A 57671-nucleotide genomic window follows, 5' to 3' on the forward strand; every position below is an offset into this window, starting at 1 on the left:
GGTACGGAGCCCAGGAACCGCAGGGTTCCGAGAGCTCTCGGAACCCTGCGGGACCTCAGGGGGCCGAGACCCGGCGCGGTGGCCAGGAGGCGTCCGACCAGGAGACGCGCGCTCAAGGGACGCACGGCCAGGAGACGCACGGCCAGGAGGGGCGACCGGGTGCCTCGGACGGTCTCCAGGAGCGCGTCCAGGAGCTGCAGGACCAGGTGGCCGATCTCCAGGACCGCTGGCGGCGCGCTCTCGCCGACCTCGACAACCTGCGCAAGCGCGTCGGCAGGGACGCCGAGCGGACGCGGTCGGAGGAGCGGGCGCGGGCCGCCGGTGAGTGGCTGCCCGTACTGGACAACCTGGACCGCGCGCTGGAGCACGCCGAGACCGATCCCGGCTCCATCGTCAACGGGATGCGGGCGATCCGCGACCAGGCGCAGGAGGTGCTGTCCCGTCTCGGGTACACGCGCCGCGACGACGCGGGGGCCGTGTTCGACCCGGCCAGGCACGAGGCGGTGGGCGTGCTCTCCCAGGAGGGCGTTCCCGACGGCACGGTCCTGCAGGTGGTGCGCCCCGGCTACGGGGACGGCGAACGGCAGCTGCGGCCCGCGCTGGTCGTGGTGGCCAAGGGGGCATGATGCCCCCCGACCGGGACTTCTACGAGATCCTCGGCGTACGGCGGGGGGCGAGCCAGGAGGACATCCAGCGCGCCTACCGCAAGCTGGCGCGGGCCAACCACCCCGACGTCAACAAGGACCCGTCCGCCGAGGACCGCTTCAAGGAGGTCTCCGAGGCCTACAGCGTGCTGTCCGACCCCGAGACCCGGCGTCGCTACGACGCGTTCGGGCCGGACTTCCGCCAGGTGCCCGACGACGTGGACCCGGAGACGTGGGCGCGCGCCAGGAACCGCGGGGCGGGCCGGGCCGGTGCCCGGGGCGGGGGAGCGGGTTTCGGCGGCTTCCAGGAGGGGGTCGACCTCGACGACCTCTTCGAAGGGCTGTTCTCCGGCAGGAGGGGCCGGTCCGGCGCGAGCTGGGGGCCGATTCCCGGCGCCGACCAGGAGGCCGAGATCGTCCTGACCGCCGAGGAGGCCTACCGGGGCGGGTCTCGTTCCATCACCGTCGGTTCGCGCGGGCTGCGGGTCGACATCCCGCCGGGCGTCACCGACGGGCAGCGCATCAGGCTGGCCGGGCAGGGCGGCCGGGGTGGCGACGGGGCGGCGGCGGGCGATCTCTACCTGATCGTCAGGATCGCCCCGCACCCCCGCTACCGGATCGAGGGGCGCGACATCCACGTCCTGCTCCCGGTCACCCCGTGGGAGGCGGCGCTCGGCGCCTCCGTCGTGGTCGACACCCCCGGGGGCGACGCCAAGGTCAAGGTGCCGCCGGGAACGTCCAGCGGCAGGCGGCTGCGGCTGCGCGGCCGGGGGATGCCCAGCCGCGGAGACAAGCCCGGTGACCTGTACGCCGAGGTGCGGATCATGGTCCCGGACCATCTGTCGGAGGAGGAGCGGCGGCTGTTCGAGCAGCTCGCCGAGGTCTCCTCGTTCGACCCGAGGAGGCGGTGATGAACCACTCGTTCCCGGAACGCGGGACGCCCGGCCCGGGCCCGCGTCCCACCCGCCCACGGACGGACACGGCGGACGGGGAGCGCGCCGGGCCCGCCCCGCCCGCCCCGGACAAGGGCGCGGCCCTCCACGCGCGAGAGGCCCGGCGGGAGACCCCGGGGGGAGCCCCGCGGGCGACCTCGCGGGAGACGGTCAGGACCTATCAGCTGATCAGGCCCGAGCGCCTGGATCTGGAGGCGTTCGCCAGGGAGACGGGTACCCATCCCGAGCTGGTGCGGCGCCTCGTCGCGCTGGGGGTGCTCGACGCGTGGGCCGACGCCGCCGGGCGCCTGTGGTTCCCGCCCTCCCAGCTGCTCACCATGGCGCGGATCCGGCGGCTGCGGGCCGGGTTCTCGATCAACTACGCGGCGCTCGGCCTCGTACTGGACCTGCTGGACCGCATCGCCGACCTGGAGGCCGCCCAGCGCGGTCGTTCCCGACCCACCGGAGGCCCGCCGTGGACATGAACCAGCTGACGCAGAAGTCGCAGGAGGCGCTGCACGACGCGCAGACCAAGGCCCTGCGCTTCGGGCACACCGAGGTGGACGGCGAGCACCTGCTGCTGGCGCTGCTCGACCAGCCGGAGGGGCTGACACCCCGCCTGCTCTCGTACGCGAACGTCGACACCGACCGGCTCAGGAGCGACCTGGAGGCCGAACTGGGCCGCCGCCCGCGGGTGAGCGGCCCCGGCGCCGAGCCCGGCCAGGTATACGTGACGCAGCGGCTCTCGCGCCTGCTGGAGACGGCCAAGCGGGAGGCCGACCGGCTGAAGGACGAGTACGTGTCGGTGGAGCACCTGCTCATCGCCCTGATCGAGGAGGGCAGCGCGACCTCCGCCGGGCGGCTGCTGCACGAGCAGGGGCTGACCAGGGACGGCTTCCTCAAGGCGCTCACCGCGATCCGCGGCAACCAGCGGGTGACGTCGGCGATGCCCGAGGTGGCGTACGAGGCGCTGGAGAAGTACGGGCGCGACCTGGTGGCGGACGCCGTGTCGGGCAAGCTCGACCCGGTCGTCGGGCGCGACGCCGAGATCCGCCGCGTCATCCAGATCCTGTCCCGCAAGACCAAGAACAACCCGGTCCTCGTCGGCGACCCCGGCGTGGGCAAGACCGCCATCGTGGAGGGGCTCGCCCTGCGGATCAGCCACGGGGACGTGCCGGAGGGGCTCAAGGGCAGGACGGTCTTCAGCCTCGACATGGGCTCGCTGGTGGCCGGGGCCAAGTACCGGGGCGAGTTCGAGGAGCGGCTCAAGGCGGTGCTCAACGAGGTCAAGGCCGCCGAGGGGCGGATCCTGCTCTTCGTCGACGAGATGCACACCGTGGTGGGCGCCGGGGCCGCCGAGGGCGCCATGGACGCGGGCAACATGCTCAAGCCCATGCTGGCCCGGGGCGAGCTGCACATGATCGGGGCGACGACCGTCGTCGAGTACCGCAAGCACGTCGAGAAGGACGCCGCCCTGGAGCGCCGGTTCCAGCCGGTGATGGTCGACGAGCCGTCGGTCGAGGACGCCGTGTCCATCCTGCGCGGCCTGCGCGAGCGCCTGGAGATCTTCCACGGGGTGAAGATCCAGGACAGCGCGCTGGTGGCGGCCGTCGTGCTGAGCCACCGCTACATCTCCGACCGCTTCCTGCCGGACAAGGCCATCGACCTGGTGGACGAGGCGTGCGCGATGCTCCGTACGGAGATCGACTCGATGCCCGCCGAGCTCGACGAGCTCACCCGCAGGGTGATGCGCCTGGAGATCGAGGAGGCCGCGCTCGCCAAGGAGGAGGACTCCGCGAGCGGGGCCCGGCTGGAGGAGCTGCGCAGGGAGCTCGCCGACCTGCACGCCGAGGCCGACGCCATGCGGGCGCAGTGGGAGGCCGAGCGGCACGCCCTGCGCGCCGTCCAGGCCCTGCGCGCGGAGATGGAGCAGGTACGCGCGGAGGCCGAGCGGGCCGAGCGCGACTACGACCTCAACCGCGCCGCGGAGCTGCGGCACGGCAGGCTGCCGGAGCTGCTGCGGCGGCTGGAGTCCGAGGAGGAGCGGCTGTCGGCCAAGCAGGGGACGTCGCGCCTGCTGCGCGAGGTCGTCACCGACGAGGAGATCTCGATGATCGTCTCCCGGTGGACGGGCATCCCGGTGAGCCGCCTGCGCGAGGGCGAGCGCGAGAAGCTCCTGCGGCTCGACCAGATCCTGCACGAGCGGGTGATCGGCCAGGACGAGGCGGTACGGCTGGTGGCCGACGCCGTCATCCGGGCCCGCTCCGGCATCAAGGACCCGCGCCGCCCGATCGGGTCGTTCGTCTTCCTGGGGCCCACGGGCGTCGGCAAGACGGAGCTGGCCAAGGCGCTCGCGGAGGCGCTCTTCGACACCGAGGACAACATGATCCGCATCGACATGAGCGAGTACCAGGAGCGGCACACGGTGAGCCGCCTCGTCGGCGCGCCCCCCGGCTACGTCGGGTACGAGGAGGGCGGCCAGCTGACCGAGGCCGTGCGGCGCAAGCCGTACTCCGTGGTGCTCTTCGACGAGGTGGAGAAGGCGCACGCCGACGTCTTCAACACGCTGCTGCAGGTGCTCGACGACGGTCGGCTGACCGACGCGCAGGGCAGGACCGTCGACTTCCGCAACACCGTCCTGATCATGACCTCCAACCTCGGGTCGGTGTACCTCCTCGACGGCGTCACGTCGAGCGGGGAGATCGAGCCCGAGGCGCAGCAGCGGGTGATGGCCGAACTGCGCTCGCACTTCCGTCCCGAGTTCCTCAACCGCGTCGACGACATCGTGATCTTCAAGCCGCTCACCCCCGAGGAGATCGAGCGCATCGTCGGCCTGATGTTCGTCGAGCTGCGGACCCGCCTGGAGCAGCGGGGCATCCGGCTGGAGGTCACCGAGGCGGCGCTGCGGCACATCGCCGAGCGGGGCTACGACCCCGTGTACGGGGCCCGGCCGCTGCGCCGGTTCATCGCCAGGGAGGTCGAGACGCGCATCGGCCGCGCGCTCCTGTCGGGGGAGGCCGAGGAGGGAGCCGTGGTCCGGGTGGACCTCACCGGGGACGAGCTCGTCGTCACCTACGGATGAGCCGTTGTTCGTGGACAGGGTGCCACCTGCGGATGAGCCGCCACCCGCGGACAGGGCGCCACTTGTGGACAGGGCGCCACCCGCGGACGAGCCATCGCCCGCGGACAGGGCGCCCCGGCCGGTCCGCGGGCATGTACCCGGCGGCCCCCGGCGCCCGTCCCGGTTCTCCCGGTTGTCCCGGAGGTCCGGTCTCACCGGAGGTGTGGGCGGCCCCTGCCGTCGTTCTCCTCCGCCGCCAGCCTGGCCAGCTCGACCCGCGAGTGGATGCCCAGCTTGCGGAAGACCTGCCGCAGGTGGAAGGCGACGGTGTGCTCGCTGATGAACATCTGCTCGGCGGCGTGCCGGTTCGTCAGCCCCCTGGAGACCAGGTCGCAGACGGCCTGCTCGGTGCCGGTCAGGCTGGCCCACCCCGACACGGGATGGTCGGTCCTGGCCCAGTGGCGGCACCGCTCGCCCAAGAGCCGCAGCCTGCCCCGTACCCGCGCCGCGTCCCGGGTGGCCTCCACGGCCCCGTAGCAGGCCAGCGCCGTCTTCAGGCTCTCCACGGCCAGGTCCCTGCGGCCGCCGTCCGCGCCGAGCAGCACGCCCAGATCCTCCGCGGCCGACGCCCTGGCCCAGGGGTCGGCGTGCCCGGCCACCGCGCGGCCCATCGCCTCGGGGTCGCCCTCCAGCAGGCCCCGCGCGTGGTCGGCGGACGCCGACGGGCCGGACAGGGCCGGGTTGCGCCGGGCGACGTCCTCGGCCGCGCCGATCACGGCGTCGGCCCTGTGCCGGTCCCTCGCCGCCATCGCCATCCGTACCAGCCACGCCGCGGCGGTGGGCTCGCAGGCCAGTGCCCCGAGATGGCGGGGCAGCGCGTCGCAGATCCCGTCGAGCGAGCTCATGCCGCCCGCCGCGCCGTCGCGCGCCTCCCTGATCCGCCCGGCCACCAGTTCCGACCGCAGCCACGCGGGGGGCGGTACGCCGGGCGCCGACCTGACCGGGTCCCTCTCCATGTACCCGACGGCCCCCGGCAGGTCGCCCGAGCGCAGCGACGCGGTACCGAGCACCGACAGGGCCGAGGAGGCCAGGAGCGGGGCGTCCAGGGTCCCGGCGGCGGTCAGGCCCGCCTCCCCGTGCTCGATCGCGCCGCCGAGCCGGCCCGCCGCCAGGTCCAGCCGGGCGCGCAGGACGGGGATCTCGGCGGCCCATCCGGGCTCACCCCCGGCGCCGGCCTCCTCGGCGGCGCTCTCCGTCGCCGGTTCCGCCTCGTCCAGCAGCCGCAGGTCGATCAGCATCGAGGCCAGCACCGCCCTCGGCTGCCGTCGCAGGCCGCGGGCCGGTCGCCGTCCTCGTGCCACGGCCTCGCGCGCCAGGTCCAGTCCCCGCGAGAGCCCGCCCTCGTCCCACGCGAGCAGGGCCAGGTCCACGAGCCTGCCTGCCTCGCCGTCGCCGCTCCTGGAGGCGATGGGCCGCCGGGCTCCGGAGGCGCGCTCGACCTGCTCCCGCAGCGCCCGCCGCACCGGTGACGGCACCCCCTCGACGATCGACCGCCACACCAGCTCGTGCCGGAACGCCAGCTCGTCGTGGGTGGTCACGAGCACCCCGGCCGCCAGCGCCTCCTCCAGCGGGGGAAGCAGCGCGGCCGGGGTCTCGCCGAGCATCTCGGCCACGTACGCAGGCGTGAACGAGCGTCCCAGCACCGCGACGGCCTCCAGCAGGTAACGGGTCCTGACGCCGAGCTCGTCCAGGCGCCGCCGGACGGCGGTGTGCAGGCGCGAGGGCAGCACCGGCGGCACCGGCGGCACCGCCCCGGCGGGTGTGGTCCCGGCCGGCCGGGCGACGCCGTCCTCGACCAGGACGGCGTCCTCCTCGCGCAGCCCGGTGAGAAGCTCGGCGAGCAGGAGCGGGTTACCCCCGGCCTGGGCGGCCAGCGCCGCCAGCTCCCCCCCGGGGACCGCGCCCAGGATGTCGGCGGAGATCTCGGTCACCGCCCCCTCGTCGAGGGGGCCCAGCGTGATCCGGGCGGCCCCCTCCTGCTCCAGCAGGTCGAACAGCCGCCCCGCCTCGCCGGGGGCCGGGGTGTCGCGGCGGGCCAGCAGCCACGCCACGGGGTACGAGGCCAGTCGCGAGGGCATCGTCCGCAGGGCCATGACGGTGGCGGGGTCGGCCCACTGGAGATCGTCCAGTGCCACCAGCAGCGGCCCCGAGGCCAGCCTTCCCTCCAGCGAGGTCCTGACCTGCTCGGCCAGCCACAGCAGCAGTCCCGGCCCGTCGGAGAAGGTGCTCCTGGTCATGGGAATCGGAAGCGTCGGCGAGTCCTCCAGCGCGGTCAGCAGCGGCCCCAGCGGGGTCAGCCGTCCCAGCTCGTCGGCCCGCCCGCTCGCCACCGCCGTCCCCCGCGCGGTCGCGGCGCTCGCGGCCTCGGCGAGCAGCAGGGACTTCCCCGTCCCGGGTTCGCCCTCGACGAGCACGACGTTCCCGGTCGCGGACGTGACGTCTCCCAGCAGGGCGAGGACCGCCGCCCACTCATCTTTCCGGCCGCGCATAGTCATGTCTTGGATCTGAGGTCATATGGCGGGCTTCCTGAGGAGTGATTACGCATATGACATCCCCAGGGGACGAATCATCACGCGTCGGGCACCGCCGCGCACCGGTGGTTTGGGACAGATTTGACCTCAAGGCCCCCGCCCGGCCGGTACCCCGTCGGTGCACGACGAGCGTGATCCTCGGCCAGGTCCGCGCCGGATCGGGTGTGATTCTCCCGCCCGGTCGGTGCCCGCCCAGTGCGTGCCCGGTGCCCGGCCGGTGCGTGCCCGGTGCCCGGTCAGCGCTCGATGAGCGTGACCTCCAGGGAGTAGTGCGAGGCGCGGTAGACGTGGGAGCCGTGCTCGACGGCCCTGCCCTGGTCGTCGTAAGTAGTGCGGACCATCGTGAGCAGCGGCGCCCCGCGCCGCTCGCCGAGCAGCCTGGCCTCGGCCGTCGTGGCCGCCCGCGCCCCCATGCGCTGGTTCGCCACGCGCATCCGCACCCCCGCGGCGCGGAGCGTCTCGTACAGCCCGCGCTCCTGGAGGCCCTCGGCGGTCAGCGGGGCGAGACCGGAGGGCAGCCAGTTGTGCAGCAGGGCCAGCGGCTCCCCGGCGGCGTAGCGGATCCGCTCCAGGCGGAGCATCTCGGTGCCGGGCGCGACCCCGAGGATCGCGGCGACCGCCTCCTCCACCGGGGCCGGTCCCAGGGCCAGCACCCTGGTGGCCGGTTCCTGACCGGCCCTGCGAAGGTCGTCGTAGAGGCTGGTCAGCTCGACGGAACGCTTGACCTGGCCGTGCACCACCTGGGTGCCGACGCCACGCTTGCGCACCAGCAGGCCCTTGTCGACCAGATACTGGATCGCCTGGCGGACGGTCGGCCGCGACAGGCCCAGCCGGTCGGCGAGCAGGATCTCGTTGTCGAGCCGCGACCCGGGGGGCAGGTCGCCGCGGCGGATGGCCTCGGAGATCTGCTCGGCCACCTGGAAGTAGAGCGGGACCGGGCTGGACCGGTCGAGATCGATGGCGAGCTGCGTCGTCATTCGCCCTCCCGGTTGACACGCCGCGCCGTCAGGCTAGCGGACATCAGAATGTCTTGACAAAAACCGGCCAGGGCCGGTGGGAGGTGCCGGCCGGGCGCGTGCGGGGCCGGTGTCCTCGTACAGGATGGAAGGCGGTTCACGTCACCGAGCCCACGTCACCGGACCCGCGTCGCCGAGCCCGTGCCACGGGGTCCGCACCGCCGGGCCTGTGCCGCCGGGCTCGCGCCACGGGGTTCGAGTCAATGGAGGAAGCATGGATCAGGGCACCGCAGCAGAGCTCTCCGCCGTCGCGGTCGAGGCCGCCCGCGCGGTGGGGGACCGGCTCCGCGGGGCGTTCAGGTCGCGTCCGGCGGTCGAGACCAAGAGCGACTTCCACGATCCGGTGACCGAGCACGACCGCGCCGCGGAGGAGACCATCCGGGAGGTCATCGGCAGGCGTGTCCCGGGCAGCACGATCATCGGCGAGGAGGGCGGCAGCAGGGGCTCCGGCGAGATCCGCTGGTACGTCGACCCGATCGACGGGACCGCGAACTTCGCCTCCGGGCTGCCGTTCTTCTGCGTGTCGATCGCCGCCGCCGTCGGGGACGAGGTGGTCGCCGGGGTGGTGTACGACCCGGTGCGCGACGACGAGTTCCGGGCCGACCTGGACGGGGCCTGGTGCAACGGCGTGCCGCTGCGCAGTTCCGGCGCCGCGCGCGACCGGGAGGGGGTGCTGCTGACCAGCTATCCCACCCCCCGGGACCTGGCCGAGGGCGGGGAGGAGGCGCTGCGCGGGTTCGGCGGGATGGTGGAGGCGTTCGCCTCCACGCGCCGTCCCGGCAGCACCGCGCTCAAGCTGGCGCACGTCGCGGGAGGGTGGGCGGACGTCGCCTACGGCAGCAGGGTCAGCCCGTGGGACATGGCGGCCGGGTCGCTGCTGATCCGCCAGGCGGGAGGCGTCTTCATCCCGCTGAACGGGTCGATCTTCGAGCCGGGCGGGTACCTCGCCCATGTCGGGGGCTTCGACCTGGCGGGGTCGGTCATGAGCGACCTGCTCCTCCGCGACCGCCCGGCCTGAGCGCCGGTGAGCCGAGGGGAGGCGCGGATGACCCCCGCGGGATCGCATGACCGGGCGGAGCGCGAATGACTCCCGCGGGATCGCATGACCGGGCGGAGGCGCGGATGGCTCCGGCGGGATCGCATGACCGGGCGGAGGCGCGGATGGCTCCGGCGGGATCACGTGACTCCGTGTGGAAGACTCTCGCATGGGCAGGCCCAGCGTGTCGGCCACCGCATTACCTATTGATCCTGTAGGAAATACAGGTAAAATGATTGTCTCGCCGTACGAAGGAGCCGCCATGAGCCTGGAGCCGGAGGCCGAGAGCCCGCTGGCCGCCGCTGTCGGGGCCGCGCGCTGGATCCGTTCGGCGGCGGTGGACGACGAGCGCGGGCGCCACTGGCGGGCCAACCCCGACCCCCGGGGCCGGGCCGCGATGCCCGACCACCCCCTGTCGCTGTACTCGGGGGCGGCCGGGATCATCCTGTTCTTCCTGGAGCTCGCCGCCGCCACCGGCGACGACGGCTATCTGGACGACGCCAGGGCCGGGGCCCGCTACCTCGGCGCCACCTGGCGGGAGCAGGCCGACCTCTCCCTCCACCACGGCCTGGCCGGGGTGATGTTCGCCCTGTCCGAGGCCGGGTGGGCCACCGGCGAGGGGGACTTCGAGGTCGAGGCCGCCGCCGTCGCCGACCGCATCGTGCGCAGCGCCCGCCCCATCGACGGCGGGCTGGGCTGGACCGGCGACCCCGCGCAGCGGGGCGACGGCGGGATCATCCTCGGCCTGCTGCACGCCGCGGGCATCCTGGGGGTGCCCGCCTACCAGGAGGCCGCCGTCGAGGCCGGCGCCCGCATCGCCACCCTCGTCGTCCCGGGCCACCGCTTCGGCGAGGGCGCCTGCGCGGACCTGCCGCTGGACGCGGTCACCCCGGGCTTCCTGTCGGGAACCGCCGGGACCGCCTTCCTGCTCGCCCGCCTGTACGGCGTGACCGGCGAGAGCCACTTCCTCGCCGCCTCCCGCAGGGGAGCCGACTTCGTCCGCGCGGTCAGTGCCGTGACCGAGCGGTGCGCGCTGGTGCCGCACCACATCCCGCAGGGCCGCGACCTGCACTACCTGGGCTTCTGCTCCGGCTCCGCCGGGGTCGCCCGGATGTTCTACGAGCTGCACCGGGTCTCGGGCGACGCCGGGGACCTCGACTGGGCCGAGCGGCTGGCCAGGGGAATCGTCCGCAGCGGCGCCCCCGCCAACCAGAGCGGCGGGTTCTGGAACTCCGCCTGCCAGTGCTGCGGCACCGCCGGCCTGGTGGAGCTGTTCGTCGGGCTCTGGGCGGCGACCGGCCACCGCCGGCACCTGGAGTTCGCCCGCACCCTGGGGGACAACCTGGCCGGCCGGGCCACCGCCCACGACGGCCGGGGGACCCGCTGGTACCAGGCCTACCGGAGGCTGCGCCCCTGGGAGGTCACCGCCGACACCGGCTACATGGTCGGCGCGGCGGGGGTCGGGGCCGCTCTCCTGCACCTGGACGCCACCGCCCGCCCGCAGGAGGCCCGGCGGCTCGTCCTGCCCCCTGACAACCCGTTCCCCGCCATCCCGCTGCCGAGTGCGACGCTCCGCCGCTCCTGACGGTCCCGGACGATCGTGAAGGGCACGTCGCCGGTGAGCCGGCCGGTCGTCACCGACGAGTGTGACGGGTGTGGCGCGAGGGCCGCGCGGTCCCGTACGGGAGCGGAACGAGCCGCCGTGATCCGGCGGCGCGGGAGAGCGCGACGCGAGGGCCGCGGAGGCCCGCCGCGCCCGTGCACGTTCCCGCACCGTGTACGGTCGGGCATCGAGGCCTCCATCGGGCCCGGTGCCACGGACACGTCCCCGGCGCCGACCCGGCACCCCGGACCGTGTCACCCCCGGTACGCCCGATCGTGCCGATCCGGTCGTGGAGAGTGGCGGCCACCGGCGCCCCTCGCGCCGGAGAAACCAAGGACGACATGCCCTTTGGCCGTCAAGGGGTGACAAAGCTCGTGATGACGATTGGTGATTCTCCGTGAGTGCTACCCAAGGCTTGCCTAATCTCGGTGTCGTGACAATCGAGGATTTCCTTCCCGACCCCAACCGTTCCACCGTCGCGATCGAACCGGCGCAGCCGGGTGCCGGCCACTGGGCCGGCGCCCCGAGCGCCGTGGCGAGCGACGGCCTGATCTATCTCGCCTACCGGCTGCGCCGCCCCGTCGGCGAGGGCCGGGGCTATGCCGTCGCCGTCGCCCGCTCCACCGACGGCGAGCGGTTCGAGACCCTGCTCACGATCGGCCGTGAGGAGATGGACACCGAGTCGCTGGAGCGGCCCACCCTGGTCCGCACGCCGGAGGGGCGCTGGAGGCTCTACCTCAGCTGCGCCACCTACGACACCAAGCACTGGCGGGTCGAGGTGCTGGAGGCCGACGACCCGTCCGGTTTCCAGGCCTCGCAGCGGCGGGTCGTGCTGCCCGGCGACCCGAAGACCGGCGTCAAGGACCCGGTGATCGTGGTGCGGGAGGGCGTGTGGCACCTGTGGGCCTCCTGCCACCCGCTGGACGAGGCCGACGAGGCCGACCAGATGGTGACCGACTACGCCACCAGCGCCGACGGCATCGAGTGGACCTGGCAGGGCACCGCGCTCAGCGGCCGTCCCGGCGTCTGGGACGCCCGGGGCGCGCGGGTGGCGGCGGTCCGCTTCCTCGACGACAAGGTGGTGGCCTTCTACGACGGCCGGGCCACCGCGTCGGAGAACTACGAGGAGAAGACCGGTGTCGCGGTCGGCGCCGACCCGGCGGAGCTGACCCCGCTCGGCACCGCGCCCGTCGCGGTCTCGCCGTACGCGGGCGGCGGCCTGCGTTACATGGACATCGTGGACCTGCCGGGCGGCGGGCGGCGGTTCTACTACGAGTACACCCGCGCGGACGGGGCGCACGAGCTCCGCACCGAACTGCGCTGATCACGGCCGCCCCGGCGCGTGCGTGTCTCGCGCCGGGGCGGCCGAGGTCCCGGGCTCGTTCGGTCACGCCCGGGACCGGCCTGCTTGGGCCGCCCCGTCCAGGAGCGGCCCCGTCCGTGCCCGGGACCGGCTCGTCCGTGCCCGGGCTCGTTCGGTCGCGCAGGGGATCGTTCGCGGCTAGGCCTGGGGGCGGCCGTTGCGGGCCTGGCGCTGGCCGTCGGGGCGGACGCCCACCAGGCCGCCGGAGCGCTCGCGAGGCAGGAGCCAGTCGCTGAAGTCCTCTCCGGTCATCTTCTGCAGCAGCGCCACGTCCTCGGTGAAGTAGGAGATCAGCTTCTCCCGCTGGTCCCAGGTCAGCGGCTGGCGGGAGCGGGCCTGCTCCTGCAGCCTGCGCTCCAGCGGGTCGGTCAGCGCCACGCTCACCCGCGAGGGCAGGAACCGTCCCACGGACGACCCCACGCGCAGCGCCCGCGACAGCATCCGGTGCCCCCGGGTCGGTTCCGGGTGGGCGGTCACGTTCTCCCGGGGGACCTCGGTGACCACGCCGGCCTCCACCCCGAGGAAGCGGCAGATCCGGTCGAGGGTCTCGGCGGGGCGGTCGACCAGGTCGCGGTAGCGGTAGACGAGCACCTGCTCGCGGGGGAAGAGGGTGAACAGGTGCTGGAGCTGCTCACCGTACTTGCCGAGCCCGCGGTAGTGCCAGAACGGGGCCCAGCCCGCCTTGATCCGCCGCTCCTCCTCGGCGCAGGCCCGCACCACGTCGCCGATCGGTTCGAGCCCGGCCGACCACAGGTGCGTCCAGTTGGAGTGGGCGCGCTCCACCGGGTCGCGCAGCACCACGATGAGCCTGGCGTCGGGGATGGCGGCCTTGATCCGCCGCTGCGCCGCCAGATCGTAGAGATAGAACGGGGTGGACTCGCCGGTGAGCGTTCCCGGCGGTGCCGCGTCGAACAGGGCCTCGTAGTCCTCGCGTCTCCAGACGTGTTCGCGGTAGGTCTGCGCGTCGCCCGGTCCTCCCCTGGTCGGCGGAGGGCCGTCGCTGAGGAAGAACTTCGGCTCCTTCACCGGGGACATGAACAGTCCCGGGTGCCGGGCCAGCGCGGCGTGCAGAGCGGTGGTCCCGGACTTGGGGGCACCGATCGTGAGGAAATTCGGCAGGGGCATCGTTATTACCCTTAATCCCTACTATGATTATTGGTAAATATAGCCCCTTTTCCGGCGAAGGCAAGCGTCGGGCTGTGCGTTCGTCGTGATCCAAAGGGCTTCCCGAGGGCTTCCCGGGTACGGGGATTCCAGTCGTCGGCGCCTATCTCCAGGTCGTGGACGTGAAGGGTGTCGTCCCGTTCAGTGAACGCTGAGTTCTTTTCCTCTATTTCATGGCTGAGGATGAGTTTTGTCGCGTTGCAAATAAATATGATACTCGTGCCGTATTTTGGATGCGGTGCCGCTAGCGGATCTTCCTCCGCGTTCTCCTGTGCCCCGGTGCGGGCGGTTCTCTCCCGCGCCTCTTCCGCGATGCCGTGACGTGCACCGTCGTGCCGTACCGTGCCGCGCCGCGCCGTGAGACGTCCGGGCGGGCGGCGCCGTCGCGGCGGGCCGTACCGTCGCGGCGCGCCGGCGATCGGTGAAAGTTCCAGCGGCGGCGGGCGTGAATGTCATGGTGCGAAGGCGGGCGCGGGCGGGTGTGGAACGTTACCGCGATTGCATAAGTCTTAATGTCACGACAAATCATTGACATGTAGGTAATGCGTTGGTTACAAACCAGGGACGAGGGAGATCCGGCGAGGCGACGCGCGGAGGTACCGATGAAGTGGACGACAGGGCTGGTCGCGGTGGCCGTGCTGGGCCTTTCCGCACTGACCGGCTGTTCGGCGGGGCAGGCCGGAGGGCAGCCCTCGGGAGAGTCCGCCCCCGCGGCCAGCGGGTCCGCCCCGGCGGCCGGTGGCGGCACCTTCGCCGTCGTCACCCACGCGAGCGCGGGGGACGCCTTCTGGGACGTGGTCAAGAACGGAGCCGAGGCGGCCGGAAAACGCTACGGCGTCACCGTGACCTACCAGGGTGACGGCGACCCGGCCAGGCAGTCCCAGCTCATCGACCAGGCCGTCAGCCAGAAGGTCGACGGCCTGGTGGTCTCCCTGGCCAACCCGGACGCCCTGAAGGAGTCCGTCGGCAAGGCCGTGACCGCCGGGATCCCGGTGATCACCATCAACTCCGGCGGCGACGTCTCCCGCGAGTTCGGCGCGGTCACCCACGTCGGCCAGTCGGAGGACGTGGCGGGCCGGGGCGCGGGGGAGAAGCTCAAGGCCGAGGGGGTCACCAAGCTGCTCTGCGTGATCCACGAGGCCGGGAACGTCGGTCTCGACCAGCGCTGCAACGGCGCGACCCAGGGACTGGGCGGCACCGTCGAACGGCTCCAGGTGGACGTGAGCAACCTCGCCGACGCCACCTCCAAGATCAAGGCGAGGCTCCAGTCGGACACCTCGCTCAACGGCGTGCTCACCCTGAACCCCGCGGTGGCCGTCGCCGCCCGCGACGCCATCGCCGACGGCGCCTCGAAGGCGAAACTCGGCACCTTCGACCTGTCGGCCGACGTGGTCGCCGCCATCGAGGACGGCGAGATCCTGTTCGCGGTCGACCAGCAGCAGTACCTTCAGGGCTGGCTGCCGATCACGTTCCTCACCCTCCACAAGGAGAACCTCAACACCGTCGGCGGAGGGCTCCCGGTCAACACCGGCCCCGGCTTCGTCACCAAGGACAACGCCGCGAAGGTGGCGCGGCTGGCCGAGAGCGGAACCCGGTGACGGTGGCGGACGAGCGGCTGGCCGGGACCGGGGCCGCCCGCAGGCTGCTGATCAGGCCGGAACTCGGCGCCGTCGTCGGCGCCCTCGTGATCTTCGCGTTCTTCGCCGGCCAGTCGGAGGTCTTCCGGTCGGTCGAGGGCGTGGCCAACTGGCTGGACCCGGCCTCCACCCTCGGGATCATGGCGGTGGCGATCGCGCTGCTGATGATCGGCGGCGAGTTCGACCTGTCGGCCGGGGTGCTCACCGGCACCGTCGGCCTGGTCACGGTGATCCTCGCCACCCGCTACGACCTGCCGGTGTGGGGCGCCATGCTCGCCGCCCTGGCCGTGGCGCTGCTCGTCGGCTTCCTCAACGGGCTGGTCGTGGTCCGCACCGGGCTGCCCAGCTTCATCGTCACCCTCGCCACCTTCCTGATGCTCCAGGGTGTCAACCTGGGTGTCACCAAGGCCCTCACCGGGACCGTGCAGGTCGGCGGCCTGCGCAGGGCCGAGGGGTACGAGGAGGTGAGGGCCGTGCTGGCCGGGACGATCTCGGTCGGCGGGACCGACTTCCGGGTGGCGATCCTGTGGTGGCTGGCCGTCACCGCGCTGGCCACCTGGGTGCTCACCAGGACCAGGGCCGGAAACTGGATCTTCGCGGTCGGCGGCGACGAGCGGGCCGCCCGCGCGGTCGGGGTTCCCGCCGAACGGACGAAGATCGCGCTTTTCATGACCACCGCCGTCGCCGCCTGGCTGGTCGGCTCGATCATGGCGTTGCGCTTCACCTCGGTGCAGGCGGGCTCCGGCGTCGGCCAGGAGTTCGTCTACATCATCGCGGCGGTCATCGGGGGCTGCCTGCTGACCGGCGGCCACGGCTCCGCGATCGGCGCCTCCGTCGGCGCGGTGATCTTCGGCATGGCGGACAAGGGCATCGTCTTCGCCGGTTGGGACGCCGACTGGTTCACGTTCTTCCTCGGCGCGATGCTGCTGCTGGCCACGCTCGCCAACCGGTTCGTCCGGCGGTACGCGGAGGAGGTGAAGCGGTGACGGGAGACGAGGCCGTGACAGGCCGCGAGGCGGCGACCGGGGACGAGACCCCGACAGGCCACGAGGCGGTGGCGGAGGACGAGACCCCGACAGGCCGCGAGGCGACGGAGGGCGCAGCGGAGGCCCCGCCCCTGCTGGAGGTCCGCGACGTGGGCAAGACGTTCGGCGGCGTGATCGCGCTGCGGGACGTCTCCATGCGGGTGCGCGCGGGGGAGGTGAGCTGCGTCCTCGGCGACAACGGCGCGGGCAAGTCCACGCTGATCAAGATCCTGTCGGGCATGCACGCCCCCGACTCCGGCTCGTACCTGGTGGACGGCGCCCCGGCCGCCTTCGCCAGCCCCCGTGACGCCCTCGACAGGGGCATCGCCACCGTCTACCAGGACCTGGCGATGATCCCGCTGATGTCGGTGTGGCGGAACTTCTTCCTCGGCTCCGAGCCGGTGCTCGGGCGGGGGCCGCTGCGCCGCTTCGACGTGGCGGGAGCGAAGCGGACGGTCCGCGAGGAGCTGCGCTCCATGGGCATCGACATCCGCGACGTCGACCAGCCCGTCGGCACCCTGTCCGGCGGCGAGCGCCAGTCCGTGGCCATCGCCCGCGCGGTCCACTTCGGCGCCCGCGTCCTCATCCTGGACGAGCCGACCTCCGCCCTGGGCGTCAAGCAGGCCGGTGTCGTCCTGCGCTACATCGCCCAGGCGCGCGACCGGGGCCTGGGGGTCGTCTTCATCACCCACAACCCGCACCACGCCCACCCGATCGGCGACCGCTTCCTGCTGCTGAACCGGGGGGCGAGCCTCGGCGAGTACGCCAAGGCGGACATCACCCCCGAGGAGCTCACCTCCCTGATGGCGGGGGGTGCCGAGCTGGAGCAGCTCGCCCACGAGCTGAGCCGGGGCGCCCCGCCGGCCGGACCGGCGGCGCCGCCACCCCCGTGAGCCGGATGAGCCGTTCAGGACCGGCCGGGCCGCTCAGAAGTCGAAGGACTCCACGTGGATGCGGCGGCCGGGGACGCCCGCGCGGCGCAGGGCGTGGCGTGCGGCGACCGTCATCCCGGCGGGGCCGCACAGGTAGACGTCGTGGACGGCCAGGCCGGGGATGAGGGTCCGCAGGGCGCGCCCGGTCAGCGGCACGTTCCGCTTGCCGGCCGACCCGGTCAGCTCGTCCACGGTGTAGTGGATCGTGGCGCCGCGCGCGGCGGCGATGGCGTCCAGCTCGTGGCGGAGGATCAGCTCCTCGTCGCGGCGCGCCATGTAGACCAGCGTCACCTCGCCGGGCAGCGTCTCGAAGAGCGCGCGCAGCGGGCTGATGCCCACGCCGCCGCCCACCAGCAGCACCTGGGGCCTGCGGCGCCGCGCGGCGGTGAGGGCCCCGTAGGGACCCTCGGCCCACACGCGGGTGCCGGGTCGCAGCCCGGCCAGGGCACGGCTGTGGTCGCCGACGCCCTTGACGGTGATCCGCAGGAAGCGGGAGTTGGCGGGCGCCGACAGCGAGTAGGGGTTGGCGGTCCACCACATGCCGGGGGCCAGGAAGCGCCACCGGAAGAACTGGCCGGGTTCGGCGCCCAGCTCGTCCAGGTGCTCGCCGGTCAGGTAGACCGACACCACGGCGGACGACTCCCGGCGGACCTCGGCGACCCGGAGGTCGTGGCGCAGGGCGCGGTGGACGGGGGTGAGGAAGCGGTACCAGACCAGCAGGACGGCGACGGACACGTACAGCGCGTACCAGAACACGCTCATCACGGCGTCGTCGGCGAAATCCGGTCCGGTGAGCTGGTGGCCGAACCCGAGGAAGACGGCCCCGTAGGTGACGAAGTGTAGATAGTGCCAGGTCTCGTACCTCATCCGGCGCCGCACCTCGCGCACCGAGATGACCGCGACGCCGATCAGCACCAGGAGGGCGACCGTCGCCTCCAGCATGGCCGGGCCGTCCAGGATCAGTCCCGCGACCGCCTCCGGCGCGCCCGCGTCGGAGCGCGCCGCGTGGGCCGCGACGGCGAACAGCATGTGGGCCACCGACAGGACGACGGTGGCGCGGCCGCCCGCCGCGTGCCAGCGGGCCAGCCGGTCGGTTCCGACCCCGCGGTCCAGCGCGGGAACGCGGGCCATCAGCCCCAGCAGGATCGCGCAGGCGTAGCCCGCGAGCAGGCCGGTGAGCCTGCCCGCCCAGGCCAGCGCGTCGGTGAGCCCGGAGACCGAGGTCAGGTCCGCCCAGCACGTCGCGGTCGCCGCGACGGCTCCGGCGTAGATCAGGGCGAGGGCCAGGGACGGCCGCGTCCGGCGCGCGGGCGGGCGGACGGGAACCCTGCGACGTCGCGTGCGCGTGCCGGAACCCGTACGTGCGCGCGTACCGGGGTGAGGAGGCGTGCCGGAACGCGGGTACGCATCGGGGTGCGTGCCGGAGTCGGGGGCCGGGGCGGCGCCTCTCACGGCTCCAGCCGGGTGAGCTGGTCGCCGTGGGTTCTCTCCAGGGCGACGGCGAACGCCTTGGTCTCCTGGTCCGCGCCCGCCTTCTGCTCGCTCTTCGCGACCAGGACGGACTGCGTGAGGTATTCGCGCGCGTCCTTGGTGAAGAGCCGGTCGAAGGCGGCGCCGTCGGCCCGCTTCAGGGCCGCGAAGTCGTCGGGAATCACCATGCCCGGTATGTCATGCCCCTCGTGCTCGTTGCTCTCCGGCACCCCGGACCGCCGCAGCAGGTCGCGCAGCTTCCGGAGCGTCGTACGGCGATCGGCGACGTTCTCCGTGGCGAATCGCGTTATCTCCGGGTTCGAGGTCTTGCCGGGGGCCAGTTCCAGCAGGCGCACCGCCTGCTCGGTCATCGGGATCATCAGTTGCAGCCACGCGATGTCTGTGGGGTTGAAGGAGCTCGACGCGCTTCCGGTCGGTGTGGGGAGCGCGGCGGGTCCGCTTCGCGACGGTGGGTGGTTCGCGGCCGAATGGGTCTGGGGCTCGGCGGCGACGCATCGCGAGACCAGCAGGACGGTGAGCACGACGAGCACTGACGCACCGATCGTGGACGCCTTCATGCCGTTCCTCCGCTCGCCGTTCCGTGGTGAGGCGAGGCCCGGTATGCCGGGCCTCGCCCCGTTCAGGTCAGACGGTACGCTTCCGCCCGAAGGCGGTCACCTGCCGTCTCATGGGGTGCCGCCGGCGCCGCGCCCGGCGATCGGGCGGACGCGTCGGCGGGGGAGGCGTCGAGGACGTGCCGCTCGCGCGAGGTGCGGAAGCGGGCGTGCGAACACCGTCGCTGTGCGCGGCGGAACCCTGTTGAACAGGACATATAGTCCTGTAACGGTGTCACCACGCGCCTTTCCGATGTCATCGTCGCGGGCCTCCTTCGCCGTCACGCCCGGCGCCGGGCGTGTTCTGCTCCTGCACAGGAGACGGACGGGGGAACGGGCGACAACAGAAACCCGGAAAAAGAGCGGAGAAAATTTTCGTTGTCGATCTGACCTGCCGCCGGTCTCCGTAGAGGGGGCTCGTTGGTCTTCCGCTATGTGGAGTTATGGAGAGAATCGTCCCTGCCCGGCGCGCGGTGTGGCCCGGGGACGACGGACCGTGGACGACGACAGGAAGCGGAGTGCGATGCTCGGAACCGGCAGGGGCGGACCCGACACGGCGATGGTGGCCGCCGCGCGTGACGGGGACCAGCGGGCGCTGGACGCCCTGGTGGCCGACTCCCTCCCGCTCGTCTACAACATCGTCGGCCGGGCGCTGAACGGTCACACCGACGTCGACGACGTGGTCCAGGAGACCTTCCTGCGGGTCGTCCGCGCCCTGCCCGACCTGCGGGACCCGCAGGCGTACCGGTCCTGGCTGGTGGCCATCGCCGTCCGCCAGGTGCGCGACCACGAGCAGGACCGCAGGACCACCCAGCACCGCAGGGCCGACCTCGACAGCGCCGAGGAGGTGCCCGACCCCGCCTCCGACTTCGCCGCCGTGACCATCCTGCGGCTCGGGCTCACCGACCAGCGCCGCGAGGTCGCCGAGGCCACCCGCTGGCTGGACGGCGACGACCAGGCGCTCCTCGCCCTGTGGTGGCTGGAGGAGACCGGCGAGCTCGACCGCTCCGACCTCGCCGGAGCCCTGGGCCTGTCGGGGCGCCACGCCGCGGTACGCGTCCAGCGGATGAAGGAGCAGGTCGAGACGGGGCGCACCATCGTGCGGGCGCTGCGCGCCGACTCCGGCTGCGCCGAGCTGCGCGCCCTCACCGCGAACTGGAACAGCGTCCCCAGCCCGCTGTGGCGCAAGCGCTTCGCCCGGCACATCCGCGACTGCGCCGTCTGCCAGGGGCGCACGGCGGGCCTGCTGCCCCTCGACCGCCTGCTCAGCGGGCTGCCGCTGCTGCCGCTGCCGATCGGCTTCGCCCTGCACCACCTCCACGCCGTCCCCCCCGCCGTCGAGGCGGTGGCGCACGCCACCTCCTGGGGGGCCTCCCACGGCGCCCACGCCCTGGAGACGACGCGGCCGGGCCTGCTCGCCTCGCTGCCCCCCGCCCCGATCGCGATCGGCGGCGCGGCGGCCGTCGTCGTCACGGGCGTCCTGATCTTCGGGCAGCTCACGGCCCCCGCCCCCACCCCCGAGCCCGCCCCGCCGCTCGCCGTGCCCACGCGGACGGCCGCGCCCTCACCGGTACGGACGCCGTCGGCGAGCGCCACGCCCGAGCCGCCCCCGTCTCCCACCCCCAGCCGCAAGAAGGCCACCCGCACGCCCACCCCCACGCCGACCCGGACGACGCCGCCCCCCGCCGCCGTCGTGAACTCCCCCAGGAAGGGAGTGGGCGTGTGGAAGATGCCCGGCCTCAGCAGCGCCTTCGCGAAGTCCGGCGCGAGCTGGTACTACACCTGGTCCACGCGCCGCGAGGGGGTCACCGGCCCCAGGGCGGACGGGTTCGTCCCGATGATCTGGGGATCGGGCAGCGTCACCCCGGAGAACCTCGCCCAGGCCAGGAGCGCCGGGCCCTACCTGCTCGCCTTCAACGAGCCCGACCTGCCCCAGCAGGCCAACATGAGCGTGGAGGAGGCGCTGAGGCACTGGCCGAAACTCATGTCCGCGGGCCGCGTGCTCAGCAGCCCCTCCGTCGCGTTCGGCGCCGACACCCCGGGCGGCTGGCTGGACCGCTTCATGACCGGGGCGAAGGAACGGGACTACCGCGTCGACTTCATCGCGCTGCACTGGTACGGGGCCGACTTCCGCACCCAGCCCGCGGTGAGCCAGCTCAAGTCGTACGTCCAGAACGTGTACAAGCGCTACCGCAAGCCGATCTGGCTCACCGAGTACGCCCTGATCGACTTCTCCAACGGCACCCGTTACGCCAGCGACGCCCAGCAGGCCGCGTTCGTCACCGCCTCCACCAAGATGCTGGCCTCCCTGCCGTACGTGCGGCGCTACGCCTGGTTCGGCCTGCCCTCCTCGGAGACCGAGCCCAACAGCGGGCTGTTCCGCCACGACGGGACCGTCACCCGCGCGGGCCGCGCCTTCCAGGCGGCCCGCTGACCGTGCCCTCCGGATAACCGTGCCCTCCGGATAACCTTGCTCTCTGGATAACCTTGCCGGATGCCCGACCCGTACCTGACTCCGCAGGACACCACGGAACACGAGATCGAGATCAGGCGCTCCCGGTTCCTGTGCGCGGTCGGCCCGGCCTCCTCGGAGGAGGCGGCGCGGGAGTTCGTCGGCGCGCGCAGGCGGCTGTACGGTGACGCCACGCACAACTGCTCGGCGTACGTGATCGGCGGCGACCGCCTGGTCCAGCGGGCCGACGACGACGGCGAGCCCGGCGGCACCGCCGGGACCCCGATGCTGGAGACCCTGCTGCGCCGGGGCGTCGCCGACGCGGTGGCGGTGGTCACCCGCTACTTCGGCGGGGTGAAGCTCGGCGCCGGAGGCCTGGTCCGCGCGTACGGCTCGTCGGTGGGCAAGACGCTGGACCTCACGCCGCTGGTCGAGATGGTGCCCGCCAGGGTCATGACCGTGACCGTCGACCACGTCAGGGCCGGGCGGCTGGAGAACGACCTGCGTGCCTCGCCGTACGAGGTCAGGGAGGTCGTCTACGGCGAGGAGGTCGGCTTCCGCGTCGCGGTGCGCGAGCGGGACCTGCCCGGCTTCCCCGGCTGGGTCGCCACGCTGACGGCGGGCCGCGCCGGGATCGAGCCGGGCGAGGCGGTCCACCTCAGGGGCGTCTGACCCGCGCCGGGCTCGGGTGTAAGCCGGTGACCCTTCCCCGGGAAGATTCCGGACAAGCCTCGCCACCGAGGGTGAAAAATGTGGGATGGGTCACACTCGTCACGGGACGGCGGTGCCGATCGGCGGTCATGGCCGCCCGTCCCCGGGCCGCGACGGATCTCCTCCGCGTTCCCGCCGTCCCCGCGCTGACCGCTCGATGCCCTGCTGACGTGCGGGAACATCGGAAAGCGTCGGGTCGTCACGGCCGCGCGGCGGGCGGCTGCGGTTTTCCGCAGCCGTGCCCTGCGGCGCACGCCAGGCGAGGTGGGGAGCGTTCCGCATCCACACCGTACGCAGCTCTCCGTAGCCTTGTCCCTATGAGTTCACCGAATGTCGACGGGATCGCCGGATGGGCGATCAACCTTATGGAAACCCTGGGCGCGCCCGGGGCGGGGCTGGCGATCGCACTCGAGAACCTGTTCCCGCCCCTGCCCAGCGAGGTGATCCTGCCGCTGGCCGGGTTCACCGCGAGCAAGGGGAACATGGGGCTGTTCGACGCCGTGCTCTGGACGACCATCGGATCGGTGGTCGGCGCGCTGGCGCTGTACACGGTCGGGGCCCTGCTGGGCCGCAACCGCGTGGTGTTCATCGCCTCCAAGCTGCCGCTGATCAATGTCTCCGACATCGAGAAGACCGAGGCCTGGTTCGCCAGGCACGGCAGGAAGACCGTCTTCTTCGGCCGGATGATCCCCATCTTCCGCAGCCTCATCTCGATCCCCGCGGGGGTCGAGCGCATGCCGATCCTGATCTTCACCCTCCTCACCACCCTGGGCAGCCTCATCTGGAACACGGCCTTCGTGATGGCGGGGTTCCTGCTCGGTGAGCAGTGGGACCTGGTCGAGCGGTACATGGGGATCGTGTCGAAGGCGGTGCTGGGCGTCGTGATCCTCGCCGTGGTGGTCTTCATCGTGGTCAGGCTGTCCGACCGGCGCAAGGGCAAGCACCACGCGTAGCCGCGGGCGCGCCGATCAGGGCCCGCCGGGTGCCGGCGGGGTCCGCGCCGGGGGTCGAAGGGCCCCCGGCCGTGCCCCTTCCCCTCCCGGCGGGCCCTCTCGCGTTCGCGACACGCCCGCCGGGAGGGTCACGTGGCCGCCGGCGCCCGGAGGCGGGGGCGGGCCGGTGGGCAGGGAGGACCGGGAGGACCGGGAGGACCGGGAGGACCGGGAGGACCGGCCCGCCGGCGCGGCCTCGCCGGTCGATGCCTCACCCGCCGATCCGGTCGGCGTAGTCGCGGGCGAACCGGGCGAACGTCCGGCCCGGACGGCCCGTCACGGCGGTGTACGTGGGCGTGGTGTAGTCGCCCCAGCCCGCGTCGTAGGCCCTCATGTACTCCTGGGTGACCTCCGCGTCCCACTCCCTCATCCCGGCCTTCAGCAGCATGGGATAGGCGTCGTCCGGGTCCACCGGCTGGTAGGCGAGCGGCCTTCCGTACACCTCCGACAGGGTGTCCGTCATGTCCCGCAGCCTGATCGTCTCCGGTCCCGTGAGCGTGTAGGTTTCCCCGTGGTGGCGTGCGGGGTCACGGAGCACGACGGCGGCGAGGTCGGCGATGTCCCGCACGTCGATCATGCCGACCCGGCCCTCTCCGGGAGCGCCGTAGAAGGTGTCGCCGTTGACCGAGCCGAGAATGTTCTGCATGAAGTACGCCGGGCGGATGACGGTCCAGCCGAGGCCGGAGGCCGCGAGCTCGATGTCCGACAGGACGTGCAGCCGGCCGTTGCGGGTCGGGGCGTCGTGCCCCGCGCCGATGGCCGACATGCGGACGACGTGCCGCACGCCCGCCTTCCTGGCCGCCGCGAGCGCGTTGCCGCTGGCGTGCGTGGAGTCCGGGCCCATCGCGGTCAGCAGCCACACCGTGTCCACGCCCGCGAAGGCCTGGCCCAGCGTGTCCGGGTGGTGGAGGTCGCCGACCGCCACCTCGACGCCTGACGGCGCCTTGGCCCTGTCGCGCACCAGCACCCGCAGGTCCGCCGTGCCCCGCAGCGAGCGCAGCACCTCTGTCGAGACGGTGCCGTTGGCGCCGGTGATCAGGATGGTCATCGTGATGTCCCCTCTTCCATGGAAACGAGTTCGTCGATCAGGGCGAAGAAGGCCTGGGTTCCCGGCAGGTTGCCGCCCTTGGCGCGGGAGGCCGCGAAGTCGGCCGGCGAGCGCCACTCCACGATGTCCAGCCATTCGCCGCCGGGCAGCTGGATCAGCTTGGCGCCCAGGAACCCTTCCCGGTCGGCCCGGAAGTCCGCGACCATCCCGCCGCGGGCGGCCAGAAGGTCCGTCGCGTGCTCCGGGGAGACGCGGAACCTGGTGATTTCCACTGTCGTCGTCACACCGCGACGATATGGTCAAAAATATTGATAGTCAAAATCAGTGACTAAATGGGAGGCGTGCGGTGTTGAGGAGCGAGCGCAAGCGGGAGCTGCCCGACCTGGGGATCCTGTCCAGCCGGACGCTGTTCAGCCTGCAGAGGGAGCTGTTCTCCCGGCTGTCGGAGATGGGCCACGCGCTGGTCAGGCCGCGGCACGGAGCCGTGCTGGCCTACCTGGACGTGGAGGGCAGCCGGGCCTCCGATCTGGCCGCGCAGTCGGGCCAGCACAAGCAGGTGATCGGCAACCTGGTGGACGAGCTGGTGGCGCTCGGGTACGTGGAGCGGCGGCCCGACCCCGCCGACCGCAGGGCCAAGCTCGTCGTGCCCACCGAACTGGGCCTCGACCACATGGTGAAGTCGGACGCCGTGCTCGTGGAGATGGAGGCCGAGCACGCGCGGGCGGTCGGCGAGGAGGCGTACGCGGAGTTCAAGCGCGTCTTCCGGCTGGTCGCCGAGCGCCAGACCGGGGAGAGATGATCGTCGGCCCCCTGTAGTGCCGAGCCCGGCGTCCGGGCCGCGGCAGGGCTTTCGGCCGTGCATAAATCGGTATTGTGGTACCGTATCGACATGCCGATCGGGTAGTGGTCGGCTCCAACCGGAACGCGGGGCGGTCGGCGGGGACCGCTGATCGCACGCCCGGCCATCCCTGCACATCCGCCGGGCGGCAGACGCCCGCCTCCGACGCGCCCGCGGTCATCGGCACCGGCTCGTACCGGCTCCGCGAAACAGGACACCCGGCTCGTACCGGCTCCGCACAACGAGATCAGAGAGACGTCACCATGCCCCTCCGTTCCCCTTCCCCTTCCCCTTCCCCGCTTCTCTCGTCCGTCGAAGGACCCGTCCTCTTCCCCGAGGACGACGGTTTCGCCGACGAGGCGTCGGTGTTCAACATGGCCGTCGCCCACCGCCCGCACGTGATCATCGGCGCCACCGGCGTCGCGGACGTCCAGGCGGCGGTGCGCTTCGCCGCGGAGCGGGATCTCCCCGTCGCGGTCCTCAACACCGGGCACGGCCCCTCCGTGTCCGTTCCCGGAGACGCCGTCATGATCACCACGCGTCGCATGACGGGGGTGAGCGTCGACGAAGCGGCGAGGACCGCCCGGGTCGAGGCCGGGGTCCGCTGGGGTCAGGTGGTGCGGGAGGCCGCCAAGGCCGGGCTCGCGCCCCTCGCCGGCTCATCGCCGCAGGTCGGGGTCGTCGGCTACACGCTCGGCGGCGGGGTGAGCGTCGCGCTGGGGCGGGCCTTCGGCTACGCGGCCGACCACGTCCTGGCGATCGACGTCGTGACCGCGGACGGCGTGCTCCGCCACGTCACACCGGATTCCGACCCGGAGCTGTTCTTCGCCCTGCGCGGCGGGAGGGGCAACTTCGGCGTCGTCACCGCGATGGAGTTCGGCCTGTTCCCCGTGACGGAACTGTACGCCGGAGCGCTGCAGTTCCCGGGCGAGGACGCGGGCGCCGTGCTGCGGGCCTACCAGCGCTTCACCGCCACGGCGCCCGACGAGATGACCTCGTCGATCGTCTTCCTGCGCGCGCCCGACCTGCCGTTCGTCCCCGAGTTCATGCGCGGGAAGCTCACCGTCACCGTCCGGGTCTCCTACCTGGGCTCGGCACGCGACGGTGAGGCCCTGGTCGCCCCGTTGCGGGCGGCCGCGCCGGTGCTCACCGACACCGTGGCCACGATGCCCGCCGCGCACGTCGCCACCATCACCAACGACCCGGCCGAGCCCGGCGCCGCCGTGGAGCACTTCACCGTGCTCGACGCGCTGTCCCCGACGGCGATGGAGGCGATCCTGGAGGTCGCCGGACCGGATTCCGGCACGCGTATCACCATGGTCAACCTGACCCACCTCGGCGGCGCGTTCGCGAAGGCCCCGCAGCGGGCCAACGCGGTGGGACGGCGTGACGCCGCCTTCGCCGCGTTCACGTTGACGGCGGTCGCGCCCGGCGACGTCGACGGCCACGAGAACGTGGGCCTGGAACTGATCGACAGGCTCACCGCGTCCGGGGGCGGCCGCAAGCACCCTGTCTACCTCTCGCCGGCCGACGCCTCCGTCGAGAGCGTGCGGCTGGCGTACGACGAGCCGACCTACGAGCGGCTGCGGGCGGCGAAGACCACGTACGACCCGCGCAACGTGTTCCGCTACAACCACAACATCCCGCCCCTGGCATAGGCGTCGCGGACACGCCCCTCAGGGTTTGACCCCCACCAGGCACGAAAGTATGGTACGGCCATGCCCATAGCGAGTCGGAAAAGGCGTGCGGGCGGGGAGAAACGGAATCTCGTCCTGGACGCGGTGATGAACGTGCTCGCCGAACGCGGCTACGAGAACACCCGTTTCGCCGACGTGTCGGCCGCCAGCGGTGTCGCGATCAGCACGCTGCAGAACTACTTCGGTTCGCGTGAGGACATGGTCATCGAGGCCATGGGGCTTTCCGTCGATCGGGAGGTGGCGGCCCTGGAGGCGGTGGCCGTCGCCGAACGTGATCCGTGGGAGCGGCTGGTCGCCATGATCGACCGGAGCCTGAACAGCTCCGATCACACGCGGCGGATGCTCGTCGAGTTCTGGCGGTCCGCCATGCGGGACGACGAACTCAACGCGTACAGCACCGAGGTGCAACAGCGCTATCGGGCGCCCTTCCTCGCCGCCGTGAGGGAGGGCGGCGAGCAGGGCGAGTTCACCCTCACCCACAGGCCCGACGACGTGACGGACCTCCTGATCTCCACCTTGATCGGGGACATCGTCTTCAGGGCCATGCACCATTCCACACCGGCTCCCGCCGACCTCCGCGGCGTCCTGCTGGCCCAGCTCCGCCTGATGCTGGGCCTGCACGGCGCGAGCCCCGCGGCTCGCCGGTGAGGAGTTCCCCACAGGCGCCGGCCGCCCTCACCGCCGGCGGCACCGCGAGGTCCGCCGTCGCGCCGGGGAGGAGATCGTCGGCGCGACGGTGGGGTGGGGTGCCGAGCAGACAGGTCCCGGGTCAGGGCGAGGCCGATCCGGCGCGCCGCAGGTGGCGCGAGCGGGCCAGGTCGTGGGCCGTGCGAAGCAGCTCCCGGACAGCCGGTTCCGTCCGCGGCCCCGGGTTCACCACGGCCAGCCAGCCCAGCGTGCCGTAGACGGGGTGCGCGATCACGGAGTCGGTCACGCTCGGGTCGGTCATGCTCGGGTCGGCCTCGTCGGTGGCCCCGTCGGTGGCCTCGTCAGCGGCCTGGTCGCGCGGCTGCCGGCCTGTCCGGGCGACGAAGGCGTCCTTGCCGGCGAAGAGGTTCAGGCGGAAGGTGCCGGGACGGCCGAGACGCGATCGCTCGTCGCCCGGGTAGTCCTTCGTCACGATCGTCGCGAAGGGCTGGGTCGTCTTCGGGACCTCGCCGTCGGGCGCGTAGTAGAAGAACGAGTCGCCCCAGCTGATCTCCGGCGAACCGTCGCCGGGTGCCGGCCGCAGGACCAGGACCCCGTCGAGGCCGGCGAGGAATTCGGTGATCTCGTCGATACTCATGTGTTGTAGCGTGTCATTCACGTGGTTGTGGAGGCTTTGCCACCAAAACTCCGAGGTGGACGGGTGAGAAGTCTCAAGTCGGCGAATCTGCGGACGGTCGATGTCGCGCGGCACGCCGGGTGCTCCGTCCAGCAGGTGCGCAATCTCGAACGCGACGGCGTGCTGCCCCCGGCGGCGCGCACCGGCACGGGATACCGGATCTACGGCGAGGCGCATCTGCGTTCCGCGCTGGCCTACCGGGCTCTCGCGGACGGCGCGGGGCCGGTCGAGGCCAGAAGGATCATGCGCGCCGCGCACGCGTATCCCGCCTCCGACATGCTCGCCCTGCTCGACGCGGCCCACGCCCGGCTCGACGCGGAGCGGCGGGAGCTCCGGCTGGCCAGGGAGGCCGCCGCGACGATCTCCCGGGAGTCGATCGGCGACGTGCGGCCATCGGACGTCATGAGCGTCTCCGAGCTCGCCGTCGCGCTCGGTGTGCGCCCCTCGACGTTGCGGCACTGGGACGCGGAGGGTCTGGTCGTGCCCCGGCGGGCCACGCCGGGAGGGCCGCGACGATACTTCCCGGGCGATGTCCGCGACGCGCGGATCGTCCACCAGCTGCGCCTGGCCGGTTACCGCGTCGCCCCGCTCAGGGCCCTGATGCCGGAGCTGCGGCGCACCCGCCGCTGGGATGAGGTGACGGCCGCGCTGGCCACCCGGGACGCGAGCGTCTCCGACCGGTCGAGAGCCCTCCTCGACGGTGCCGCCGCGCTCAGCGCGTTGATCACGCCGGGCACCTCCCGGGAGACCGCCGTGGACGTACGGGCGTGAGTCCCCGCTTCTCGGCGGGGTGTGGTTTTCCGCAGCCCCGAAACGGCCATGTACCGCATTCCGTTCATGTCCCGGTCCTTTGTAGCCTCTGGGGCATGTCGGATGGGCTGGTCGGAGCGATGGAAGACCCCGCGGCGCCGGGCGCGTGGCCGGTGACCGCGCGGGTGCTCCCGCCCGTCCCGGTGCTCCGGGACGGGCCGGTGGGCGTGGACGCCGGGGCGGTCGAGCGGCGGGAGGGACGGCGTGCGTCCCGTCGCTGAGGGGCTGCGGCTGCTGCGCGCGGTGGTCCTCGGGGCGGTCACCGCCCTGCTCGGCGTCGTGTTCCTGCTGCTCACGCTGCCGTTCGCCGGCCGTCCGGCCGTGCGCAGGGCGGCCCGGCGGCTGGCCGTGCTCGAAGCCCGCCGCCTGCGTCTCGACCCCGCGGCCCTCCATCTCGACACAAATCGCCCGGACGGGCGGGAGCTGCGCTACCTGGCGGCGAGGGTGCCGGTGGGCGTGCTCGGCGGCCTGGTGGTCGTCCTGCTCGTCTACGGCGCCGGGACGGCCGTCGCCCTCACCTGGTCCTGGGGGTGGGGCCTGCCGTTCGACGGCATGACGCCGAGCGTGCCGCTGCTCGCCTACGCCTTCCTGGGGGGCGTCGTCCTGCTGTTCCTGGACCTGTCGGGCCTGGTGGGGGTGCACGCGCTGGAGCGGCGGCTGGCCGTGCGCATGTTCGGGCCCGACCCCACTGAGGCGCTGCGGCGCCGCATCGCCGAGCTGGCCGAGAGCCGCGCGGGCGTGCTGGCGGCCGTCGACTCCGAGCGGCGCAGGATCGAGCGGGACCTGCACGACGGGCTGCAGCAACGGCTGGTGGCGCTGTCCATGCTGGTCGGACGGGCGCGCAGAGGACGGTCCGAACTGCTCGGGCAGGCGCACGAGGAGGCGCAGCAGGCACTGGCCGAGCTGCGTGAGGTGGCCTGGCGGGTCTACCCGTCGGGGCTGGACACCCTAGGGCTCGCCGACGCGCTGGCCGGGGTGGCCGAACGCTCCGGCGTCCCGGTCAAGGTCGTCTGCGAGCTGTCCGCACGGCCGCCGATGGCGGTGGAGACCGCGTCGTACTTCGTGGTCAGCGAGGCGGTGACCAACGCGGCCAAGCACGCCCGCGCCACCGCGATCACCGTCGAGGTCCGCGAACGCGGCACAATGGTCGTCGTGCGGGTACGGGACGACGGCGTGGGCGGGGCGAGCGCGGCGGGCGGCGGGCTGTCGGGCCTGGCCAGGCGGGTGGCCGCGCTGGACGGCCGCCTCGGCGTCGACAGCCCGCCCGGCGGACCCACCACGATCACCGCGGAGCTCCCGTGCGGGTGATCCTGGCCGAGGACTCGACCCTGCTGCGCGAGGGGCTGGTCCGGCTGCTGCTGGAGGAGGGCCACGAGGTCCCGGCCGCGGTCGGCGACGGCGAGGCGCTCGTCGCCGCGGTCGCCGAGCACCGGCCCGACGTCGTGGTCGCCGACGTGCGGATGCCGCCGACCCACACCGACGAGGGGCTGCGGGCGGTCCTGGAGATCCGGCGCCGCCACCCGGGGACGCGCGTGCTGGTCCTGTCGCAGTACGTCGAGAAGCGCTACGCCACCGAGCTGATGACCGGCGACGTGGACGGGGTGGGCTACCTGCTCAAGGACCGGGTGGCCCAGGTCGCCGACTTCCTCGACGCGCTCGACCGCGTCGGCGCCGGGGGAGCGGCCTTCGACCCCGAGGTGGTACGCCAGCTGCTGGCCAGGACCACCCACGCCGACCCGCTGAGCCGCCTCACCTCCCGCGAGCGCGAGGTGCTCGACCACATGGCCCAGGGCCTGACCAACGCCTCCACCGCCGAGCGGCTGCACGTCTCCCAGAGCGCCGTCGAGAAACACGTCAACGCCATCTTCGACAAGCTCGGCCTGCTGCACGTCACCGGCTACAGCCGCCGGGTCCTGGCGGTGCTGCGCTACCTCGGCTCCTGAGCCCGGGTTTCGATCTCCGGCGGGGCGGCCTCTTACGGGCCGTCGCTCCTCGGTCAGGCGACTCTGATGTCCATCTGAGGGGAGTGCTTCGGATCCATCCAGCGCAGCAGCCGCAGCAGTTTGTCGGCCGGCAGGCTGACGCAGCCACTGGTGGGCCCGCCGTTGCTGACGTGGAGGAAGATCGCGCTGCCCAGGTGGGGTGTGCGCTTCTCGGTGTTGTAGGCGATCACGGCGCCGTAGGCGTAGGCCGGGGGGTTCAGCATGTTCTCGGGAGAGACCCCCGGATCGGCGTGGCGGGCGTCCACCCAGGTGTTGTAGAGGGGACTGGCGGAGTCGTCGTTCCATTTGTCGTGGGAGAGCGCCTGCCGGTAGGGAAATTTCACACCGGGATCGGGTTCGGCCCCGAACATGAAGTCGAACCCGTACGTGCCGGACGGGGTGCGCCCGTCGCCCTCCCGCTTCTGGCCCGGTGGGGCGATGCCGCTCTCGCCGACGTTCGCCGTCCACGGCCCGTACGCCTTCACCCAGCGGCCGTTCCTCGCGGTGTAGGCGACCAGCGTGGCGGTGCTTTCCCGGTAGGCGTCGGCCGTCACGGTGATGAGCTGCCGTCCCGGCGCCGGGGGCGGCAGGGCGGCGGCGGTGGAGGTGGAGGCGGCGGCGAAGGCGGCACGGGCACCGAAAAGCCCGCCGAAGGCCATGACGAGTGCGAGCAGGGCGGCGCTCACGAGGGAGGCCGTTCCCAAGCCCGCGGACGCTCTGCGGTCAACGTTGTCCATACGTGCAGGTTAACCAGGTGAGAGGCGTGCTCGGTATGGCGAAAGGCCAGGTCAGAGCCTTGCTCATGTTGGATTCCCGGCTCGCGCCGGACGTTCTGCCCCCGGCGCCGGGCCCCGGCTCATGTCCCGCCGGGGCTCACCGGCCGGCGGTCCCGCGCCGTCGAAACGGCAGCCGGTGGCTTTCGCCGCGGCACGGCACCGGGAGATCCCGGCGCGAGGGCGTCATCGTCCGTTCTGGGAGAAGTGCTGGTAGTCCTTCGAGGTCGACCATGATCCGCCCCAGCTCCAGCCGATCTTCTTGAACGCGCGAACCACGTCGTCACCGGGGTTGATGACTCCCGGCCGGTCCAGGGGGCGCCGGACGTAGTCCTTCGCGTTCGGGGGGTCGACGGTGCCGCCTGGATAGGGATGGATGTAGGGGTTCTCCCGGGTGTTGACATCGATCGCCAGGCCGTAGGCGTGTTGCGACCAGCTGGTGGTGGTCCCGACGCGCCGGCAGTTGAAGCCCGAGGTGTTGTCCGCCGCCATGGAGGCGTCGTCGCTGCCCTTGTAGGCCTCCACCGGCTGCATCCGCCGGATGGGGAAGCGCTGACCGTACAGCTCCCTGAAGACCGAGACGACCTGGCCGGCCACCGATTTGTTGATCACCATCCTTCCCGTGTGGGGCCTGCCGTCGAAGCCCCAGTAGGTCATGGTGATCATCCTGAGGTCGCCGGGTCCCACCGGGCATCCCCGACGCCAGGAATGGCGGAGCCGGCCCGGGGACACCGGCGTCACCGTGGCGGTGAACGCCTGTGGCGTGCCCGGGGCAGGGGGCGCCGACGGGGACGCCTGTGGTGTGCCCGGAACGGGGGGCACCGGCGGGGACGCCGCGACCGTCGCCGCGGCGACGCCGGTCACGCCGAGTAGAGCGATTGCCGCCGCGGCCGACCTGTGGCGTGGGATGAATGCCATCTCCCCAGACTAGGGCCCTCCCTCTGCCCGCTCTCATCGATACCCCGCCTTGACGAGGTGCCGGGATCCCGCGTGGCCTGCGCCTACGGACCGTGAGGGGTGGAAGGCGATCCGCGGGCGGGCGAACATGTATTGCAGGCGCACCGCGACTGTGCTCTTCGATGAGGCGGGCTCTGTGCCGGGGAGGTGGCCGGCGCGGTCGTCTTTTCGGCCGTGGCGGTGTGACTCCTGGGGCGCAGGTTACGGATGTCCTTTATCTCCCGCCGCTGCGGCGGCTTCCTCGGTGTCCGTCCGGCCGAAAAGACCTGCCCGAAAAGCGACATTTACCTAAAAACGTGATTTGCGGTTATTGGGCGATTTGAATGGACCGTCCAGGTGAGCGGCTATAGCCATCCTCTTATGAGGTTGATACTATTCGTCCGCTTAGCTTACGCATGCATGATCTTTTGCTCGGGGGGCCTGAGGTCGGCTGCGGTTTTTCGCGTAACGGGGCATTGACGGCAGCACCCATCAAGGACGGCGCGTCGATACGTCCTGCCCGAAATACCAGGCGATTCCCCTGCCTGTTCCCATGCCCATTCGGATTGTGCGCGCCCGCGGTCCCGTCGCGGCCGTCCAGGAGGATCTATGCAGCCGGCCGACTCCCTCCCGAGCTACGAGCAGCTGTTCGGCGATCTCGACTTCCGCGAGCGGGACGAGTCCCGTTCCGTGTACTCACCCGCCGCCTACCTCGCCGAACTGCTCCAGCTCCTCGGCGACGACGCCCCGTCCGGCCTGCTCGGCGACCTCCTCTCCCGCCGTCCCGCCCTTGGGAACGTTCCACTGGACGGCGCGAACACCTACACCGAGCTGCCCTATCTCGACGTGGTGAACGAGGTCCTGGAGCAGGAGCTGACCCGGGGCCGCACGGTCGGCGCCGACCAGGTGCTGCGGGCGCTGCGGCACCCGTTCACCATGCCGTTCTCGCTGCGGCACGAGCGGCTGCGCCGGCTGCTGCACCACCTGGAGGTCGAGCCCGCCGAGCTTTACCGCCACCTCGCCGACGCCCCCGCCCCCGACGTCGTCGCCCGCGAGTACCTGGGGCTCACCCGGGACGACGTCGAGGTTCTCACCACCCCGCTCGGCGACGGCCCCGTACTGCGCGGGCACTGGGGGCTGGACCCCGAGGCCGGGGAGACCAGCCTGCGCGTACTGGAGGCGGTCCCCCGGTTCCGGCAGGCCGCGTCGATCACCGGCACCGAGCTGCGGGAACTGCTGTACGGCGGCCTCGGCGAGGCCTCGGCCGGAGGGGCGCGCCCCGAGCGCTCGGCCGCGTCCGCGTTCTTCGTCCACCACGGCGGCCCGGTGGTCGTCCTGGACGCCGAGGAGGAGCGGCTCGTCTGCGCCGACGACCCCTCCGACCCCTACGACGGCGGCGCGTCGATTCCCGCGGCCTGGTTCGACCGGGCCTCCAGGTTCGTCCGGCTGGCCCGCCGCACCGGGCTGACCTTCACCGAGCTCGACCTGGTGCTGCGCGACTGCTGCGACAACCGGATCGACGCCGCGGCGCTGCGGCACCTCGCCGTGCTGCTCCACCTGCGCCGTGGCCTGGACGTGCCGATCGACGTCGCTGTCAGCCTGGTCGCCCCGCTGAACACGCTCGGCGCGGGCGACGGCGAGGTGCCGCGGGACCTGTTCGACCGGGTGTTCAACGTGCCCTTCGCCACGGCGGGCGCCCCGGTGATCCTCGGCTCGGCGCGGGTGCCGCACGGCTACGCCGACCGGCCGGTGCTCGCCTGCGCCGGCGACATCCTCGCCACCCGCAACAGGGAGTACCGGCGGCGGGTCACCGCGGCGCTGTCCCTGACCGAGGACGAGCTGGCCGCCCTCGTCACCCGCTTCCGGGAACGTCCCGCCTCGGACGACACGGCGCCGCCGCCCCCGTTCGACCGCGCGACCGGCCCCGCCGAGCTGTCGCTGCTGCACCGGATCCACCGGCTCTCCGCGGCGCTCGGCGTCTCGGCCACCGAACTGCTCGACGTGCTCGACGCGCTGGAGGGCGACCCGGCCCTGCGGCGGCACACCACCTTCCCGCTGCTGATCGACACCGGGGCGAGCACCGGCGACTACCACGCGGTGCTGGCCGGCGGGGACGTCGCCTCCGGCCTGTGGCTGGCGCAGACCCTGCTGGCCGTGGTGCCGTGGATGCTGTCCGCCGACCTGAACGGCCGGGAGCTGGCCACGGTGCTGGGCCTCGCGGCGGCGCGGGCGGGGGCCGGAACCGGAACCGGCGGGCAGGGCGTATTGAACGGACAGGGCGTCCTGAACGGGCAGGCCGTCCCGGGAGAACCGGGCGGGCCGGAGGAGCCGGACGCCGACGCGGCCCTGCTGGCGGAGCTGCGCCGGCGGTTCGAGGAGCTCGCGCCCTCTCCCGAGCTGTTCGCCTCCCGCCGGTTCGGCCCGCGCGCCGCCGCGGTGATCCACGACATCGCCGTCGCCCACCCGGACGGCGTGGTCTCCCGCAGGGACGCCCGGCTGCTGCGCGTCGACCCGGCCCGCGCCGCGGCCGCCGCCTACGCCGCCCTCACCGAGCTGGACATGGTGGTGGGCGGCGACCTGGAGGGGATCGGGCTCGGCGACCGCCTCGCCGTCAAGGTCTACACCAACCTGGTCGTCGCCGGCCATCTGGAGCCGGGCGGCGCCCTGGTGGCGGACCGGCTGCCGGAGGCGCCCGCCGGGCTGCGGCTGGCCCGCGACTTCGGCGCGCACCGCGACGCGCTGTTCGACCTGGTACGCAGCCTGTGCCCGGTGCCGCCCCCCGGCGAGCCGCTGCCGGAGCCGGCCGTCTTCTTCCCCTCCGACCTGGCGAAGCTGGCGGACCTGGACGAGGGGGAGCGCGCCGAGCTGTACGACAACCTGATCTTCAACGGCTACCTCGACGACCAGGGGACCGTGCTGCGGCCCGGTTTCTTCGCCCTCCGGGAGAACCGCGCCGCGTTCGCGGTGAACGCCGACCTGGGCGGCGTCGCGGCCGGCGTGCACGCCCGGCTGCGCGAGCTGGCCACCCGGTTCACCGGCGGCGCCGTCGCCTTCGACCCGGCGGTCCTCGCCGCGCTGCCGCTGTCGCCGCGGCAGGTCACCGCCCTGGTGGAGAGCCTGCGGTTCAACGGCCACATCGACTCCGAAGGCTTCTTCACCGATCCGGCCGCGCTGCTCGACCCCGGTCTCGGCGAGCCGGCGCTGGCCCTGGAGTTCTACCCGTACCGCAGGCACGTCCTGGGCGCCCTGCGCGGCCTGCTCACCAGGGCCCGGGCCGAGCTGCTCGCCGTCACCCCGGCGGACTTCCTGGACATCACCGACCCGGCCGCCGCGCAGCGGGCGGCCGACCTGCTGGACGGCGTCCACCTGGCCGACGACCGCATCCTGCGGGGCAGCCGGGCGTTCTTCGCCGACCCGGCGAACCGGCTGGAGCTGGCCGGGTTCACCGCGGCCGAGAACTCCGCGATCTTCCAGCGGGTGGCCACCGCCCTGGCCGACCACCTCCCCTACCGGGTCGACCCGGCGGCGGCGGCCGAGTTCGGCTTCGACGCGGGCGAGCGGGAGCAGCTCGTGGTCAGGTTGGTCAACGCCGGGCACCTCACCCCGGAGCTGGGCGTCCCCGAGCACCGGCTCGACTACTTCGCCGAGATGTACAACGCGCTGGACTTCGCCCTGCCCGGCCTGGAGGACTTCGCCAAGGACGTCTTCTTCCTGCTGCACGCCGTCGCGGTGCGGACGAACGCGGCGATCGCCGAGATCACCGCCAGGCTGGAGGCGCTGGCCGCCCGGCAGCGCGCCACGCTGCTGGCCGTGCTCCAGGACGAGCTGGGGGTGAGCGCGCAGGTCGCCGCCGCGGCCTGCGCGGCGGTCACCGGCGGCCCGGCCGAGGCGGTGGAACTGCTGGTCGCCCCCGCGCTGGCCGACCCCGCACCGGTCGCCCCCGTGTCGGCCCTTCCCGTCCCCGCCGTCTCCGCGTCGGCCGCCCCCGCGCTGATCGCCCCCGCGCCCGCCGGAGCCGGACGCGGCGCGGACCTGCCCCCCGACTCGCGCGCCGCCCTCCGCCGCATCCGCGCCGTCGCCCTGCTCGCCGGGAAGTTCGGCCTCGACGCGAACCAGATCGTCCTCGCCTTCCGCGACCAGGACCTGGCCGGGAAGTTCCCCGAGCCGCTGGCCGCGCCCCGCGGCGTCGACCGGATCGACGCCCTGCTGGAGAGCTCCGACGGCAACGTCTACCTGTTCCGCGGCCAGGAGTGCTGGGTGTACGGCCCCGGCTACGCCCGCACCGGCGACGAGCCGGTGCCGCTGACCGAGCTGTCCGGCCGGTTCGCCGGCCTCACCGGCGTCGACGCCGCGTTCAGCGACGTCAACGGCACCGACTGGATCATCGGCAGGGACACCGGCGGCGTCACGCGTACCTTCACCCGGCAGCGTGGTGGCGCCCGGTGGACCCCGAACACGCAGGAGTGGGGCGTGGTCGAGAACGCCTTCGACGCCCCCGCCGCGATCGACGCGGCGTTCACCGACGAGGAGGGCCGGGTCTACCTGTTCTGCGGCGACCAGTACGTCCGCTACTCCGGGGCCGGGCGTGAGCACGTCGACCCCGGCCACCCCCGCCGGATCGGCGAGTGGTGGCAGGACGGGCAGCGCGGCGCCGAGCTGCCCGACCGGTTCCGCCGCTCGCTGGACGCGGCCTTCCGCGGCACCGACGGCATCACCTACCTGTTCTCCGGCGACCGGTTCCTCGCCGTGGACGGCACCGCCGCCGAGCGGCCGGTCGCCGACGCCTGGGGACGGATCCGCAACGCGTTCGCCGAGACCGGCCGGATCGACGCCGCCTGCGCCGACGGGGCCGCCTACATGGTGTTCTCCGGCGACCAGGTGTTCCGCTACTCCGGCGACCTCGAGAGCGGCGAGCTGCGGGCGGACGCGGGCTTCCCGCAGCTGATCGAGGCGTTCCTGCCGGGCGTCCCCGCCGAGTTCGCCGGTGGGGTGGAGGCCGCGTTCCGCGACCCGGCCGGGGTGCTGCACCTGTTCAGGAACGGCAGGACCGTCGCGCTGCGCCGGAGCGGGCCGGAGATCGCGACCACCGCGCAGCGCTGGGGGAGCATCGGCGCGGCCCTGCCCGGCGGCACGGTCGACGCGGCCTTCGTCGGCCTGGACGGCCGCACCTACCTGTTCTCCGGCGACCGCTACCTGCGCTACTCCGGCGCCGACTACTCGACGGTGGACCCCGGCTACCCCAGGCGTGTCGCCGACGACTGGGGCGGGCTGCTGCGGGTGGACGCCGCGTTCACCCTGGGCGGCGCCACCCACCTGTTCGGCGCGGCCGGGCTGATCACCTGCGTCGCGCTGGAGCACGCCGGCGACCTGGACGCGGGCCGGCTGCCGCACCCGGTGCGCAGGCTGCTGCTGGAGCACGGCATCGTCGCCGCCGAGGACGCGCCGGTGTCCGGGGCCGGTCCCGAGTGGCGGGTCACCGCCGACCACGGGATCACGCTGGTGCTCCGCCGCGCCGTGGACCCGGCCGCCGTGAACCCGATCACCGGGAAACGGGCCCCGGGGGAGCGGATCGAGGTCCACCTCGCCGAGGAGTCCGAGGCCTCCTTCCACGTCCGCTACTCGACCAAGGACTACGGCGTCCCCGACGCCGCCCACCCGCAGGCGCTCGCCGCCGGCCGGTGGAACCTGCCGGACGGGCTGGGCGACGCACCGTTCGCCAAGGTGGACGCCGCCTTCACCGGCAGGGACGGCCTGGTGTACGTGTTCTGCGAGGACCGGTACGCCACCTTCGACAACAAGCGCCGCTGGTGGTCGGAGCCGCAGCCGCTGCGCCGGCAGTGGGACGACCTGCCGTTCGACCGGGTCGACGCGGCCCTGCTCGGCAAGGACGGCCGGACCTACCTGTTCTCCGACACCCGCTACGTCCGCTACTCGACCGGCAACCACACCCGGATCGACGACCGCTACCCGGCGACGATCACCCGCTTCTGGGGGAACGTCGTCAGCGCCATCGCCCGCACCGGGCGGGTCGACGCGACCCTCGTGGCGGCCGACATCGGGGCGGACGGCGTGGAGCGCACCCGTACCTACCTGTTCTCCGGCAACCAGTACGTCCGCTACACCGGCACCGACCTGTCCACGCCCGACCTCGGCTACCCGCAGGTCCTGTCCGCGCTGCCGCGCGAGCCCCGGCTGGGCAATCTCAAGGAGGCGCCGGCCGGGGTGGACGCCGCGTTCGCCGACCGGGGCACGGTGTACCTGTTCGGCGGCGGGCGCTGCCACGCGGTCTCCCAGGCCGCCTACCGCCGCTACGAGAACGCCCTCCCCGAGCCGGTCGGCTGCGCGTTCGACCAGGACGGCGCGCTGCTGGCCGAGCGGTCCGGCGAGTGGCACCTGCACGGCCAGCCGGAGCGGGGGGCCGTCGAGCCCCGGCGGGCCCGGCCGAGGTTCCCGCGCGCGGTGCCGCCGGAGTTCCGTACCGGCCTGGACGCCGTGCTGCACGGCGCCGACGGCAACACCTACCTGTTCAAGGGCACGTCGTGCTTCGACACCCGGCTGGGGCGGGCCTACCCGCTGGCCGAGGAGTGGGGCAGGCCGCGCAACAACGTCTACCACGACAACGCGGTGGACGCCGCGTTCGTCGGCACCGACGGGAAGACGTACCTGTTCAGCGGCGACCAGTTCGTGGCGTACGCCGGCGCCGCCACCGTGGACGCCGACGTCGACGGGGCGCCGCTGCCGATCGCGGCGCACTGGGGCGGGCTGACCCGGGTGACGCTCGCCTACGTGCAGGACGGCACCACGTACCTGTTCGAGCCGCCCAGGGCCGACGGCACGATGCGCTACGTCACCTACACCGGCCGCGACTACACCCGGGCCCCGGAGGGCGGGGTGCCGCGCGTCGCCGCCGCAGGCTTCTGGGGCGTGCCCGAGGAGTACCTGCCCGCCGGGTTCACCGTGCCGGACGCCGTACTGTCCGTCGGCGAGACGACGCTGCTGCTGTTCGACGGCCAGTACGTGCGCCGGGATCCCGCCGGCCCGGCCGGCACGGCGACCGGCGGGCCGGTGACCGGGGCGTGGTCGCGGCCGCGCCCGCTGGAGCGCGCCTGGCGCGGGCTGGCCAAGGCCGACGGCCTCACCAGCGCGTTCGTCGGCCGCGACGGCGCCACGTACTTCTTCTTCCCCGGCGAGTTCGCCCGCCACGACGGCACCCTGGCGGCGCGGCGGCCGATCAGGGACGCCTGGGGCCGGACCCGCAACAACTTCCTGGGCACCGGCGAGGATGTGGTCGACGCCGCGTTCGCCGACACCTCCGCCGACGGGAGCCGGGTCACCTACCTGTTCTCCGGCGACCAGTACGTCCGCTACACCGGCACCTCCTACCGGCACGCCGACCCCGGCTACCCCCGGCCGATCATCGGCAACCTGCGCGCCGAGGAGGCGTTCACCGGGCTGCCGGTGTCGTTCGACGAGGACCTGGCCGACCGGCTGGAGGCCGACGGGCGGGCCATGGTCGACGCCGTGACCGGCGGCGGGCGCACCGTGCGCGTCCTGTCCGGGCGCGTCTGCCACGTGCTGTCGCGCGGCCTGACCGCGACCTTCGACCAGGCGGCGCTGGCCAGGGTCCGCAACACCGTCGCCGAGCGGCGGCGGGTCGACGCCGCCCTCGTGGTGAACGGGGACGCGGGCCCGCGCACCCTGCTGTTCTCCGGCGACCAGTACGTCCGCTACTCCGACGCCGGAGGCTACGACCAGGTCGACGAGGGATATCCCCGGGTCATCGCCGAGGCGCTCCCCGCCGAGCTGGGCGTCGCCGAGCTGCCCGAGGCCTTCCGCGACGCGATCGACGCGGCGTTCCAGGACGCCGACGGGGCCGTGTACCTGTTCGCCGGATCCCGCCACCTGCGGATCGCGGCCGGTCAGGCGGCCGAGGCGCCGATCGCCGGCACCTGGGGCGTGGTGGACAACGCCTTCCGCGCCCCCGGGGCGACCGTGGAGGCGGCGTTCACCACCCGCGACGGCGACCTGTACGTCTTCTGCGGCGGCCAGTACGCCCGCTACCGGATGACCCGGCTGAAGGCCGTCGAGGACGGCTACCCGAGGCCGGTGGCCGGTGACTGGGGCAACCTGCCCGAGGCGTTCGACGCCGGGCCAGACGCCGCGTTCTCCTTCGAGGGCCGCGCCTACCTGTGCCGGGGCACCGAGCACGTCCGCTACTCCGGCGACCGGTACGACACCCCCGACCGCACCTACCCGCAGCCGTTCCGGCACCGCTGGTCCGGCACGGCCGACTTCCGGCTGAGCGACGTGCGGACGATCGCCGGGTTCGCCGAGCTGGCCCGCGCCCACCCCGGCGACCTGGCCGCCTTCCTGCTGCCCGGCGAGGCCGCCTTCGAGGACCCGTACCGCTACCTGGCCGACCTGTTCGGCTGGGACGCCGACGAGATCCGGTGGTGCCGGCGGCGGGTCGGCCTGCTGACCGCCGGCGCGGCCGACGAGTCGCTGTTCGAGCTGGAGTTCCTGATCCGGATCGCCGCCCTGTTCGCGTTCGCCGCCCGGCTGGGCACCGTGCCGTCCGCGCTGCACGCCGACGTGTGGTCCCGGCTGTACGGCGACGCCAAGGACGGCGGTGGCGGTGACACCGCTCTGGACGCCGCCGCCGAGGCGCTGCGGGAGCTGCTGCTCCGCCGCGGCGACCCGGCCGACCGGCCCGCGCTGGAGCGCACCCTGCACGACGAGCTGAACGTGCTGCGGCGCGACGCGCTGGTCGCGGCCGTGCTCGCCCGCCGCCCCGGCGACCGGCTGCGCACCCCCAGGGACCTGTTCGACCGGTTCCTGATCGACGTCGAGATGGGCCCCCGGGGCGACACCTCCCGGGTCAGGGAGGCCATCGCCGCCGTCCAGCTCTACGTGCACCGCTACCTGCTCAACCTGGAGTCCTCCCCGCCCAGCGGGTCCGCCGGGTCCGGAGTGGTCGCCCTGAACGGGGCCGGGGGCGTCGTCGAGTCCGCCGAGGACGCCCGCCGCCGCATCCTCGAGTGGTGGCGGTGGATGCGCGGCTACCGGCTGTGGGAGGCCAACCGCAAGGTCTTCCTCTACCCGGAGAACTACATCCGGCCCGAGCTGCGCGCCGACCGCACCCCCGCCTTCCGCGCGCTGGAGGGCGACCTGCTGCAGAACGAGATCACGCCCGTGGCGGTGGAGCAGGCCTACAAGCGCTACCTCGACGAGTACACCGAGGTCTCCCGGCTCACCATCGCCGGAGGGTACGTCTACACCAAGGACCGGGCGGCCGACGGCCCGTACCGGCTGGCGCTGTTCGGGCGCACCAGGACCGACCCCCGGCGCTACTACCACCGCCGGGCGGAGTTCACCAGCAGGGAGCGGCTGTCGGCGTCCTGGGAGCCGTGGCAGAAGGTCGGCCTGCAGATCGACGCCGACGAGGTGCACCCGGTGCACGCCTTCGGCCGGCTGTTCGTCTTCTGGGCGGCCGTGGAGGCGGTCGCCGACGACGGGGCGACGACCACCGTGGTGGCCGAGTCCAAGGGCGACGAGCAGAAGGTCAGCGGCAAGCCGCCGACCCGGCAGATCAAGATCTTCTACTCGTTCGAGAACCTGAACAAGGAGTGGGTGACGGCGCAGACGCTCGGCGTGGGCGCCCCGCGCAGCGGCACGATCGACGGCATCACCCTGTTCATCCAGCCGGTGGCCGCGGGCGAGGACCGCACCTCCGTCGTGGTCGCCTGCGCCTACACGGTGACCACGCCGAACCCGCCGGACAAGGACGGCAAGCCGCAGGCCCCGACCGTGCGGCGTACCGGCATGATGTTCTCGCTCAGCGCCGAGCTCGGCGCCGAGGACCTCACCGAGCGGGCCCTGGCCGACATCCCCGGCATCTCCGACCTGCCCTTCGGGATCTTCCACGGCTCCGTCCTGAAGGTGCTGGCCGGGGCGTGGGTCGCGGGCGAGACCGACGACAAGGTCGCCCAGGCCCTCACCGCCGCGGCCGAACGGGTCGCCGAGATCTTCGTCGACCCGGTGCGGGCGGCCGACGTCGTCCGGTTCGACACCCCGGTCGCGGCCGAGTCCGGCTCCTGGTTCAGCGTGGACGTCAAGGGCGGCAGCTTCCTGTGCCGCCCGGCCGACGTCGGCCCGGACGACTCGGCCACCCTGATGCCGCTGGACGGCAACGACGACGGTCTGCCGGTCTGGGGCCGGGTGGACGCCGCGGTCGAGCTGCCCGGCGGCGCCCGGTACTTCTTCGACAACACCGCGGGCCAGTACGCGGAGTCGGTGCCGGGCGAGGTCCCGGACGGGGCTCCGGCGGGTACACCCGCGGGCGCGCTGAGCGGGCGGCTGGCCACCGCCTCCCGGTGGGGCCTGGTCCCCACGGTCCTGCCCAAGGCCGACAAGGTCGACACGGTGCTCACCCGCGGTCAGCACACCTTCGTCTTCTCCGGCCAGCGCTACGTCCGCTTCACCGGCGTCCCGTTCCAGGTCATCGACGACGGCTACCCGAAGAACATCAGGACCAGCAGGGACGACCTCCCGCCGTGGACGAAGGTGGACGTCGCGTTCACCGCCCCCGACGGCGTCGAGTACTTCATCTCCTACGGCCTGGGGCGCTACATGACGTCCGAGGACATCGCCGCCGGGGCGGCCAGGAACCCCCCGGAGGCCCCGGCCGACCACCGGCTGGAGGACCTGCGGGTCTTCGAGGACATGCCGGGCACGCTCAAGCCGCTGGACGCGGTGCTGGTCAACGACCGCCACGCCTACGCCTTCGCCGGGAACTCCTACGCCCGCTTCGTCTGGAGGACCGACCAGGACGGAAACGGGAACGGGAACGGGAGAGGGCACGGCGGAGGTCACGGCGGGGGGAACGGCGGGCAGCGACGGAGCCGGTTCGTCCTCGACGAGTTGCAGGGGCAGAGCAGGTACCCGCTTCCCCTCGACGGCAACCGGGCGGGCCTGCCGCAGACCCGGGTCAACGCCGCGGCGTGGCGCGACGGCGTCACCTACTTCTTCGACAACGGCGACAACGGCACCGCCGGCGGCACCGGCAGCGGCTTCTACCGGAAGATCACCTCCAACGGGACCACCACCCAGCACAGGATCGGCGCCACCACCGCGCTGGCCTCGACCGGCAAGGTCGGCGCGGCCTACACCGGCGGCGGCAAGCTGTACCTGACCAGCGGCACCGAGTACGTCCGCTACACCCTGGGCGGCGACGGCCTGCCGGGCCGCCTCGTCGACGAGGGCTATCCCAAGCCGCTGACCAGGGAGATCGACACCGCCTTCACCCGGGGCGACAAGGTCTACCTGTTCTCCGGCGCCACCTACGCCCGGGGCGCGACCGGCGGCGGGCCCGACACGGCCGGTGAGTACCTGCCGGTCGCCGGGGCCTGGGGAGGGCTGCCCCGCGAGTCGCCCACCCCGTTCGACGCCGCGATGGACTCCGACGAGGGCCTGTTCCTGTTCGCCGGCGGCTTCTACGCGCGCCGCACGAGGAGCGCGGCCGTGCCCCGCCCGTACGAGCGCACCGCCCTGCCCTTCGAGATCATCCGGCTGACCACGGGCACCGCCGCCGCGCTCAACCAGCGGCTGCTGTCGGGCGGGGTGGCCGCGCTGCTGGACACCGCCACCCAGGAGAGCGACGAGGTGGCGGTCACCGTCGACCCCAGGGCCGCCACTGCGGTCCGGGTCCGCAAGGACAAGGTCGACGAGGGCCGGCTGCCGACCGGCGCGCACCTGGACTTCCAGAGCGCCAACGGCATCTACTACTGGGAGATCTTCTTCCACGCGCCGCTGCTCATCGCGCAGGCGCTCAACGAGGCGCAGCGCTTCGAGGACGCCAAACGGTGGTACGAGTACGTCTTCGACCCGACGGACCCGCGCGGGCACTGGCGGTTCCTGCCGTTCCTCGGCGCCGACCTGCGGGCGCTCGCCGAGGGCTGCGCGCGCGACCTGGAGGTGCTGCGCGAGCTCGGCGTCACCGTCACGAAGGTCGAGGAGGCGGGGCTGGCGGACGTGCTGGCCGCGCTGCGCCGGCTCGCCGCCGCCGACGCGGGCGACGGCCGGCCCCGCGAGATCGACGTGCTCGCCGTCACCGACGAGGACACCCACCACGCCGTCGGCGCCGCCGTCACCACGCTGGCCGCCACCGAGGGGCTCACCGCCGGGCAGGCCGCGGCGGTGGCCGCGCTGGGGGAGCGCACCGCCGTCCTCGCCGACCTGGAGAAGCAGCTCCGCGCCCTGGGCGGCCGGGCCGACCTGCTGCGGGCCTACCGGCAGGACCCGTTCGACCCGCACGCCATCGCCATGCTGCGCCCGGTCGCCTACCGCCGCGCCGTGGTGATGGGCTACATCGACAACCTGCTCGACTGGGGCGACATGCTGTTCCGGCAGTACACGCCGGAGAGCGTCGACGAGGCGCGGATGCTGTACATTCTCGCCTTCGACCTGCTCGGCGAGGCCCCGGAGCGGCTGGGCACCGCGCTGCCGCCGAAGGCGCGGTCCTTAACCGACCTGGAGGAGGAGCCGGGCGACCTCGACCTGCTCGGCTACCTGACCGGCGGCGGCTCCCTGCTGGAGCAGGCGGGCAAGGCGCACGCGGGCGCGGCCTCCTCCTACTTCCACATCCCCGACAACAGCCTGTTCGCCGAGTACTGGCAGCGGGTCGCGGACCGGCTGCGCAAGATCCGCGACTCGCTGAACATCCTGGGCGTCAGCCAGCCGCTGCCGCTGTTCGAGCCGCCGCTTGACCCGATGCGGCTGGTGCGCGCCGCCGCCGCGGGCACCCCGCTCGGCGAGGCCGCCGCGGCCGCGACGGCCGTGCCGGTGCCGCCGCAGCGGTTCCCGGTGGCCCTGCGCCGCGCCCAGGAGCTGACCGACCGGGTCCGCCAGTTCGGCGCCGACCTGCTGGGCGTGCTGGAGCGGCGCGACGCCGAGGAGCTGAGCCTGCTGCAGACCAGGCAGGAGGGGACGATCCTCGGCCTCACGCTCGCCGTCCGGCAGGCGCAGGTGCGCATCGCCGAGGAGGACCTGGCCGAGCTGGGCGAGAGCCTGTCCTCGGCGAAGGGTCGCTCCGTGCACTACGGCGACCTCATCGGCTCCGGGTTGTCGGCGCTGGAGCACGGCCAGCTCGCGATGATGTCCACCGGCGCGGCCCTGCACGTCGTCGCCGCCCTCCTCAAGACCGGCGCGGCGTTCGCCTACCCGGCGCCGCAGGTCAAGGCCGGTCCGTTCATCCTGGGCACCGAGTGGGGCGGCGAGCAGGTCGGCCGGGGCCTGGACAAGGCCGGCGAGGTGTCGGAGTCCGCCGCCGAGGGCCTCAGCATGATCGGCGAGGCGCTGGGCGTGCGCGCCCAGCACGAGCGGTCCGTCGAGGACTGGAGGTTGCAGCTGGCCGTCGCCGACAGCGACGTGCTCCAGATCGGGTACCAGATCACCGCCGCGCGGCACCGGCTGGAGTCGGCCCGGCAGGAGCTGCGGATCCTGGAGCGGGACATCGCGCACAACGCGTCGACGGCGGCGTTCATGCGGGACAAGTTCACCGGCGCCGAGCTGTACGGGTGGCTGTCGGCCAGGCTGTCCGGCCTGTGCTTCCAGGCCTACGAGATGGCCCACGACGCGGCGCGGGCGGCCGAGGCGGCGTACCGCTTCGAGCGCGGCGTGCGCGACGGCGAGCCCGAGCTGATCCAGCCGGCGTACTGGGAGAGCAGGCGCAGCGGCCTGCAGGCGGCCGAGAGCCTCGGCATGGACCTGGAGCGGCTCGGCCAGGCCTACGCCACCGGCAACGTCCGCGGCCTGGAGATCACCAAGAAGGTCTCCCTGCTGGAGCTGGACCCGGTGGCGCTGCTGCGGCTGCGCTCCGGCGGCCGGTGCGAGTTCACCCTGGGCGAGGACCTGTTCGGCCGGGACTTCCCCGGCCACTTCCTGCGCCAGATCCGCACCGTGTCGGTCACCTTCGCCGACGCCGCGGGCGAGCAGCTCGGGCTGAACGCGACGCTGACCCAGCTGAACAGCAAGACCGTGCTGGAGGCCGACCCCAAGGCGGTCAAGTACCTGCTCGACCCGCAGGGCGAGGCCCCCGCCACCGTGCGCGGCGACTGGCGTCCCAGCCAGCGGATCGCGCTGTCGCAGGTCGAGTACCCGCTGGAGAACAACGGCCTGTTCGAGCTGCGCTACGACGACGAGCGCTACCTGCCGTTCGAGGGCACCGGCGCGGTGTCCACCTGGCGGCTGGAGCTCGGCGGCGGGCCGCGGGGCGTCGCCGCGGCCGGTGCCCTGACCGACGTGGTGCTCACCGTGCGCTACACCGCCGAGCACGGCGGCGACGTGTTCACCGAGTCGGTCAAGGGCATGCTGCGCCCCTACCCGGCGGCCCACCTGGTCGACGTGGCCCGCGACTTCCCGAAGGAGTGGGCGGCCTTCCTCGGCGGCGACCGCCTGGTGCTGCCGCTCTCCCCGGAGCGGTTCCCCGGGATGAGCAGCCGGCGGATCACCGGCCTGTACCCGAAGTACGAGTACGCCGGCGAGAGCACGGCGGGCACGGCGCGGCTGGTGCTGGAGACCGGGCGGCGGCTCCCGCTCGCCGACGGCGTCCCGCTGACCACTCCCGGCCTGAGCCTCAACGGCGGCGGAGGCCCGTCCGACTGGGCCTTCACCGTCGAGGGCGACCGGAGCGCCCTGAGCAACGTCACCCTGGTGCTGACGTACCAGGCGGCCGTCCGATGACCGGTCCGGCGACCGGTTCGCCGATCGCCCCGCGCCGGGGCTCCGGGAGCACGACGAGGCCGGCCACGCAGGAGGAGGAACGATGAGCAGCAGCGGAAGCTCGAAGAGGAAATCGTTACGGCGCAAGAAGGCCGTCGGCGGCACCGACCTTGGCACGGACTCCTCCGGTGAGGATTCGTCCTCGGAGGAGACCGTCGCCCCGCCCCCGGTGGGGACCGGCGAGATCGACGTGATCGACTGGGACGAGATAGTGCGTGACCTGAGCGCGCTGGCGGGCACGACCACCGTCGACGATGAGAGGACCGGCAAGGCGGTCGACCTGGAGACGCAGAGGATCCTGGACGAGGCGAACGCGCTCGGCCAGTGGGATTTCTGGGAGGCCTCGCAGGAGACCCCGCTGGAGACGACCGTGCCCGAGGGGCAGCAGGACACCGAGGAGGTCGGCGAGCTGACGGCCTTGAACAAGCGAGATATCTGGGCGGACTTCGACTTCGACTTCGATCTCGGAGCGCTCCTCGGTGTTCCCGCGTCGAAGGTCAAGCTGGTGCCGCACCCGAAGTTCAAGGCGTCGTCCGAGGCCGGCGTGCCCATCTACGAGCGGCTGCCGAACGGCGACCTCGGCGGCGTCCAGGAGGATCCGCTGAAATACTCCGGCTTCCACCTGTACACGATCGACCGGCCGGTGTCCGTTCGCGACGCGAAGGGCGTGCCGATGGTCGCCCTCAGCTACCTTTTCGGCGGTGAGTTCCTCGTCAGCCGGGACGCTTTCGTCGAGGAGACGTACCAGAAGACGCTGAACACGATAGACGCGCTCGACGCGGTGTCCGACAAACTGCTCGTGGACTTCTGGACGAAGATGCTCGAACCACTCCAGGAGTTGACGGAGGTGACGCTCTCCGTCCAGCAGCTGGGGATCCCCAAGAGCGCGGTGGACCAGCGCCAGGTCAGGAAGACACCGCCCGTCGCCGTCCCGCGGGGAACCTACCGGAAGGTCGAGCTCGTGAACCAGAGGCTGGACCCCACGCAGCGCTGTCCGTTCAGCCTGGTCATCGAGGTGGGGGGCCAGGAGATGGTGATCGTCCCCGACTACATCATCGGCGACCTGATCGGGGGAAAGCAGACGGACCCGTCCGAGGAGAAAGTGGGCGCGCCCGAGGAGGTGAGCACGTCCGGGAAGGCGGACGCGCCCGAGGAGGACCCGTTCCAGACCATCGACGTGCCGCCGCAGGTCGCCGAGGGGCTGCAGCAGGTCGTTCCGGAGTCCGAGCAGGCGCGGGCGCCGCGGCTGAACGCGAAACAGATCGTGGACGTCTTCGTCGGCAGCACCGGGCTCGCGAACTACGTGACACTGCCCGAGGGGCCCGACTGGCTCCGCGACGAGCACATCCACTACGTCACCGAGGACCAGCTGGGCGCGGTCTTCGTCCTCGACAGGATGCCGAACGACCAGCAGGAGATCGACGCCGCGCGCAAGGACGACAGGTTCGCCCAGTCGGAGACCACGAACGGGCTCCAGGTCGGGGAGAAGATCTACGTCCGGGAGGACCGCACCGGCGCCGGCACCGAGTACCACGAGACGGTCCACAAGCTCTCCCACCCCGCGGTGCTGGACGTCCTCGGCTTCTGGTTCAACGAGGGCCTCACCGAGCACTTCACCCGGATTCTCCTGGAGGGCGGGGATCTCGTCCGGGACGAGAACCAGTACGGCTCGCAGCAGCAGGCGATCACCGCGCTCATGGACTACGCGGGGGTGACCGAGGAGGAGCTGGCCGGCGCCTACTTCCGGGGTGAGCTCCAGCCGCTCTACGACCGGGTCGCCTCCAGGGCCGTCCACGACCCGTTCAGTCCGGACAGCCCGTTCAGCCTCGACGCCTACGTGGCGCGCATCGACGACAAGCGCTTCTTCGCGGCGCGGCAGACGCTCATGGACGCCTGCGGCGTCGTCGAGACCGCCACCGAGACCGCGATCGAAACCGAGACCGCCACCGAGGCCGCCACCGAGGCCGACGACACGATCGACGAGCCCACCACGATCGTCATCACCCCGTCCGGGAAGACCGGGAGCGAGGTCAGCTAGGCGAGGTGCCCGGGGACGGTCCGCCCCCGGGCCGTGCGGTCATGCCGTCGTGACGGCCGGAAACGGCGGGTGGCGCGGAAACGGCCGGTGGCGCGGACCGCCGCCGTCCCGGCTCCCGGGACGGTACGGACGTGCGCCACCGGCCGCCTCCCGCCGGATCGTCAGGGGCGGAGCGGGTCCTTGTCGGCGGGGGAGAGGTCGCTGGGCCAGAGCCGGTAGACGTTGAGGCGCGTCTCGTAGTACTTGTCCGTCTCCCCGACCCACTGCATGCCGATGCGCTTGGCCGTCCCCGCGCCACGGTCGTTGTTCACCCGGACGACCGCGACGAGCTCGTGGGCGCCGATGGAGAACGCCCACCCGGCCAGGGCGCGGCCGGCCTCGGTGGCGTAGCCGTTCCCCCAGGCGTCGGGGGCGAGCTGCCAGCCGATCTCGATGTCCTCCTCGTCGGGCGGCAGGTATCGCAGGGAGAGGCCGCCGACGACCCGCTGGTCGGAGTTGCGGACGATCGCCCAGCGGCCCAGCGGGGGTGTCAGGGTGCCGCGGCTGCGGGTCCACGACTCCAGCGTGGCGCGCATCGCCTGCTCGCCGTCGAGCTGGGTCATCGCCGGGGACAGCCACCGGGTGACCTCGGGGACGCCGTAGATACCGAGGGCCTCAGCGGCGTCGTCGGGACTCCAGTCACGCACCGTGAGGCGGGCGGTGGTCAGTAGTGCCATGTTTTCCTCTCCCTGACGAGTTGGCCGGCCATGCGGCGACGAGAGGACGCCGAGCTGGAGCAAATATCATTTTCTTGCCGGAAATGTCCGATGTATTGCCCTTGTGAGGGTACGCCTATTCGCCGGGTGGCGACCAGGCCGGAGGGAAACTGCCTGGTCGCGGGCGGATTCGTACGGAGGGTCAGCCCTCCAGGGCGTACTGCATCACGCGGAGCTTGGCCTGGGCCTCGGCGAGCTCGGAGGCGGGGTCGGAGTCGCCCATGATGCCGCAGCCGGCGAACAGGCGGGCCCTGGAGCCCTCGATCTGGGCGCAACGCAGCGCGATGCCCCACTCCCCGTCACCCCGCGCGTCGATCCAGCCGACCGGCCCGGCGTACCCGGCCCGGTCCATGCCCTCCAGCTCGCGGATGACGCCGAGCGCCGCCCCGGTCGGGGTGCCGCCGACGGCGGCGGTCGGGTGCATGGCCGCCACCACGTCCAGGACCGAGGTCCCCTCCGACAGCCGCCCGCTCACCGGGCTGGCCAGGTGCTGGACGTTGGAGAGCACCAGGAGCTCGGGCTCCTCGGGGATCTTCAGCTCGGCGCAGAGCGGGTCGAGCGCCTCGCGCACCGACGCGACCGCGCAGGCGTGCTCGTAGCGGTTCTTCTCCGAGGTGAACAGGGCCGTGCCGCGCGCCACGTCGTCGGCCGGGTCGGCGCCCCGCGGGATCGTGCCGGCCAGCACCAGGGACTCGATGGTCTCCCCGGTACGCCGGACCAGCAGCTCGGGGGTGGCGCCGACCAGCCCCGCGCAGGAGAAGGTGTAGCACTCCGGGTAGCGCTCGGCCAGGCGGGCCAGCAGCAGCCGGACGTCGATCGGCCGCTCCGCGACGGCGGTCAGGTCGCGGGCGAGCACGGCCTTCTCCAGGTGGCCCGACCTGATCCGCCGGACGGCCCTGGCCACGGCGTGCTCCCACTCGGGCGCGGTCAGGCTGCCGTCGCCGTACCGGATCCTGCCCGGGGAGCGGGGCGGGGTGATCGCGTCGAGCCGCCGCTCGCCGATGGTGGTCAGCCAGGCGTGGCCGTCGCGGCGGGCGAGGATGGTCTGGGGGACGACGAGGACCGAGCCGTGCGCCTCCGGATCGAAGGTGAACGAGCCGAAGGCGACGGGGCCCGAGCCGGGCACCGCCACGCCGTCGGCGACGTGCGCCTCGCCGAAGAGGTCCGCCAGGCGGTCGCGGGCCCAGTCGAAACGCCGGGGGCCGGGCGGTACGGTCAGGCGGATGGCCTCACCCCAGGCGACCAGCCCCTCCCCGTGCCTGACCCAGGCGTAGGGGGCGGTCTCCGGCAGGCGTGCGAACAGGTCACCGGGGTCGTCGACAGAGGTGGTCGTCACCACGAGAGGACGGGTTGATCCGAGCGCTACACTCACCCCCGCCACTCTATGCGGGAAACTGAACGTGTTCGACGGTGGTTCCCCCGCCAGCACACCCGCCACGCGGTGTCAAGAAAACCAAGGTACTCGGTCAACGGGCCGTACTGTCCTGGCCTGCGGTGATACATCCGAAGCAGACGCGATCTCTCAGCGGAGGTGTCATGCTTCGCGCGACTGTGACAGCATTCACAAGTCTGGGCGCCCTCACGACCGCCCTGCTGGCCCCGGCCGGAGCCGTCCAGGCGGCGCAACCCTGGCGGCCGGTGGTCATGGCCGCGCTCGGCGACTCCATCAGCGCCGGATTCAACGCCTGCGGCTGGTACCTCACCTGCGCCTCGCGCTCCTGGTCCACCGGTGATCACCGACACGTCCAGAGCCAGTACGTCAGGCTGCGCGCCCAGGCCGCGGCCCTCGCCGGGCACAACGTGAACCTCGCCGTCCCCGGCTCCACCAGCGCCGACCTCGCCGGGCAGGTGACCCGGGCGGTCGGCCGGCGCGCCGACTACGTGACGGTGCTGATCGGCGCCCAGGACGCCTGCGTGTCCGAGGAGCGGCTGATGACCCCCGTCGCCGTCTACGAGCGGCGGGTGGCCGAGGCCCTGGCGCTGTTCCGGGCCGGGCGGCCCGGCGGCCGGGTGTTCGTGGCGAGCGTCCCCGACATCAAGCGGCTGTGGCAGATCGGCAGGAGGAACCCGGTGGCGCGCGGGTTCTGGGCGGTGGGCCGGATCTGCCCCACCATGCTGGCGCGGCCCACCTCGACCTCGGCGGCCGACCGGGCGCGCCGCGACCGCGTGCGCGCCCGGGTCGCCGACTACAACACCGCCCTCGCCAGGGTCTGCGCGGCGTACGGCCCCTCCTGCCGGTTCGACGGCAACGAGGTGTTCAGGCAGCGGTTCACGGTCGACCACCTCAGCCCGTGGGACTTCTTCCACCCCAACGCCGCGGGCCAGAAGCTGATCGCGGAGAAGACCTACGCGATGATGCGCGACTGGCTCACCGAGGACCCCGCGGCCCCCGTCCCGGCCCCGGCCCCAGCCCCGGCCCCCGTTCTCTGATCCCGTCCTCGTGCCGGTCCCTCCTCGTGGGCGGTTCGTTCAGAGGGGCGGACCGTTCGGGGGCGGGCCCGGCCCGGCGCTCTCAGAGCCAGCCGTTGTGCCGGGCGGTGCGGGCGGCCTCGATGCGGTTGCGGGTGCCGGTCTTGCCGATCGCCGCGGACAGGTAGTTGCGCACCGTGCTCTCCGACAGGTGCAGCCGCAGGGAGATGTCGGAGATCGTCGCGCCGTCGGCCGCCGCGGCCAGCACGTCCCGCTCGCGGTCGGTCAGCGGGCTGGCACCGGCGCTCAGCGCGGCGGCGGCCAGCGCGGGGTCGATCATCTTCTCGCCCGCCAGGACCCGGCGGATCGCCGCCGCGAGCTCCTCCACGGGACCGTCCTTGACCAGGAACCCCGCGGCGCCCGCCTCCATCGCCCGCCGCAGGTAGCCGGGCCTGCCGAACGTGGTCAGGATCAGCACCCGGCACCCCGGCAGCCGGTCCCGCAACCCGGCCGCGGCGTCCAGGCCGCTGCCCCCCGGCATCTCGATGTCCAGCAGGGCGACGTCCGGGCGCGCGGCGAGCGCGGCGGGCACGACCTCGTCGCCCCGGTCGACCGTGGAGACGATCTCGATGTCGTCCTCCAGGCCGAGGAGCAGGGCCAGCGCGCTGCGCATCATGCCCTGGTCCTCCGCCAGCAGCACCCTGATCATGGGAGCGTCACCCTCAGCAGGAAACCGTCGCGGTCGCCGGTCTCCAGCGTCCCGCCGTACGCGACGACCCGCTCGGTCAGGCCGCGCAGGCCGTTGCCCGGCGGTCTCCCGCCGCGCCCCCGGCCGTCGTCGCGGATCTCCAGCATCGTTCCCTCCAGGGTGATCTCACAGGTGCGGGCGGCGCTGTGGCGGACCACGTTGGTCACGCCCTCACGCACGGCCCAGCCCAGCAGGGCGTCGGCCTCCGGTGCCCGCCGCTCCTCGGTGACGGCGACGGCGACGGCGATGTCCGCGTCGGCCAGTACCGTACGCGCCGAGGCCAGCTCGGCGGCGAGCCCCCGGCCACGGTAACCGGTCACCGCGGCCCTCACCTCGGTCAGCGCCTCCCTGCCGACGGCCTCGATGTCGGCGGCCTGCCGCGCCGCCGCCTCGGCGTCGCGGGGGGCGAGCCGCCGCACGGCCTCCGCCTTGACCACCATCACCGACAGGGTGTGCCCGAGCAGGTCGTGCAGGTCGCGGGAGAACCGCAGCCGCTCCTCGGCCACCGCGACGCGGGCCAGCTCCTCCCGGGTCTCCTGGAGCTCGTCGATCACCGAGAACAGCCTCAGGACGATGCTGACCACCAGGCCGCCGGTGCTCGTCCCCCAGGTGGCCAGGGAGATGCTCGCCCAGCTCGCCCCCGCGCGCCACATCACCACGACCAGCGCGAGCGTCAGCGCCGTGAGGAGGAGGTAGACGGACCTGCCGCGCAGCACGGTCCCGCAGGCGATGGTCATCAGCGGCGCGAGGTAGAACCAGTCGTGCGCGAACCCCGCCAGCAGCAGGAAGGCCACCGCCAGCAGCGCGACCAGCGCCACGGTCGCCGCGCGCCGCCGGTCGCCGAAGGAGAACCGGATGCACGATACGTACAGGACGACGAAGGCGGCGACGCCCAGCGCGGCGGGCGCCGCCGGCTGCACCTTCCCCGAGGCGAGGTCGCTGAGCGGAGGGTAGACGATCAGCAGCCACGGGTAGAAGGCGAGCTCTCCCGGCCCCCTCCGCCGCCTTCCCCAGGACCACTCCCGCCTCCTGGCCTCCCGCGGCTTCCGCGCCTCCCGTGCCTCCAGCGCCTCCAGCGCCTTCTGCGGTCTCTCCGTCTTCCCGCTCACCCGGCCACTCCTATCACGCGGCTCACCTCACGCGCCCGGCCCGGCGGTAGCCGTACACCGCCAGGGCCCCGAAGGCGACCAGCCAGCCGGTCAGGATCAGTGCCGTGCCGGCCTCGGGCGCCTCCCCGAAGGCGACCTTCCGCGACAGGTCGGCGTAGCCGAAGCTCGGCGTCCACTCCGCGACGGCTCGCAACCAGGAGGGGAAGCCCTCCGCGGGCAGCCACAGCCCCCCGACGACCGCCATCGACATGTTGGCCGCGATGTTGAGCACGGCGGCGGTCTGGCCGCTGAACAGGTAGCCGAAGGACAGGCCCAGCAGGGTGAAGGGCAGGGAACCCGCCCACAGCAGGAGCACGATCGAGATCCACTGCCAGGCCCCGAGCCGCACCCCGTTGAGCAGCGCCGCCGACAGGCACACGCCGACGATCACGGGCAGCACCACGAGCATCCCGGTGGCCGTCTTGCCCGCGACCACCCGTACCGGGGCCAGCGGGACGGTCCGCAGCTGACGCAGCCAGCCCACCGTCCTGTCCTCGGCGATGCCGCTGCCGTTGTTGAAGGCCGAGCCGATCGCGCCGAAGGCGGCCATGTTGACCATCACGTAGAGGGCGGCCCAGACGCGGTCGTCGCCCGCCACGCCGAGGTTGGTGAAGATGAGGTACATCGTCACGGGCATCGTGAAACCCATGATCAGGTATCCCGGGTCGCGGAGGGTCCTGGTGACCTCCAGGCGGATGTAGCCGAGCATCACGCCTCCACCTCCGTCAGCGCCTTCGCCGATCCGGCCGCCGTTCCCGACGCCGGCCCGGAGGGCAGCTCCGTGAGCGCGATGAAGGCGTCCTCCAGCGCGGCGGGGACGACCTCGAGGTCCCGTACGGCCCCCGTCGCCGCCAGCGCCACGACGGTGGCGTCGGCGTCGCGGGTGCGCAGGTGGGCCCGCCCGCCCCGGATCTCGGCCGAGACGACCCCGGGCAGGCGCTCCAGGGAGGCGGCGTCCCCGGTGGCGGCGACGCTGACCGTGGACGGCGCGACCAGGCGCTTGATCTCCCTGCTGGTACCGTCGGCCGCGATCCGGCCCCGATTGATCACCACCACCCGGTCGGCGTACTCGTCGGCCTCCTCCAGGTAGTGGGTGGAGAACAGGATCGTCTTGCCGCGCGCGGCGAAGGCGCGCATGCTCTCCCAGAACTCCCGCCTGGCCCGTACGTCCAGCGCCGCGGTCGGCTCGTCCAGCAGGATCAGGTCGGGGTCTCCGGCCAGCGCCAGCGCGAAGCGGACCCGTTGCGCCTGGCCGCCCGACAGCCGTTCCGTCCTGCGGCCGGCCAGCCCCTCCAGCCCGGCGGTCGCCAGCACCTCCTCCAGCGGGAGCGGCGACCGGTAGGTCCCGGAGACGAAACCGACCAGCTCGCGGACCGTGGTCCGGGGGACGAGGCCGCCCTCCTGGGGCATCGCCGCCAGCCGCCCGCTTCGGACCGCGCTCTCCGGGGAGTCACCGAAGACGCGCACCGTCCCGGAGTCGGGGGCCAGCAGCCCGAGCAGCAGCCCGATCGTGGTCGACTTCCCCGCGCCGTTCGGGCCGAGCAGGGCGACGGTCTGCCCGGCGGGGATGTCGAGGCTGAGGCCGTCCACGGCGCGCACCGCCCCGAAACGCTTGGTCACGCCCCCGAGGGAGACCGCGTCATTCGTGTCGTTTGCCATGTGGACGACGCTACGGAGAGCGCGTGATCCACAGCAGATCCATAGATCCGGAAGCACCCATGACAAATGTCCCGCCGGGCACCCCGCGGTGCCCGGCCCCTTCCCCCCCGGAGTTCCGCGCGGCCCGGCACCCCGATTTTCCCCGGTCCCTCCGAGGGGGTTTCCGAGGCCTCAGCCCGCCAGCGCGGCCAGCGTGGCGGCGGTCTCCCCGGGCCTGGAGAACATCGGCCAGTGCCCGGTCGGCAGCGCGGCGAAGCTCCACTCGGGCCCGGCGAGCTCCGCGAAGAACGGGTGGCCGGAGGCGATCATGGCGTGTACCCGCTCCAGCGGGAACGAGCACGTGACGAGCGTCTTGGGCAGCGCGGCCGCGCCGCCCTTGAGCACCAGCGGCTGGGTCAGCGTCCCGTACGGCTGCGGGGTCGCGCGGGAGACGAGCCACTCGCGCTCGGCCTCGCCCAGTCCCTCCAGGCTGGCCCCGGCCCGCTCGTGCTCCTCCCACGAGGGGAGCGGATAGCTCGCCCCGCCCCGCTCGGCGACCCGCCTCTCGATGAACGCCCGCCAGCCGGGCTCGGTGAGGTCCAGCTGGGTCATCCCGTCGGCCGGCGGCCCGCTCTCGACGTAGACCACCCGGGCGAGGCGCTCGGGAATCCGGTCGGCCGCGCCGGTGACCGGGGCGCCGGCCCCGCTGTGGGCGACGAGGATCACCTCGGTCAGGTCCGCGAAGACGACGGTGTTGACGATGTCCTGGATGTGGGTCTCCAGGTCGACCTCTGGGCCCGCCAGGTGAACCCGGTCGCCGAGGCCGGTGAGCGTGACCGGGTGGACGTCGTGCCCGGCCTCGCGCAGCGGCCCGGTGACCTTCTCCCAGGCCCAGCCGCCGAGCCAGAAACCGGGGACCAGGACGTATGCGCTCATCGTGTCTCTCCTCTGTTCGCCTGATCTCACCCTAGAATCGAATCCGGACAGTATCGGTCCTGATTTTGAGGGGAATCCAGATGACCGCCGCCCGGGTGCTCGCGCTGCTGGAGTTGCTGCAGGCCGCCCCCGGCCTGACCGGCCCCGACCTCGCCGCCAGGCTGGAGGTGGACGAGCGCACGGTCCGCCGCTACGCGGTGAGGCTGTCGGAGCTCGGGGTGCCGGTCCAGGCCGAACGGGGCCGCCACGGCGGTTACCGGCTGCTGCCCGGCTACAAGCTCCCGCCGCTCATGCTCACCGACGACGAGGCCACCGCCGTGGTGCTGGGGCTGCTGGCCGGGCGGCGGACCGGGCTGGCGGTGAGGGAGGCCGCGACCGGGAGCGCGCTGGCCAAGATCCAGCGGGTGCTCCCGCGCCCGCTGCGCGAGCGCGTCGACGCGGTGTCGGAGACGCTGGGCCACACCGGGAGCGCGGCGCCGAGGGTGAGCACCCCGAGGGCGGGACCGCTGCTCGCCCTCGCCGGCGCCGCCCGGCGCCGGGTCACCGTCCGGCTGGCCTACCGCTCCTGGC

General features: G+C 73.0%; 41 protein-coding genes (2 of these 41 only partly in view). 24 read left to right on the forward strand and 17 right to left on the reverse strand.

The window, feature by feature from the left end; all coding sequences use genetic code 11:
- The 4 genes in view from AC5L38_RS33765 to clpB are tightly spaced (each overlapping or abutting the next) and all read left to right on the forward strand, a layout consistent with a single transcriptional unit that may run on beyond the window.
- A protein-coding gene (locus AC5L38_RS33765) for a nucleotide exchange factor GrpE (protein ID WP_495246851.1) crosses the window boundary here: on the forward strand, positions 1 to 626 show its 3' portion. The gene continues 235 nt to the left of window position 1, outside the view; the window shows 626 of its 861 coding nt (coding positions 236-861); its start codon lies off the left edge, out of view; its stop codon occupies positions 624 to 626.
- Positions 626 to 1555, forward strand: coding sequence for a DnaJ C-terminal domain-containing protein (locus AC5L38_RS33770; RefSeq protein WP_495246852.1), 930 nt, complete (start codon positions 626 to 628; stop codon positions 1553 to 1555). The genes AC5L38_RS33765 and AC5L38_RS33770 overlap by 1 nt, the downstream gene beginning before the upstream one ends.
- Positions 1555 to 2061, forward strand: coding sequence for a chaperone modulator CbpM (locus AC5L38_RS33775; protein WP_495246853.1), 507 nt, complete (start codon positions 1555 to 1557; stop codon positions 2059 to 2061). Before AC5L38_RS33770 ends, AC5L38_RS33775 begins: the two co-directional genes overlap by 1 nt.
- Entirely contained in the window at positions 2058 to 4658 is a 2601-nt protein-coding gene (gene clpB / locus AC5L38_RS33780; RefSeq protein ID WP_495246854.1) for an ATP-dependent chaperone ClpB, read from the forward strand. The genes AC5L38_RS33775 and clpB overlap by 4 nt, the downstream gene beginning before the upstream one ends.
- Positions 4659 to 4849: 191 nt before the next feature.
- On the opposite strand, the gene AC5L38_RS33785 is transcribed toward clpB, so the two are convergent.
- Together AC5L38_RS33785 and AC5L38_RS33790 are read right to left on the reverse strand one after the other, a co-directional pair.
- Entirely contained in the window at positions 4850 to 7192 is a 2343-nt protein-coding gene (locus AC5L38_RS33785) for an AAA family ATPase (RefSeq protein WP_495246855.1), read from the reverse strand.
- Positions 7193 to 7464: 272 nt separating this feature from the next.
- A complete protein-coding gene (locus AC5L38_RS33790) occupies positions 7465 to 8205 on the reverse strand; it encodes a GntR family transcriptional regulator (RefSeq protein WP_495246856.1) in 741 nt (246 codons plus the stop codon).
- A 253-nt stretch (positions 8206 to 8458) separates the two neighbouring features.
- Here AC5L38_RS33790 and AC5L38_RS33795 point away from each other — a divergent pair, with 253 nt between their 5' ends.
- From AC5L38_RS33795 to AC5L38_RS33805, 3 genes are all read left to right on the forward strand, one after another.
- The gene (locus AC5L38_RS33795) at positions 8459 to 9262 is read left to right on the forward strand and encodes an inositol monophosphatase family protein (protein ID WP_495246857.1); all 804 of its coding nucleotides are present in this window, start codon (positions 8459 to 8461) and stop codon (positions 9260 to 9262) included.
- A gap of 280 nt (positions 9263 to 9542) precedes the next feature.
- Positions 9543 to 10865, forward strand: coding sequence for a lanthionine synthetase LanC family protein (locus AC5L38_RS33800; protein ID WP_495246858.1), 1323 nt, complete (start codon positions 9543 to 9545; stop codon positions 10863 to 10865).
- Between the two features lie 451 nt (positions 10866 to 11316).
- The gene (locus AC5L38_RS33805) at positions 11317 to 12207 is read left to right on the forward strand and encodes a hypothetical protein (protein ID WP_495246859.1); all 891 of its coding nucleotides are present in this window, start codon (positions 11317 to 11319) and stop codon (positions 12205 to 12207) included.
- Between the two features lie 177 nt (positions 12208 to 12384).
- Here AC5L38_RS33805 and AC5L38_RS33810 read toward each other — a convergent pair whose 3' ends face one another.
- Entirely contained in the window at positions 12385 to 13371 is a 987-nt protein-coding gene (locus AC5L38_RS33810; protein ID WP_495246860.1) for a sulfotransferase family protein, read from the reverse strand.
- Positions 13372 to 14012: 641 nt separating this feature from the next.
- On the opposite strand from AC5L38_RS33810, the gene AC5L38_RS33815 reads away from it, so the two are divergent.
- From AC5L38_RS33815 to AC5L38_RS33825, 3 genes are all read left to right on the forward strand, one after another.
- Positions 14013 to 15008, forward strand: coding sequence for a sugar ABC transporter substrate-binding protein (locus AC5L38_RS33815; RefSeq protein ID WP_495246861.1), 996 nt, complete (start codon positions 14013 to 14015; stop codon positions 15006 to 15008).
- Complete coding sequence (locus AC5L38_RS33820; protein ID WP_495246862.1) at positions 15005 to 16033, forward strand: ABC transporter permease; 1029 nt, start codon at positions 15005 to 15007, stop codon at positions 16031 to 16033. Before AC5L38_RS33815 ends, AC5L38_RS33820 begins: the two co-directional genes overlap by 4 nt.
- A 131-nt stretch (positions 16034 to 16164) precedes the next feature.
- Positions 16165 to 16965 (forward strand): ATP-binding cassette domain-containing protein, encoded by an 801-nt coding sequence (locus AC5L38_RS33825; protein WP_495246953.1) that lies wholly within the window; start codon positions 16165 to 16167, stop codon positions 16963 to 16965.
- Positions 16966 to 16998: 33 nt separating this feature from the next.
- Here AC5L38_RS33825 and AC5L38_RS33830 read toward each other — a convergent pair whose 3' ends face one another.
- Positions 16999 to 18456 carry a ferredoxin reductase family protein gene (locus tag AC5L38_RS33830; RefSeq protein ID WP_495246863.1) on the reverse strand — a complete coding sequence of 486 codons (1458 nt, stop codon included), beginning with the start codon at positions 18454 to 18456 and terminating at the stop codon, positions 16999 to 17001.
- Positions 18453 to 19052, reverse strand: a complete 600-nt coding sequence (locus AC5L38_RS33835) for a DUF305 domain-containing protein (protein ID WP_495246864.1) — start codon at positions 19050 to 19052, stop codon at positions 18453 to 18455. Before AC5L38_RS33835 ends, AC5L38_RS33830 begins: the two co-directional genes overlap by 4 nt.
- A gap of 532 nt (positions 19053 to 19584) precedes the next feature.
- Between AC5L38_RS33835 and AC5L38_RS33840 the strand changes: the two genes are divergently transcribed.
- From AC5L38_RS33840 to AC5L38_RS33850, 3 genes are all read left to right on the forward strand, one after another.
- Positions 19585 to 21522 carry a sigma-70 family RNA polymerase sigma factor gene (locus AC5L38_RS33840; protein ID WP_495246865.1) on the forward strand — a complete coding sequence of 646 codons (1938 nt, stop codon included), beginning with the start codon at positions 19585 to 19587 and terminating at the stop codon, positions 21520 to 21522.
- A gap of 60 nt (positions 21523 to 21582) precedes the next feature.
- A complete protein-coding gene (locus tag AC5L38_RS33845; RefSeq protein ID WP_495246866.1) occupies positions 21583 to 22212 on the forward strand; it encodes a YigZ family protein in 630 nt (209 codons plus the stop codon).
- A 356-nt stretch (positions 22213 to 22568) separates the two neighbouring features.
- On the forward strand, positions 22569 to 23204 hold the full coding sequence (locus AC5L38_RS33850) for a DedA family protein (protein ID WP_495246867.1): 636 nt from the start codon (positions 22569 to 22571) through the stop codon (positions 23202 to 23204).
- A gap of 250 nt (positions 23205 to 23454) precedes the next feature.
- Here the strand turns inward: AC5L38_RS33850 and AC5L38_RS33855 are convergent, their stop codons facing one another.
- Entirely contained in the window at positions 23455 to 24291 is an 837-nt protein-coding gene (locus AC5L38_RS33855) for an NAD(P)H-binding protein (protein WP_495246868.1), read from the reverse strand.
- Positions 24288 to 24575 (reverse strand): antibiotic biosynthesis monooxygenase family protein, encoded by a 288-nt coding sequence (locus tag AC5L38_RS33860; RefSeq protein WP_495246869.1) that lies wholly within the window; start codon positions 24573 to 24575, stop codon positions 24288 to 24290. The genes AC5L38_RS33855 and AC5L38_RS33860 overlap by 4 nt, the downstream gene beginning before the upstream one ends.
- Positions 24576 to 24637: 62 nt before the next feature.
- Between AC5L38_RS33860 and AC5L38_RS33865 the strand changes: the two genes are divergently transcribed.
- The 3 genes from AC5L38_RS33865 to AC5L38_RS33875 all read left to right on the forward strand — a co-directional run bounded on the left by AC5L38_RS33865 (position 24638) and on the right by AC5L38_RS33875 (position 27474).
- A complete protein-coding gene (locus AC5L38_RS33865) occupies positions 24638 to 25090 on the forward strand; it encodes a MarR family winged helix-turn-helix transcriptional regulator (protein WP_495246870.1) in 453 nt (150 codons plus the stop codon).
- Between the two features lie 302 nt (positions 25091 to 25392).
- Positions 25393 to 26787, forward strand: a complete 1395-nt coding sequence (locus tag AC5L38_RS33870; protein ID WP_495246871.1) for an FAD-binding protein — start codon at positions 25393 to 25395, stop codon at positions 26785 to 26787.
- A gap of 60 nt (positions 26788 to 26847) precedes the next feature.
- Positions 26848 to 27474, forward strand: coding sequence for a TetR/AcrR family transcriptional regulator (locus tag AC5L38_RS33875; RefSeq protein ID WP_495246872.1), 627 nt, complete (start codon positions 26848 to 26850; stop codon positions 27472 to 27474).
- 121 nt (positions 27475 to 27595) lie between these two features.
- Here AC5L38_RS33875 and AC5L38_RS33880 read toward each other — a convergent pair whose 3' ends face one another.
- On the reverse strand, positions 27596 to 28111 hold the full coding sequence (locus AC5L38_RS33880) for a DUF6194 family protein (protein ID WP_495246873.1): 516 nt from the start codon (positions 28109 to 28111) through the stop codon (positions 27596 to 27598).
- A 63-nt stretch (positions 28112 to 28174) separates the two neighbouring features.
- Here AC5L38_RS33880 and AC5L38_RS33885 point away from each other — a divergent pair, with 63 nt between their 5' ends.
- The 4 genes from AC5L38_RS33885 to AC5L38_RS33900 all read left to right on the forward strand — a co-directional run bounded on the left by AC5L38_RS33885 (position 28175) and on the right by AC5L38_RS33900 (position 30903).
- Entirely contained in the window at positions 28175 to 28921 is a 747-nt protein-coding gene (locus AC5L38_RS33885; RefSeq protein ID WP_495246874.1) for a MerR family transcriptional regulator, read from the forward strand.
- Between the two features lie 95 nt (positions 28922 to 29016).
- Entirely contained in the window at positions 29017 to 29181 is a 165-nt protein-coding gene (locus AC5L38_RS33890) for a hypothetical protein (RefSeq protein ID WP_495246875.1), read from the forward strand.
- Positions 29165 to 30268 carry a sensor histidine kinase gene (locus AC5L38_RS33895; protein ID WP_495246876.1) on the forward strand — a complete coding sequence of 368 codons (1104 nt, stop codon included), beginning with the start codon at positions 29165 to 29167 and terminating at the stop codon, positions 30266 to 30268. Before AC5L38_RS33890 ends, AC5L38_RS33895 begins: the two co-directional genes overlap by 17 nt.
- A complete protein-coding gene (locus AC5L38_RS33900) occupies positions 30259 to 30903 on the forward strand; it encodes a response regulator transcription factor (protein WP_329079758.1) in 645 nt (214 codons plus the stop codon). The genes AC5L38_RS33895 and AC5L38_RS33900 overlap by 10 nt, the downstream gene beginning before the upstream one ends.
- Positions 30904 to 30956: 53 nt before the next feature.
- Here AC5L38_RS33900 and AC5L38_RS33905 read toward each other — a convergent pair whose 3' ends face one another.
- Both AC5L38_RS33905 and AC5L38_RS33910 read right to left on the reverse strand, forming a co-directional pair.
- Positions 30957 to 31679 carry a L,D-transpeptidase family protein gene (locus tag AC5L38_RS33905; RefSeq protein ID WP_495246877.1) on the reverse strand — a complete coding sequence of 241 codons (723 nt, stop codon included), beginning with the start codon at positions 31677 to 31679 and terminating at the stop codon, positions 30957 to 30959.
- A 222-nt stretch (positions 31680 to 31901) separates the two neighbouring features.
- Positions 31902 to 32402, reverse strand: a complete 501-nt coding sequence (locus AC5L38_RS33910; protein WP_495246878.1) for a M15 family metallopeptidase — start codon at positions 32400 to 32402, stop codon at positions 31902 to 31904.
- Between the two features lie 858 nt (positions 32403 to 33260).
- Here AC5L38_RS33910 and AC5L38_RS33915 point away from each other — a divergent pair.
- Both AC5L38_RS33915 and AC5L38_RS33920 read left to right on the forward strand, forming a co-directional pair.
- Positions 33261 to 47390 carry a hemopexin repeat-containing protein gene (locus AC5L38_RS33915; RefSeq protein ID WP_495246879.1) on the forward strand — a complete coding sequence of 4710 codons (14130 nt, stop codon included), beginning with the start codon at positions 33261 to 33263 and terminating at the stop codon, positions 47388 to 47390.
- A gap of 82 nt (positions 47391 to 47472) precedes the next feature.
- On the forward strand, positions 47473 to 49467 hold the full coding sequence (locus tag AC5L38_RS33920; protein WP_495246880.1) for a hypothetical protein: 1995 nt from the start codon (positions 47473 to 47475) through the stop codon (positions 49465 to 49467).
- Between the two features lie 161 nt (positions 49468 to 49628).
- On the opposite strand, the gene AC5L38_RS33925 is transcribed toward AC5L38_RS33920, so the two are convergent.
- Together AC5L38_RS33925 and AC5L38_RS33930 are read right to left on the reverse strand one after the other, a co-directional pair.
- Positions 49629 to 50183, reverse strand: a complete 555-nt coding sequence (locus tag AC5L38_RS33925; RefSeq protein WP_495246881.1) for a GNAT family N-acetyltransferase — start codon at positions 50181 to 50183, stop codon at positions 49629 to 49631.
- Positions 50184 to 50364: 181 nt separating this feature from the next.
- Positions 50365 to 51594 (reverse strand): isochorismate synthase, encoded by a 1230-nt coding sequence (locus AC5L38_RS33930; protein ID WP_495246882.1) that lies wholly within the window; start codon positions 51592 to 51594, stop codon positions 50365 to 50367.
- 179 nt (positions 51595 to 51773) lie between these two features.
- Between AC5L38_RS33930 and AC5L38_RS33935 the strand changes: the two genes are divergently transcribed.
- Positions 51774 to 52652, forward strand: a complete 879-nt coding sequence (locus AC5L38_RS33935; RefSeq protein ID WP_495246883.1) for an SGNH/GDSL hydrolase family protein — start codon at positions 51774 to 51776, stop codon at positions 52650 to 52652.
- A gap of 82 nt (positions 52653 to 52734) precedes the next feature.
- Here AC5L38_RS33935 and AC5L38_RS33940 read toward each other — a convergent pair whose 3' ends face one another.
- From AC5L38_RS33940 to AC5L38_RS33960, 5 genes are all read right to left on the reverse strand, one after another.
- A complete protein-coding gene (locus tag AC5L38_RS33940) occupies positions 52735 to 53340 on the reverse strand; it encodes a response regulator transcription factor (protein ID WP_495246884.1) in 606 nt (201 codons plus the stop codon).
- Positions 53337 to 54488: a sensor histidine kinase gene (locus AC5L38_RS33945; RefSeq protein WP_495246885.1), complete on the reverse strand. Its 1152-nt coding sequence runs from the start codon at positions 54486 to 54488 to the stop codon at positions 53337 to 53339. Before AC5L38_RS33945 ends, AC5L38_RS33940 begins: the two co-directional genes overlap by 4 nt.
- Positions 54489 to 54510: 22 nt before the next feature.
- Complete coding sequence (locus AC5L38_RS33950; RefSeq protein WP_495246886.1) at positions 54511 to 55236, reverse strand: ABC transporter permease; 726 nt, start codon at positions 55234 to 55236, stop codon at positions 54511 to 54513.
- Positions 55236 to 56186, reverse strand: coding sequence for an ABC transporter ATP-binding protein (locus AC5L38_RS33955; RefSeq protein WP_495246887.1), 951 nt, complete (start codon positions 56184 to 56186; stop codon positions 55236 to 55238). The genes AC5L38_RS33950 and AC5L38_RS33955 overlap by 1 nt, the downstream gene beginning before the upstream one ends.
- Positions 56187 to 56357: 171 nt before the next feature.
- Positions 56358 to 57101, reverse strand: a complete 744-nt coding sequence (locus AC5L38_RS33960) for an alpha/beta hydrolase family protein (RefSeq protein ID WP_495246888.1) — start codon at positions 57099 to 57101, stop codon at positions 56358 to 56360.
- Positions 57102 to 57181: 80 nt separating this feature from the next.
- Between AC5L38_RS33960 and AC5L38_RS33965 the strand changes: the two genes are divergently transcribed.
- Positions 57182 to 57671, forward strand: partial view of a helix-turn-helix transcriptional regulator gene (locus AC5L38_RS33965; RefSeq protein WP_495246889.1) — the 5' portion only. 470 nt of this gene lie beyond the right edge of the window; the window shows 490 of its 960 coding nt (coding positions 1-490); its start codon is at positions 57182 to 57184; its stop codon lies beyond the right edge, outside the window.

The organism is Streptosporangium nanhuense, assembly GCF_059358815.1.

Coding starts and splice junctions, on each gene's coding strand:
- AC5L38_RS33795 (WP_495246857.1), top strand. CDS start 8,459: ATGGATCAGGGCACCGCAGCAGAGCTCTCCGCCGTCGCGGTCGAGGCC.
- AC5L38_RS33875 (WP_495246872.1), top strand. CDS start 26,848: ATGCCCATAGCGAGTCGGAAAAGGCGTGCGGGCGGGGAGAAACGGAAT.
- AC5L38_RS33800 (WP_495246858.1), top strand. CDS start 9,543: ATGAGCCTGGAGCCGGAGGCCGAGAGCCCGCTGGCCGCCGCTGTCGGG.
- AC5L38_RS33835 (WP_495246864.1), bottom strand. CDS start 19,052: ATGAAGGCGTCCACGATCGGTGCGTCAGTGCTCGTCGTGCTCACCGTC.
- AC5L38_RS33845 (WP_495246866.1), top strand. CDS start 21,583: ATGCCCGACCCGTACCTGACTCCGCAGGACACCACGGAACACGAGATC.
- AC5L38_RS33920 (WP_495246880.1), top strand. CDS start 47,473: ATGAGCAGCAGCGGAAGCTCGAAGAGGAAATCGTTACGGCGCAAGAAG.
- AC5L38_RS33940 (WP_495246884.1), bottom strand. CDS start 53,340: ATGATCAGGGTGCTGCTGGCGGAGGACCAGGGCATGATGCGCAGCGCG.
- AC5L38_RS33770 (WP_495246852.1), top strand. CDS start 626: ATGCCCCCCGACCGGGACTTCTACGAGATCCTCGGCGTACGGCGGGGG.
- AC5L38_RS33870 (WP_495246871.1), top strand. CDS start 25,393: ATGCCCCTCCGTTCCCCTTCCCCTTCCCCTTCCCCGCTTCTCTCGTCC.
- AC5L38_RS33790 (WP_495246856.1), bottom strand. CDS start 8,205: ATGACGACGCAGCTCGCCATCGATCTCGACCGGTCCAGCCCGGTCCCG.
- AC5L38_RS33815 (WP_495246861.1), top strand. CDS start 14,013: ATGAAGTGGACGACAGGGCTGGTCGCGGTGGCCGTGCTGGGCCTTTCC.
- AC5L38_RS33950 (WP_495246886.1), bottom strand. CDS start 55,236: ATGCTCGGCTACATCCGCCTGGAGGTCACCAGGACCCTCCGCGACCCG.
- AC5L38_RS33960 (WP_495246888.1), bottom strand. CDS start 57,101: ATGAGCGCATACGTCCTGGTCCCCGGTTTCTGGCTCGGCGGCTGGGCC.
- AC5L38_RS33915 (WP_495246879.1), top strand. CDS start 33,261: ATGCAGCCGGCCGACTCCCTCCCGAGCTACGAGCAGCTGTTCGGCGAT.
- AC5L38_RS33785 (WP_495246855.1), bottom strand. CDS start 7,192: ATGACTATGCGCGGCCGGAAAGATGAGTGGGCGGCGGTCCTCGCCCTG.
- AC5L38_RS33880 (WP_495246873.1), bottom strand. CDS start 28,111: ATGAGTATCGACGAGATCACCGAATTCCTCGCCGGCCTCGACGGGGTC.
- AC5L38_RS33925 (WP_495246881.1), bottom strand. CDS start 50,183: ATGGCACTACTGACCACCGCCCGCCTCACGGTGCGTGACTGGAGTCCC.
- AC5L38_RS33775 (WP_495246853.1), top strand. CDS start 1,555: ATGAACCACTCGTTCCCGGAACGCGGGACGCCCGGCCCGGGCCCGCGT.
- clpB (WP_495246854.1), top strand. CDS start 2,058: ATGAACCAGCTGACGCAGAAGTCGCAGGAGGCGCTGCACGACGCGCAG.
- AC5L38_RS33850 (WP_495246867.1), top strand. CDS start 22,569: ATGAGTTCACCGAATGTCGACGGGATCGCCGGATGGGCGATCAACCTT.
- AC5L38_RS33955 (WP_495246887.1), bottom strand. CDS start 56,186: ATGGCAAACGACACGAATGACGCGGTCTCCCTCGGGGGCGTGACCAAG.
- AC5L38_RS33905 (WP_495246877.1), bottom strand. CDS start 31,679: ATGGACAACGTTGACCGCAGAGCGTCCGCGGGCTTGGGAACGGCCTCC.
- AC5L38_RS33890 (WP_495246875.1), top strand. CDS start 29,017: ATGTCGGATGGGCTGGTCGGAGCGATGGAAGACCCCGCGGCGCCGGGC.
- AC5L38_RS33855 (WP_495246868.1), bottom strand. CDS start 24,291: ATGACCATCCTGATCACCGGCGCCAACGGCACCGTCTCGACAGAGGTG.
- AC5L38_RS33810 (WP_495246860.1), bottom strand. CDS start 13,371: ATGCCCCTGCCGAATTTCCTCACGATCGGTGCCCCCAAGTCCGGGACC.